Here is a 46,452-nt window from a genome sequence, read left to right on the forward strand (position 1 = left end):
ACCGGCCGCGCAGGTCCCGCGGCCAGTGCGGGGGCGGCGGCACGGCGTGCAGCGCGGCGAGCAGTTCTCCCCACCGGTGCGGCAACGACTCCGCGGGCAGGTCCCCGGCTTCGGTGCCGGGCCGGATCTCTTCCAGCACCATCGCGCCGGCTTCGGCGTCAACGGCCAGCAGGGCCGGCACCCGGCCCGAAGGCGCGAACACGCGCAGCATCTCAGCCTGTGCGCTCACCAGGGCGCGATCCGGGCTGAGCTTGAGCACCGCCGGCGTTCCGTCTCGCCGGCGACAGCGCAGGACGAGAGACGAGGCCCCGCTCGCGAAGAGCTCACCGAGCACGACTCCCCACCGGGAGGCGAGCCGCGCGGCGAGGGCGGGAACCTCGGCGAGCCACGTCTCGGTCCCGGGCCCGAACCGATCCACCACCGGCGCGCCGGCTTCTTCGATGTCCATCCCGGCAGTCTGCCGTGCTCAGGCCACCTGGAAGACGCGTCCTTCGCTTTCCCACGTGGACCTGCTGCCCGGGTGGTCGAGATCCACGGTGTCCCCCTTGAGGAAACCGAGGGGCGGCGGCGTGAAAGGACCGTGCGACAGGACCCCGGTGTACTTCCCCTTCGTGCCGTCGTTCCACGTGATCACGATTTCGAAGTTCGGTCCCCGAACGGAACCGACCGCCGTCAGGCTCTGCACCGATCCGCCGGAGTGCGAGGCGGACGCGCTCAGCCGGTCCTGGTCCTGGCTGATGTCCACCAGGACCCGGAACCCGTTGCGCTGCACCATTTCCCAGCGACCACCGACTTGCAGGAACGGTCCCATGACTACCTTCTTCCCGATCGGGCGCTCAGGTCACCGGACGATCCGGACCTGGCCTTGCGTGCCGTCCACCGTGACGACCTGGCCGTCGTGCAGCCGCGTGGTGGCGTCGCCGGTGGCCACGACGGCCGGCACGGCGTACTCCCGCGCGATGATCGCCGGGTGGGACAGGGTTCCGCCGGCGTCGGTGACCAGCGCGCCGACGCTCGGGAACACCACCGACCAGACCGGCGAGGTCATCGGGCACACCAGCACTTCGCCGGCGCACAGCCGGCCGAGCCCGGTCTCGTCGTGGATCACGCGGACCACGCCCGTGTAGCTGCCGGGTGACGCGGCGATCCCGCGCACCACCGCCTCGTCGGTGCCCGGCTCCGGCGCGGGGGCGAGGATCAGGTCGAGGGTCCAGAGGAAGGCCTCGTTGGCGAACCGCGCTTCCGGGGGCAGGGAGGCCGGCGACGGCGGCGGTGGGGGAGGGGTGCCGTAGCTCGCGGGACCGGGGTGGGCCATGGCCCGGATCCGCTCGCCGGCCCGGCGCGCGGCCGGCGCGTGCCGGTCTTCGCCGAGCCGCAACGCCGTCAGCAGCTCGGTCGGGCACAGGTGGAAGGCGGCCGCGGGCTCGGGGAGCAGGCCGCGGCGCGTCAGCCGGTCGCCGACCTCCACGACGGCGCGGCGCACCAGCGCACCCGGGCCGCTGATCGTGTGGAACTCGTTGTCCTCGCGCACCGGGTACGCCGTGAGGGCGCGGGTCAGGGCGGTTTCGAACCGCTCCCGGGCGGCGACGTCCCGGCCGGCGAGCGCGGCCCGTGCTTCGGCGGCGGCCGCGGCCCGCCGCCCGGCCAGCTCCTCGTCCCGCGCCCGCGGGTCGTAGCCGGCGGCCAGCTGGTGGCGCAGCAGCGCGAGAACCAGGTCGGGCCGCTCGTCGACGGCGGGCTCGGCGAATTCGTAGCTCAGCGTGCGGCAGCAGTACCGGCGCAGGTAATCGGCGAACCGCGCGGCGAAGCCCGGATCTTCGGCGAGGACGTCCGCCGCCGGGTCCTCGACGAGCCGGCGCAGCCGGGGATCGGCGGCGACGTGGGCGGCCAGCTCCGCCAGGGCGCGGGCCGGCTCGGTGGAGCGCACCGAGGTGCCGGCGACCAGCCGCAGCCACGCCCGGTCGTCCCAGCCGAGCAGCTCGCGACAGGCGAGCGCGAGCTCGCGCAGCACCATCGCCAGCGCCAGGTGGAGCCGGAAGTGGATCGACAGGCCGCAGCCGAACAGCCGCAGCGTCGACTCGGCGTGCCGCGCGAGCGCGTCGTCGTCGAGGAGGCCGAGGTCGATGTCCCGCAGGGTGGCGACGCAGGACTCGAGGCGGGGGCGCCACTCACCGGTCCACCGGTCGACGTGGCGCATCGGGACGTCGGCCCGGATCGCCGCGACGCACTCGCGCACGCGCCGCCGCAGCACCGGTATCAGCCGGAAGGCGAGCGGCACGGCCCAGTCCGGCAACCGGATCGGCTCCCGGCCACCGAGCGGGACGATCCGCAGGTACTCCAGGCCGCCGATGTCGCGCAGGTCCGCCCCCTCGATGAGCAGGCCCAGCTCGCCGACCGCGTCCCGGACCGCCGGCATCCGCGGCTGGTAGGCCGCGCGGGTCAGCCTCGTCCACGGCAGCGGCGCGTGGCTGCTCTCCCGGGTCCAGTAGCCGGGCGGTACTTCGACCGGCAGCGGCGCCGGAGCGGCGGGCAGGGCGGTCACCGGTCGCGACTGCAGGAGTACCACTTCGCCGTCCGCGACCGCCCACTCGACGTCCTGGGGCGCGCCGCGCCACCGCGCGGCCGTGCGGGCGAGTTCGGCGACGGCGAGCGCCGAGCCGGGATCGAGCGCGGCTTCGGCCCCGCGCTCGCGGTGGGCCCGGCCGCCGCGGACCGTCCACCGCTCCGGCGTCACCTCGCCCGAGACCATCCGGTCGGCCAGGCCGGGGACGGCGTCGAGCACGACGACGTCCCGTTCGCCGGTGACCGGATCCGCCGTGAACGCCACTCCCGCGGCGGCCGCGGCCACCATCGGCTGCACCAGAACCGCCATGGCCGGCCCTTCGCCCACCCCCCTCGAGTAGGCGACGACCCGGTCGCCGAAAGCGGACGTCCAGCAGCGCAGCACGGCCGCCCGCAGCGCTTCCGTGCCCCGCACGGACAGCACCGTGCAGTACTGCCCCGCGTAGGAAGCACCGGCCAGGTCTTCGTCGACGGCGGAGGAGCGGACGGCGAGCGCGACGTCGCCCCACGGCCGGACCGCCTCGACGAGCGCGGCGAGCACGTCGCCGGGCAGGGCGAGCCGGGCGGCCGGCGGCTCGCGCGCCGCGGCCACCGACCGCGCGAACACCCCGGCCGGAATCACCACGCCCGGGGGCACCGGCATTCCGTGCGCCGCCAGCGCCGCGAGCGTGGCGGCCTTGGTGCCGGCGACGCGGCGGTCGGTGGCCTGCGGCAGGGGGAGCAGAACGGCCTGGGACGTCGTCATCGGGGGCTCCTCGAATCGGGTGACCCACCGTCGCCGACCACGCCGGTAGCGCGACATCGGCCGGACTACGTATTTCCGGGCAGCCGCTCGAGTACGTAGCGGGTGAGCGCCGTGCGGGAGCCGAGGCCGAGCCGGCCGTAGATGTTCTGCAGGTGGGTGGTGACCGTCCGCTTGCTGATGAACAGCCGGCCGGCGACCTCCGCGTTGGACAGGCCCTGCGCGACGAGCCGGGCGACCTGTTCTTCGCGTTCGCTCAGCTCACTCGGCCTGGCCCGGGCGGGCCGGGACACCGGGGGCCGCCCCAGCCGGCGCAGCAGCTGCCTCGCCCGGTCCGCCTGCGGCCGCGCGCGCAGCCCGTCGAGCACCTCGACGCACCGCGTGAGGTCGGCGGCGGATCCGGCCTGGTCGGGTTGTAGCTCCACACGGTCCAACCGGGCGAGCACCTCGTCGTAGACCATTCCCGCGGCGGCGAAGCGGTCGACGGCCGCGTCGAGCGACGCCGGGTCGCGGGTGATCCGGCCCCGCAGCCACCGGGCGAGCGCGGCCGGGTACCGCACCTCGTCGCCCAGCGCCTCGAGCCGGTCCGCCGCCGTTTGCGCGGTCGCGACGTCTCCGGCGTCCAGCGCGGCGTGCCCGAGCGTGGCCAGCGCGACCGGCAGGAGCGCGGGCCGGCTCGCGACCAGCGCGGCGGCCGGGCCCAGCGCGGCCGCCGCGCCGTCGCGACCGAAGACGACCTCCACGCTCACCTGGCCGAGGACGCTGGCCACCCGCCGGTCGACGTCCGGCCAGTGCCCGTAGCCCGCCCGGGCCTCGGCGATCCGGCTTTCGGCGTCGTCGAACCGGCCTCGGCGGGTGAGCAGCATGCCCTGCAGCGCGAGCCCGAACGCCGCGCCACGGGCCATGCCGACCCGCTGCGCCAGCTCCACGACGTCGAAGGAGCGGGCCATCGCGTCGTCCCAGCGGCCGCCGAACAGGTCCGCGAAGCCGAGCAGCAGCAGGGGGACGACCTCGAGCGTCGGCACGCCGGCCCGGCGGGCCCCGGCCAGCGCCTTGGTCGCGTGGGCCCGGGCCAGCGCGAGGTCACCGCCGTTGAGCAGGAGCATGAAGACCGACCGGGTGGCCAGCTCCGTCAGCACCGGGTCGCGCAGCTCGTCGGTCTTGCGCACCACGGCATCGACCCCGGCCAGGCCGGTCCGGAAATCGCCGCCGGTGAACGCCGACGCGACCCGGTGGACGTCCGCGCTCACCCGATCACGCCTCGACCCCGTCACCTCGACGAGGCGATCCAGCTCGCCGATCAGCCGCCGCTCGGCGGCGGTGTCGCCACGGCGTCCGGCGGCCCGCACGCGGGCCTCGGTGACGGTCAGGTGCTCGGGGCCGGGCGGCACGCCGGCGAGTGCGTCGGCGGCCAGCGCCAGGTGCGCCTCGGCGGCGTCGACGTGACCGCGTTCCCACTCCGCCATGGCGGCGTTCGCCAGGCACCGCGCCCGGGTCCGGACGTCGTCACCGGCGAGGTCGGCCGCGGCCAGCCACGCGGTCCGGGCGTCCTCCGGCCGGCCGGCGAGCTGGCTGGCCCCGGCGAGCAGCCGCGTCAGTTCGCCGAGCACCTCGGTGCGGCCGAGGCGGGTCGCCGCGGTGAGGGCGGCGCGGGCGTTCGCCGCCGCCTCGTCACCGCGGTTCTCCGCGATCGCTTCGCGGGCCGCGCGATCCAGGATGTCGAAGGCCTGCGCCGGCGCCAGTGCCTCGCCGGCGGCACGCACGTGGAACGCCAGTGCGCGCAGGTAACCGGGAGCGGTGCGCAGCACGGCACGGGCGGCCGCCGCGTGCCGCTCGCCGCGGGCGGCCGCGGGCAGCAGGTCGTAGGCCACCTCGCTGAGCAACGGGTGCGCGACCCGGTACACCACCGCGCCGTCCAGCACCTGCTCGTCGGCCAGGTGCGCGGCCCGCAGCCGGGCGATCCCGCCGGGCAGCAGGGCGTCGTCGGCGACGACCTCGCGCAGCAGCGCGTGGGTGACCTGCCCGCCGAACACGGCCAGGACGTCGAGCACCGGCCGGGCGGCGGCCGGCAGGCTTTCGATGCGCCCGCGCAGCAGATCGCCGACCACGCGGGGCAGGGGAGCGAGGTCGCCGGCGCCGAGCACCCACCGCTCGCCGGAGCGCACCAGCGCGCCGCTGTCGACCAGGGCGCCGACGAGTTCCTTGACGAACAGCGGGACCCCGCCGGCCCGGCCGGTCAGCGCTCGCAGCAGCGCGGCGGGAGGCTCGTCACCCAGCAGCGCCCGGACCAGCGAGCCGACCGCGTCCTGGCCCAGTGGCCGCAGGACGATCTCGGTCAGCACGTCGCCGCGCCGCAACGCGGTGAACAGCTCCTGGACCTCCCGCCGCGGCTCACCGGTGCGGCAGGCGAAGACGAACAGGACCGGGCGGTCGGCCACCCCGCGGACCAGGTAGTGGAAGACGGCGAGGGATTCGGAGTCGGCCCACTGCAGGTCGTCGATCAGCACGGCCAGCGGCCCCCGCCGGCTCGCCCGGCGCACCAGGCCGCACACCGCCTCGAACAGCCGGGTGCGCTCCAGCCCCGCGTCGCCGAGCGGACCGGGGCGGGCAACGGGAAGACCGTCGAACAGCCGGGCCAGGTCGCCCAAGCCGTCGACGAGCGCGGCGACGTCGGCCGTGGGCCCGTGCACCAGCGGCCGCAGGGCTTCCACCACCACGGCGTAGGACAGGTCGCGCTGCAGCGGCGCCCCGCCGGCGCACAGCCCGGTGAAGCCGTCCGCGCACGCCCACCGCAGCGCGGCCGTGGCCAGCCGCGACTTCCCGATCCCGGCCTCGCCCTCGACGACCGCCACCGCGGCCCCGCCGGTCCGGACGCGGCCGAAGCACTCGACGAGCCGGCGCAGTTCCCGATCCCGGCCGACCAGCGGAACGTCCGCGTGCACGGTGACGGCCACGGCGATTCGCCTCCGCTCGGAGTTCCGGGCGGGTAACACGATCACACACCGGCCCGGCGATGCGGTGGATCGTCACCGCGATTCCCCTGGTTGGCCGAAGATCGCGCGACCGTCAGACGGTGAGGACGACCTTGCCCCGGAGGTGCCCGCGTTCGATCAGCCGGTGGGCGTCGGCGATGCGTTCGAACGGGAAGGTCTCCTGGACGTGCACCCGGAGCCTGCCCTGGTCGACGAGGTCGGCGAGTCCGCGCAGGGCGACCGGATCGGGGTCGACGGCGATGCCGCTGAAGCGCCGGCCGGCCGCCTCGAACCGGGCGGCGAGTTCCGTGTCCTCCTCGGCGACCGCCGTCACCAGGTGACCCCCGGGGCGGAGCACGCCGAGCGAGCGTCCGGCGGTGTCGCCGCCGAGCGTGTCGAGCACGACGTCGATGTCGCCGGTCGCCTCGGTGAAGTCGGCCGCGGTGTAGTCGATCACCTCGTCGGCGCCGAGTCCCTCGACGAACTCCCGCTTGTCCGTGCCGGCGGTCGTGATCACGTGCGCGCCCAACGCTTTCGCGAGCTGGATCGCGAGGTGGCCGACGCCACCGCCACCGCCGTGGACGAGGACGCGGTCGCCCTCGGTCACGCCGCCGAGGTCGACGAGGCCCTGCCACGCCGTCAGCCCGGCGACCGGCAACGCCGCCGCCTCGACGTGCGAGAGCGACGCCGGCTTGCGCGTCAGGTGCAAGGCCGGCGCGGCCACGAACTCGGCGTACGCGTTGGCCGCCCGCGGGAACAGCGGCATCCCGAACACCTCGTCGCCGGGCCGGAACCGCCACGTCTGGGGCGCGTCTTCGACCACGCCGCTGATGTCCCAGCCGAGGATGAACGGCGGCGGCCCGAGCAGCGGGAATTCGCCGGCGCGCAGGCGCGGTTCCAGGGGGTTCAGCCCGATGGCCTCGACCCGGACGAGGACCTCGGTCGGCAGGACCCGGGGCGTGGGCGCGTCCACGATGGTCAGGACCTCCGGGCCCCCGACGGTGTGCTGGGTGATGGTTCGCATGACTCCGACGATGGAGGCGAAACCGCACCCGTACCACCGGTGTCACGCCAGGAAATGCCGGTTACCCGCCATGCCCGGGGGGACTCGTGAACGCGGGCTACGGTGGAGATCGTGATCGAACTCGTCTCCGAGCCGGTGTCCTCGACCGAGGATTCGGCGGCCTGCGAGCCCTTGGCCCACGGCGAAGGAATAGCCCCGCACTTCCACGACTTCGGTCAGCTCAGGTACGCCGCCTCCGGAGCGCTGGTCACCACGACCGATGCCGGCACGTGGGTGGCGCCGGCGAACCGCATCACGTGGGTGCCGCCGTTTTCCGTGCACAGCAGCCGTTCCCACGGCGAGACCGACGTCCGGCTGCTCCGGGTTCCGGCCGCGCTGGCGGAGCGGCTGCCGGCGGAGCCCTCGGTGTTCGTGGCCAGTCCGCTGATGCGCGAGGCGTACCTGGCGAAGATGAGCGAACCGGCCGACAGCCCCCGCGGGCGGCTGCTGCTCGAGGTCGTCATCTCGGAACTCGCCCGCGTCCCGCGGGAACCGCTGCGCCTCCCGGAGCCGGGGGACCGCCGCCTCAAGGCCGTCACCGACCTGCTGCACGCCGACCCGGCCAGCCCGGCGACGCTGGCGGAGCTGGGGCACCGGACCGGTTCGAGTGAACGCACCCTCAGCCGGCTGTTCGGCAGCGAGCTGTCGATGAGCTTTCACCAGTGGCGCACGCTGTTGCGCGTGCAGCGGGCGCTGCTCGAGCTCGGCCGGGGCACCTCGGTCACCGACACGGCGATCCGGCTGGGCTGGGCGAACCCGAGCAGCTTCATCGAAGCGTTCACCGACCTCGTCGGCCAGACACCCGGCCGCTACCGCGCCGCTCGGTCAGGGGGATTCCGGTACCAAGGCGGGTAGCGCGTCGAGGCTGTGGCGCACGGCTTCGGCGCCGTAGGCGAACATCTGCCGCTCGTAGTCACCGACCGCGCCGAGCAGGTCCTGACGACCCTCGGCGGCCTCGGTCAGGCAGCGGCGCAGCAGATCGGCGTCGCGCAGGGCTGTGTTCGCGCCGTTGCCGCCGGTCGGGGAGGTGGCGTGGATCGCGTCGCCGAGGAGCGTGACCGGACCCGGCGCCCAGCGCTCGCGGGGCTCGACCACGCGGATGCTCAGGAGGGTGCTGTTGTCCGGGTCGGCCTGGGCGACGAGCGCCCGCAGGTCGGGGTGCCAGCCCCGCATCCGGGACAGCGCGGCCTCCTGCGGGGTCGAAGCGCCGGGCGAGCCGTCGGGCGGGAGGATCATGGCCCAGCGCACGTAGTCGCGGACATCGGGGAGCGTCACTTCGGGGGCCAGTTCCTCGGCCGCTTCCTTCGGCGGGACGCGGAACCGCATCGCCCCGAGCAGCAGGCTCACCCCGTCCCCGGCGATCTTCCCGCCGTACGCGGGGGACAGCCCGGCGAACTCCCCGGTCAACGGGGTGCGGCCGATGACGAACCGGACGCCGGTGTCGGCCGGGGTGGTCCGCGGCGACAGCACCGAGCGGACCGCGGAGCCGACCCCGTCCGCCCCGACGAGCAGATCGGCGGTGGCCGGGCCGCGGTGCGCGAACCGGGCTTCGACCTGGCCGTCGTCCAGCACGTCGTAGCCGGTCAGCGCGGCGCCGGTGTGCACGTTCAGGCCGGTCAGCAGCAGGTGCCGGAGCACGTGCCGGTCGACCACGAGCCCGCTCCTGGCCGGGCCGAGCTCGCCGATCCGGGTGAGCTGTGGATCCAGGACCAGCCGCTCGACGGAGGTGTCGTCGACGATCGCGTCCAGCAGCGGGTGCCAGCGCGAGGGCAGACAGGCGCGCAGTGCCGCGAACCCCGCCGGGTTCAGGACGAGCCGGTAGCCCTGGAACCGCGCGGTGATCGCCGGGTCCCGCTCGTACACGTCGGCCTCGATCCCGGCGCCACGCAGGCCCTGGGCCAGGCACAGACCTCCCAGGCCGGCTCCGGCGATCGAGACTCGCACCGCGTACCTCCAGGCTTTCGAACTTAGTTCGGTCGTGACGAACTAAGTTCTACGGGACGAACTTAGTTCGTGTCAAGCTATAGTGACCGGCGTGCCTTCCGATCCCCGACAGCGCCGAGCAGCCCGTCACGCCGGCGAGTCGTCGCCCCCGCGCAAGCAACCCATCACCGTCGACCGGATCACCGACGCCGCGCTTCAGGTGGTGGCCACCGAGGGCTACGAGGCGTTGACCATCCGCCGGATCGCCGCGGTGCTCGGCGCCGGGCCGTCGTCGCTGTACGCGCACATCCTCAACAAGGAGGACATCGACGATCTCCTGGTCGGCCGGCTCTGCTCCGAGATCGTGCTGCCCGAACCGGACGAGACCAGGTGGCGCAAGCAGATCCTCGACGTCTACACGCAGATCCGGGACCAGTACCTGAGGTATCCCGGAGTCTCCCGTGCGGCGCTGGGGACGGTTCCCGCCAACCTCGACGCGCTGCGGGTGCGTGAAGGACTTTTGGCGATCCTGCTCGCCGGGGGAATCGAACCGCGGACCGCCGCCTGGGCCCTCGACGCCCTGTCCCTTTACGTCAGTGCCTACGCGCTGGAACAGTCGCTGGTCCAGCAGCGGCGGAAACAGCCCGATCAGGAATGGGTCGTCAGCCGAGACGAGCTGCTCCGCCGTTTCTCCGCGCTGCCTGCTGACGAGTTCCCGCAGACCCGGCGCTATGCCGCCGAGTTGACGTCCGGCACCGGACACGACCGGTTCGAGTTCGCCCTCGGCCTGATCATGGACAGCCTCGAGAATTGAGACATCCATCCCGTTGCGGGATGCGGCGCTTCATGGCCTGTGCGGGCGGAGTTGGCCCGCTGTCGGGCTGTGACCTGCGGCGGTCGTCGTCGAGGGCGGAAGCTCACCGCTCATTCGGTTTCCTCGTTGCGCGAAAGGGAATTTTATGGCTCCCGCAGGGGGTGGATAGCTTCCGATTCATGGAATGGAGCTTTCAATCAGCCGAAGAACTCGTCGCCGCATTACGCGCCGGTGAGGTGACATCCGGTGAACTGACCGACGAGGCGATCGCCCGGATCGAACGCGACGACGACGTGGTCAACGCGATCTGCGTGCCGGACTTCGACCGTGCGCGGGCCGCCGCACAGAATGCCGACCAAGCACGCGCCCGTGGTGAGGACCGGCCGCTGCTCGGCGTTCCGGTGACGGTCAAGGAGTCCTACGACGTCGCCGGGCTGCCCACGACGTGGGGCATGCCGGCGCACCGGGACTTCAGGCCGGCGGAGGACGCGGTCCAGGTGTCGCGGCTCAAGGCCGCGGGCGCGGTGGTGCTCGGCAAGACGAATGTGCCATTGGGGCTGCAGGACATCCAGAGTTTCAACGAGATCTACGGCACCACCACCAACCCGTGGGATCCCGCTCGCACGTCGGGCGGGTCCTCGGGCGGGTCGGCGGCGGCCCTGGCGTCCGGGTTCGGCGCGCTGTCCATCGGTTCCGACATCGCGGGTTCGCTGCGCACGCCGGCGCATTTCTGCGGCGTCTACGCGCACAAGCCGACGCTCGGGCTGGCGGCGAGCCGCGGCATGGTCGCGCCGTCCGAGCCGGCGTTGCCGGTCGAGCTGGACCTGGCCGTGGTCGGGCCGATGGCGCGCACCGCCCGCGATCTCACGCTGCTGCTCGACGTCATGGCCGGACCGGACCCGCTGACGTTCGGCGTGGCGCACCGGCTGGCACTGCCGCCCGCGCGCCACGAGCGGCTCCGCGACTTCCGGGTCCTGGTCCTCGACGAGCATCCGCTCCTGCCGACCGGGTCCGCCGTGCGGGCGGGCGTGGACCGGGTGGCGGCCGCGCTCGCCGACGGCGGCGCCCGCGTCGAACGGCACAGTCCGCTGCTGCCGGACCTGACCGAGACGGCGACGCTCTACATGCAGTTGCTGATTTCGGGCTCGGTAGCGCGGTTTCCCCTCGATGCGTCCGAGCTGCGGATCCGCGCGGACGACCGGAGCCTCGACGCCGTACGGCTGCGCGCGCTGCAGTTCAGCCACCGCGACTGGCTGGAGGCGAACAGCCACCGCGAGCGCCACCGCCAAGGCTGGCGGCGGCTGTTCGCCGAGTTCGACGCGGTGGTGTGCCCGATCACGCCGACGCCCGCCTTCCCGCACGACCACCACCCGAACCCCCTGGAACGGCACATCGACATAGATGGCACCGAGTACCCGTACTTCGACCAGCTCGTCTGGGCGGGGTTGGCCACCATGCCCGGCCTGCCCGCCACGGCGGCACCCGCGGGCCGGTCTCCCGAGGGCCTGCCGGTCGGAGTGCAGCTGATCGGCCCGGCGTTCGAGGACCGCACGCCGCTCAGGCTGGCCGAACTGCTGGAGCAGAAAATCGGCAGCTTCCAGGCACCGAAGTAGGCCCGTCTGGCCGGGCGTTTTACTCGACGGTCGGGCCGATTCGGAGGACGATCTTGCCCCCGGGCCGCTGCGACTGGCTCAATTCGATGGCCTCACGCCAGTCGGCGAGCGGAATGAGGCGGGCGATGGGGATGCCGAAGCGACCCTCGGCGGCGAGCTGCGCGCACTCCCCGACGACCTCGTAGCGGTGGCCGAGCGGTCCTTCGGTGAACGCGTCGCGAGCGCCGAGTTCCCGGGCGGCGGCGAGGTTGCTGATGGTCAGGACGTGCCGGGGGTCGGTGACCGTGCGGACGAGTTCGGGGATCGTGGCTTCGTCGGGTGGTGAGACGTCGAGGACGGCGTCGACGGGCCCGCTCGCCAGTTCGCGTATCCGTTCCGCCATGCCCTCGCCGTAGGCGGTGACCTCGGCTCCGGTGGCACGCAGGGCCTCGGCGTGGGTGGGGCCCGCGGTGGTGATCACCCGCGCGCCGGCTCTGCGGGCGAGTTGCACGGCGGCGAAGCCGGTGGTGGCGCCGCCTCCGCTGACGAGCAGCGTCGTGCCGGCGGTGATGCCGAGCAGGTCCAGGCCGAGCTGGGCGGTGTCCACGGCCATGGGCAGCGCGACGGCGGCAGCCGGTTCGAGTGCGGGTGGCCGCGGGAACCAGCTGTCGAGCACCGCGTGGTCGGAGGCGCCTGCGGTCGGCCCGGTGAACGGGGCGGGACCGAACACCGCGTCCCCGAGCCGGACACCGGTCACGTCCTCGCCGACTGCGTCGACCGTGCCGGCGACCTCGAGCCCGACCCCGCGGGGCAGCTCGCCGGGGTAGAGACCCCGGCACAGGGCCAAGTCGGCGGGGTTGATCGTGCAGACCTCGACGGCGATCCGGACCTGTCCGGGGGCCGGTTGTGGCGGTTCGGCGTCCTCGAGCCGCAGGACGTCGAGGGGTTCACCGGTGTGGTGGAAACGCAGGGTGCGCATGGCGATCTCCTGGCTGCGAGCCGGGGCAATGACAGCAGATGCTGTCGTCACTCGACGGTAGCACAGTGATGACAGCATCTGCTGTCGCTATGCTGGGACCATGGCTCGCTGGGAAGGCAACACCCGAGAGCGGCTCGAGCGCGCCGCGTTGGAGCTGTTCCGTGATCAGGGCTACGACCGCACGACGGTCGCGCAGATCACCAAGCACGCCGGGCTCACCGAGCGATCGTTCTACCGCTGGTTCACCGACAAGCGGGAGGTGCTGTTCGCCGGAGACGAGCTGCAGGCCTGCCTGGAAGCGGGCATCGAAGGGGTGCCCGCCGGAACCGGCGCGCTGGCGACGTTGATGGCCGCGTTCACCGCCGTACCCGAAGTGCTGCGTCCGCGCGAACTGCTGATCGAGCTGCGCGCCGTCATCGCGGCCAACCCGCCGTTGCGGGAACGCAGCCTGATCAAGGAAGCGATGCTGTCCGAGGTGACGACCGCCGCGCTGCGCCGCCGTGGCCACGACGACCAAACCGCGCGGCTGGCCACGGCTCTCGGCATGGCGATCCTGGGGTCGGCGACCAGGCGATGGGTGCTCGGCGAACAGGCCGACTTCGCCGCGCTGCTGGCCGACAGCGCAGCGGACCTGCTTGCCGTCGCCGCCGACCTGCCACCCGCCCCAACAGCCACGCGCCGGGCGAAACGAGGTAGCCGGAGCGGGGCGGCATCACCCTGATCGGACGCCCGCTCATTGGAACGTGAGTGCATCTCGGCAACAGTGGGATCAGTGCGGGGGAATCCCTTTGCTCGGTGTGATGCAGGCTGTTCCAGCGTCACGGCCGGGTATTGCGCCGACGCCCGACAAAAGGAACGAACCTGGCGATGCGTTCCGCGTGTCCACCTTCCGGCCACCACGTCGTGACCGCAGCGCCGGCTGTGCAGAGTGGACTCTCGCGTGGTGTACATCACGCGGCTGAACAATTCGGCTGTCGGCGCGTCGTAGGAAGGGCCCGGCTCCCCTCGAAAGCGAAAGCGCGCCAAAGAAAGGTCGCTCGGCCATGAACGACGAGCTTCACCCCGCGAACCACCGTGCCCGGTACTCCCTGGCGATCGCCGCACCGGACGAAGTCCGCGAAGTCCAGCTGCTGCGCCGGCACGTCTTCACCGCGGAGTTCGGCTCTCAGCTGCCCACCCTGGTCGATGAGCTCGACGCCGACGAGTTCGACGAGCACTGCGACCACTTGGTCGTGCGCGAAAATTCGAGCCGGGCAATCGTCGCGACATACCGCATGATGACACCAGGGTGCGCGAGCATAGTGGGGAGCCGGTTCGGGGATCGCGTTTTCGACCTCGGGTCGCTGCGCCACATCGCTGCCGACCTGGTGGAAACCGGTCGCTCGTGCGTTCATCCGGACCATCGCAACGGCGCAGTCATCTCTCTGATCTGGGGCGGCATCGGCCAGTACCTGAGCAAAACCGGGTACCGTCACCTGGGTGGTTCCGCTTGGGTGTCCCTGGAGGACAACGGGGACGCCGCCGCCGGAATCTGGGAAGCCGTCCGGGACAAGTATCTCGCTCCGCGAGAGTTCCGCGTCGTTCCCCGCGTCCCACTGCTGAGCGGTAATGCCGAGCCAGGCAAGCGTGTTGTCGTACCCCCGTTGCTCCGGGGCTACTTGAGGCTGGGCAGCTGGATCTGCGGAGAACCGGCGTATGATCCGGACGCCAAGGTGGCCTCCTTCTACGTGCTGCTTTCTCTCGAACACATGAATGCGCGATACCGTCGGCATTTTTTCGAAAATCCCGGTCTGGTGCGTGACCACTGACCCGGCTACCACCCTCGGCCGCTGGAGCGCTGCGGCACGTCCATATTGCTCCGTTTAGGTGATGTCGGCGAAAAGAAGTGTCACTAGGCGCGCCTGGTACGACCAATCAGAGGGGGAGACGAGGAGAATCGAAATGTCTGACCCCGGGCGCGACGCGACCGTCGGCAATGCAAGCAGTTCTCAGCAGTGGGTTCCGCGACCTCCGCTGCGGCAAGCCCGCGGTGGGTTGGAGGTCGTCACGATCGACGGGAAAATACTCGCAATCGGAGGATTCAAAGGGGAGGATGTATTCCCCGACGTGGAGGTCCGGCGCACGATGGGCCACGGGTCGTGGAGCAATCTGCATCCGATGAAAGTCGGCCGGGCCAACTTCGCTGCCGCAGTCGTGCGTGGGCGTGTCTACGCGGTCGGTGGGATTGATGTCCACAGTAATGGTCGCGATGTCGTCGAAGTGTTCGACATGGCAAAAAACCACTGGGCGACGAGCGTGCCTCTTCCGCTGCCGAGGGATAGTGCGGGAGCGGCGGAATTGCACGGCTTGCTTTACGTGGCGGGCGGTTCGGTCACGCTCGGCGATAACAAATTCGAGACCACCGATTCGGTGCTCGTCTTCAACCCGGACGACGGGTCGTGGCGTCCTGTTGCGCCTTTGCGCGTCCCCCGTCAGAAACTTCGTGTCGTGACGTCGGGCCGTCATCTGTACGCCATCGGGGGGCAGGCGCCCACGGGGGAGACAGTGACCACGGTTGAACGCTACGACCCGGAATCCGGAAGCTGGACGACCATGAACCCGATGCATGAATCCCGTGCACTTTTCGGTGTTGTGCAGACCACCGTCGGGCATCGGCGCCTCCTGGTTGTGGTCGGCGGAAGCGAAGTCGGTGTTGGAGAAACCACCAGCGTTGCGCGACGCACAACCGAAGTCTTCGACATCGAAAGCGGTAGTTGGAGACTCCTCGGCGTGCTCCTTCCGACAAAGCGTGGCTCGAACGAGTGCGCTGTGGAGGAAGGCGGGAGCATTGTCACCATCGGCGGCGTCACCAGTCTTGACGGAAAGCCGAAGTTCCTGTCGGATGTCGACGCACTGCATCTAACGCCTCACCATTGGCCCGGCCGATGATGTCGTTCCTGGGTGGGCGGAACCGTGAAGGCTGCGTTTCGCCTGTGGGGTGTGGAAAAGTGGACAGCGCCGCTTCGACTTGGCAGTGTTGAGCCTCTCCGGCGTCAGGGTGTCGGGCTGGCAGCCGCCGCCGAACTCCTCCGGTCACGTCGGGGACGCTGGGCCATCGCCTTCCTCGAGGAGAACGCACCGGCAGCACGTTTCTGGCGGCAGGTGGCGACCGAGGTCGTCGGTGAGCGCTGGACTCAGGAACTTCGCCGCCATCCGGACGGTGTTCATACCTTTACTTTCCTCCATGCCGATGTCGACCAGGACGGGCGCGTCCTGCACTGACCGCATCCGCCGATGCCGGCCGCACGCTCGTCGGCGGGACCGGACGCAAGCGAGCGATCAGGACGGCTCGTCCGCGAGCTGTTCGCGAAGACAGGATGCCGCCGTCACGGCCGTGGGCGCTGTTTGACCCCGGCCGCAAGCAAGTCGACCACTTCGGCGATCCGGGCCGCGCGGAGGTCCGGGCGGCGGGTCGTTGCCTCGATCCAGCGGAGGTAGGCCTTGCGGTAGAACTGCGCCAGCGTGTCGAAGAATGCCGCGGCGGCGGGGTTGTCGGCCAGTGCCGCGGCGATGTCGTCGGCCAGGTCTTCGCGTTGGGGACCTTCCGGGGCCAGCTCGACGGTCACCTCGTCACCGATCGTCACGCCGGTGTCGCGCAGCCACATCGGCGTGACCGTCAACAGCCATTCGCTGTCGGCCCGCGACAGCCTCCCGCGGACCCGCCTGCCCTCGATCGCGCCGCCCACGGGATGGTCGGCCTTGGCGCCCCACTTCTCGTCCGGGTCGAACGGCACGGCGATGACCGCGCGGCCGCGCGGACCGGCGGCGATCACGGCGCGGAACTGCTGCGGGCTCACGTCCGCGATCGTCGCACGGTTTCCGTGGTCGTAGAAGGGCACCCGCGACTCCGGCGCCCTTGCTCACCGCGGCTCGCCGAACCAATGCCCGAGCGCCGGTTCGAGGCCGGCCGGGTTGCCGGCCCAGCACACGTAACCGTCCGGCCGGATGAGCATCGGCTCCGTACCGGCGCCCTGGCCCGCGCGGTCGATGCGATCCGATCTGCCGGCGGCGACCTCGGCGAACCTGGCGGCCGGGTCGATCAGCAAGCCGCGGCCGGAACGCAGCAGCTCGTGCGACCGGACCGGGCCGAGATCCAGGTCCGGCGCGGGTAGGCCGACGAGCGGGTGGGCTTCAGCGTCCGGCATGGGATAACGAATGCCCATCCCGGACAACGTGTCGTCGAGGTGGTACTGCACGTCCCGTAGCTGCGCCAGCGCCGTGAACAGGTCCTTGACGGCCGCCGTGTCCGGGTCGCGGGTGCCCTGCTGGTCCATCAGCAGGCTCTGCGCCTGGACGTTGCGCAGCACAGCGGCCGCGACCGGATGACGCTCGCTGTGGTAGGTGTCGAGCAGGTGCTCCGGCGCCCAGCCGTGCACCGCGGCACCGAGTTTCCACCCGAGGTTGAGCGCGTCCTGGATCCCGGTGTTCATGCCCTGCGCGCCGATCGGCAGGTGGACGTGGGCGGCGTCGCCGGCCAGGAACACCCGCCCGTGCCGGTACCGCGCGGCCTGCCGGGCCGCGTTGGTGATGCGGCGCGCGTAACGCAGTTCGAGCAGCTCCACCCGCGAACCGAAGACGGCGCGCAGCCCGTCGCGGATCTCGTCCTCGGTGACCGGGACCTCTCGGGGCTTCGACCGGCCGGGCCCGCCCAGCGAGAGCCGGCGCAGCGGCCTGCCCCGCGGATCGGTGCCGAGCGGGAACATCAGCGCCCAAGCCCCGTCCTCGCTCCGGGTGTGCGTCACCGCCTGGTCGTCGCCGCTCACCCGCACGTCGGCGGCGACCACGGTCGTCGTGCCCGGTCGGCCGGGAAATTCAGCCCCCAGCAGGGACCGCACGGTGCTGCGCCCGCCGTCGGCCGCCACCAGGTAGCGGGAGCGGACGGCTCCGCCGTTCGCGAAGGTCGCGGTGACGCCGTCCTCGTCCTGGGCGAGGCCGGTCAGTTCGTGGCTGCGCCGCACGGGGATGCCTTGGGAGGCAAGGTGCTGCTCGAGAGATCCTTCGATCACCACCTGCGGGATGGACCGCCACGGGTGGCGGTGCCGGTCCCGGGTGAGCGGGAGCGTGACACCGGCGAAGTGGGCGGTGCCGGTCGGGTGATTTCCGGTGGCCAGCAACGGTTCCAGCAAGCCGCGCTGGTCGAACGCCTCCTGCGTCCGCGACTGCACGCCGCCCGCCTTCGACAGCATGCTGCGCTGCGCCAGCTTGTCGGCCACGACGACCGAGACCCCCGCCAGCCGCAGCTCGTTGGCCAGTGTCATCCCGGTCGGGCCCGCGCCGACGACGAGCACATCGGTGTCCATGAGTTCTCCCTCGGTGGTGTGTCGATCAAGACGAGAGCAACGCTCGCTTCGCCAACGCAAGTGCGCCAGAAACGAGAGCTACCGCGTCGGTATCCGACATTGACTACGCTCACAAGGGTGGAATCCGACTACGACGAGCTGGATCGCCGGCTCGTGCACGCCTTGCAGATCGACGGCCGGGCGCCGTTCAGCGCGATCGCCGAGGTCCTCGGCGTGTCGGATCGCACCATTGCCCGCCGGTACGCCCGGCTGCGGTCGGCGGGGGCGGTGCGGGTGCTCGGCGGCGTCGACCCGACCGCGCTGGGCGCGGTGCTGTGGTTCCTGCGGGTCCGTTGCGCGCCCGCCGCGTCGGTCCCGGTCGCCGAGGCGCTGGCCCGGCGCCCCGACACGTCCTGGGTGAGCATCACCTCCGGCGGCACCGAGATCACGTGCACGGTCCGCACCGAAAGCGAGGGCGACAGCGAAGCGCTGCTGCTGGCCAAACTTCCCCGCACCCCCCGCGTGGAGGGCGTGACCGCGCATTCGGTGCTGCACGCGTTCTACGGCGGCCCGGACAGCCTGGTCGCCAAACTCGGGTCGCTGGACGAGGAGCAGCGGGGGCGGCTGCGCCCGGCCCCGCTGCCGCACCGGCCGGGACCGGTGCGGCTCGACGACGGAGACCGCAAGCTCCTCGCCGCGCTGGCCACCGACGGCCGGGCCGAGCTCGAGCGGCTGGCCACGGTGACCGGCTGGTCCCCGACGACGGTCCGGCGCCGGATGACCGAACTACGCGAACGCGGGGTGCTGTACCTGGACATCGACATCGACCCGGGCCTGTTCGGTGTCGGCCCCCGAACCATGCTGTGGCTCTCGGTCGCCCCCGCGCACCTGGAAGAGACGGGCGCGGCACTGGCCGGGCATCCGGAGATCGCGTTCGCCGCCGCCACGACCGGGCCGACGAACCTGTACGCGAGCGTGGCGTGCGCGGACCAACGGGCGCTGTACCGGTACTTGACCACCCGGGTGGCGATGCTGCCCGCCATCACCCACATCGAGACCGCACCGGTGATCAGGACCGTCAAGCGGGCCGCGAACCGAACGTAGCGACTGTCCCGTTGCGGTTCAGCCGAGATCTTGAGGATGCAGGACGATGCGCCCGTGGGTCTTGCGGCCGGCCAAGGCCTGATAGGCGTCGCGCACGGCGGTGAGCGGGTACGTTGCGGCGATGGGGATGTGCAGGTCACCGGTTGCGGCGAGGGCGGCCAGTTCGGCCAGGGCCGGGAGGCCGCCGGCATCGGTGGTCCCGAGAGATTTGACGCCCTTCTCTTTCGCTCCGCGGTAGTCGACGACGGTGTCGATGCGGTCTTTCGGAACGCCGAGGTTGATGGCGAGGTCGATGTAGCCGCCACCGACGGTGTCGATGAAGGCATCGGCTCGGCCGGTCGTGGCGAGGATCCGTTCCCGTTCGCCGTCGCCGTACCGGACGGGCTGGATGCCATGGTGGCGGAGCAGGTCGAAATGTGCCTCGCTCGTCAGGCCGATCACCGTCGCTCCGGCACGGAGTGCGAGCTGGGCGGCGGTGAATCCGACGCCGCCCGATGCGCCCGAGATCACGATGGTCTCGCCCGGCCGGGGTTCAACCGCACGGATGGCACCGAGACCCGCCATCGGTGTGGTGTGGAGCGAACCCGCGACGTCCCAGGAGAGGGCTCGCGGCTTCCGCACCAGCTGGTCTGCGGGGATGGCGACGAGCTGGGCGTGGGCATCCCAGCTCTGGAGCCTGCCCAACACCGCGTCACCGACGGTGAAACCGGGCACGTCGGCGCCGACCGTCACGACTTCACCGGCGAGGTCGCGGCCCGGCGTGTACGAACTGCCGTGCAGCGCTGACAGCGCCCCGGGGTTGAGTGCACCGGCCTCGACTCGCACGACCACGTCGCCCGGACCGGCCACGGGCTCGGGGAGGTCCGCGAGGTAGATCCCGTCGATGCCCGAAAAACGGTCGTAGCGCACTGCTTTCATCATGTCTCCCAGTTCCGGATCGCGCGAGAGCTCAGGTACGGCGCAGGAGCGGTAAGAGGATGTCGTCGACGAGATGCTCGACGAAGGCGGCGTCGCACGGCTCGCCCACGACGACGATGCGATGCACGATCAGCGCCGGAGCGACCTCGGCGAAGAGTGTTGCCGCGCCGGGTGCCAGTCGCTCGGCCGCGTGGCGGACAAGTCCGTCCGTCATCGCGGTCTCGTCCCGCCGCAGGATTCGCCGCATCGCCTGGGCGAGGCGCGCGTCGGTGCGCATGCCGGCGAACACGGCCCCGAGCAGACCCACGTCCTGTTCGGAGATGCTCCGCGCGAGCCATGCCGCCACGGAATGCACGACTTCCCGGAGGCTCCCTCCCTCGGGCGGCGGGGGCTTCGGGGGTGCGCGGTGCTCGACCGCAGCGGCGACCAGCGCCGCCTTGTCGGGGTACCGGCGGTAGATCGTCGTCTTCGCTGCCCCGGAACGCCCGGCCACCGCCTCCATCGAGAGCTGCTCGTATCCCACTTCGGTCAGCAGCGCCAGGGTCGCTTCCAGAATGGCCAGGTCACGGCTGGAATCGCGCGGCCGTCCCATCACCGAGGGCTGAGTCATGCCACTGGACTTCGAAGTCGCCACCCCGCACCGCACTTCCGCTACGCTACCGTGTCGTATCGAAAGTACCTTGGGCGGATCCACCGTGCAAGCGCGTCTCCATGTGGGTCGGACTCAGCGCTGAGGTGCGGTCCGGGCCCAGCTGTTGGTGCTGAGCGAGGACCAGTTCGATCCCGGCGATGATCTGCTCCAAGCCTCCGGGCGCGTAGCCGTTGAGGACGTGCGTTTCCCGGGTGGTCGTGAAGGCGTGATCGGTGCCGCGAGGTATCCAGATCGAGTCTCCTGCCGTAGTCGTGACGTGGCGTTCCCCCAGTTGCATGTCCATCGCGCCGCTGAAGACGAAGAACCACTCGTCGACGTTGTGGACGTGCACGACGAAGCCGTCTCGGTCCGGGAAAACGGTGGTGGAATTGGGGTTCTTGCCGGGTGAGGACATCGATCTTCCTTGGGTCATTCCCGGTGGTTGCGGGCGTAGGCGTCTCGGACGGCGTCGGCCAGGTTGGTGGGCGGCCAGCCCAGCACGTGGGCCAGGTCTTGGCTGTCGGTCCGCAGGTCGCCGTGGGCGATGGAGGTGAACGGCGGCCCGCCGAGTTCGTAGGTCTGCGCGCTTTCGCTGTCCTGCGAACAAGATGACCGCGCCGGCTTCGGCGTAGTCCTGGCGAGTCGCCGCCGAGAGGGCGCCCGTGCCGGTGGCCCCGACGATTTCGCCGCGCTCCAGGTACGACCGCAGCTGATCGGTGTAGTTCTCGGTGTACCAGCCGTTGCGCAGCGAGACGAACGGCACGGCCGCGGCACGCAAAACCGCTTCGGTGTCCGGGTGCTCCCCGGCCAGCGGATTGGTGGTGTCGTCGACGTTGAGCATGCTCGTGTAGACGATGCGCGAGACACCGGTCTTCTCGGCGGCTCCGATCACGTTGGTGTGGTGCGCCACCCGCCGGCCCGCTCGCTGCTGGACACCAGCAGCAGGCGATCCACGCCGGCCAGCGCGGCGGTCTGCGCAACGGGGTCGCCGTAGTCCGCCGCCCGCACCTGCACGCCGAGCGCTCCGGATCCTCCGGTGACGCCATAGACGGTCATGCTGATTCCTTCCCCGCATCGAGCCGGCTCTGGGAGAACGCCGAGGCGTTGTCACGGACGAACTGTTCGAACGTGCGCGCCGGCCGGCCGAGGATCGAGGGCACGTCGTCGGTGACCCAATCGGAGTCGCCCTCGGCGAACAAGGTGATGGCCTGGGTGTTCATCTCGGCGATGCGCTCCGGAACGCCGGCCTCGACCATGGCCTGTTTCTGTTCGGAGTAGGTCAACGGGTGGAAGGTGATGGGCCGGCCGAGCACCGTCGAGAACACCGCAGCCGCGTCCGGGTAGGAGAGGCTCTCCGGGCCGGTCGGCCAATACGTCTTGCCGGAATGCTCCGCAGGTGCAGCAGCGATCGCCGCGGCGACAGCGGCGACGTCGCGGGTGTCGATCATGCCGATGCGACCGTCGCCGGCGGCGGACCCGAAGCTGTTCGTCCCGGCGATAGAGGGGGCTGACATGAGGAAGTTCTGCATGTAGGCGTTGTTTCTCAGCAGCGTGTACCCGAGCCCGCTGGCGATCAGGCCGTTCTCGATCTCGGCCTGGTCGCGCCGCCGCGCGATGGGAGAGTCGGCGGAGGCCTTGCTGGTGATCTTCACGACGTGCCCGACGCCGGCCCGGGCAGCGCTGGTGACCACGTTCAGCTCCTCGGCGGGAAGAGCCGGGCTGACGAGAACCACGGCCGAGACGCCTTGCATCGCCGCGTCGACGGTTGCCGGAACTCGCAGATCACCGATGACGACCTCGGCTCCGGACTGGGCGAGAGACTCCGCTTTCGCCGGGTGGCGGACCAGGATGCGCACCGGTTTCCCTTCTCCGGCGAGCACTCTCGCTGTCTCCGCACCCACTTTTCCTGCTGTCGTCACGAGGATCATCGCGCTGTTTCCTTCCGGTTGGGACGAGGGGAGCCCGAAGGCTCGGGACGTCGGCCGCGGCTCGCCAGGCGGCGAGTGCCGAGCTTCCTCGGTGGAGTGTACTCCAAATTTAGAGTTGCCTCCAAGTTAGTCTGGAGTCGAGTCTATGTCTGGAGCCGACGTCAAACTTGGAGTGGTGCTGCTACCGTGTCGGAGTGGCCACCACCGGTTTGCGCGATCTGAAGAAGGCGCGCACGCGTCGGCTCATCGCCGAGACCGCCGCCCGCCTGTTCGCCGAGCGCGGTTACGAGCGCGTCGCGGTCAGCGATGTGGCGCGGGAAGCCGAGGTCGCCGAGCAAACCGTCTACAACTACTTCCCGACCAAGGACAAATTGGTCACTGATCGGGAGCAGCAGATCCAGGACCGGCTGTGCGACCTGATCCGCTCTCGGCCGCCGGCCGTCAGTCCGGCCGCCGCGATCCGCGACTTCGTCCTCGACGAGACCCTCGCCGGAATTCCCGCCATCCCGCCGGAGATCTGGCGCGGCGAACTCGGCTACCTGGCCGCCATCAGCCCGACCGTGCACCGGCTGATGCTGGAGTTGACCGACCGCCAAGCCACCGCCCTGGCCGCGGCCATCAGCGACACCACCGCCGTGACGCCGGAAGTCGCCAGACTCCAAGGCATCGCGCTCGCCGCGGTGTTCCAGATCATCATCAGCGACGCCGGTCGCCGCACCAGTGAAGGCCGCAGCCAGGCCGAGATCGCCCGCGAACTGCGCCCGATGGTGGAAAACCTCCTCGACGAACTCGACCGCTGGCTCAGCGTCACGTAACCCTCGGCACGCCGGAGTGAGCACCCGCGTGCAGGGCCGGCTTTCATCGGGGCGCCGCGCTTCACCGAGTGCGAACACAGTACTGCCCGGTTCGGGTCTGCCAAGCTGGCCGAATGAATCAGACGCTGCAGTTGGCGGTCGCGCAGAGCACGGTGCCTGAGGATCCGGCGGATCGGGACGCTCTTCGTGCGAGCGGAGCTGAGATCCGTGCTTTGATGCAGGAGGCGAGTGCTGCGGATGCCCGGCTTGTGCAGTTCCCGGAGGGCGCGATTACGTATCCCAACAAGTACGCGGTGTCCAGCGGCGGCATGGAGGAGTTGGCCGAGGCGGATTGGTCGCGTGCCGCTTGGGATGTCATGCGAGAAGAGGTCCAGGCCATCGCGGATCTCGCGGGTGAACTCGGCATCTGGACGGTGTTCGGCTCGCTCCACCGGTTGTCCGGGGCGAACCGTCCGCACAACAGCTTGTACGTGGTCTCCGATCAAGGTGAGCTGGTCGGCCGCTATGACAAGCGGTACCTGTCGCACACCGAGATCAGCTACCTGTACACGCCGGGAGTGGCGCCGCTGGTGTTCGAGGTCGACGGTTTCCGGTTCGGTTGCGTGCTCTGCATCGAGGTCAACTTCCCCGAACTGTTCGCCGAGTACGAACGCCTGGACGTCGACTGCGTGCTGGCATCGGTGATGGTCGATGACGCGCCGAGGTCGGTCGTGGCCCAGGCGTACGGGACGCTCTACAACTACTGGGTCGGCTACTCCGTCCCGGCTCAGTTCAGTGCGACGGCTCCGGCCGGCATCGTCGCGCCCGGCGGTCGGTGGATCGGACGCTCTCACGGCGACGGGCGGCCTGGCCTCGCCGTCGCGAAGCTCGATCGTGCCGCGCCGGACGCCGACATCGACGTGGCCATCCGGCTCGCACGGCCCTGGCGCCGCACGGTGGGAGCGAGTCTCTACGAACACCGCGTCGTGCACGGAGACCCGCGAAGCAACACCCGCACCGCATTTTGACGGGTCCCTTCGGCCGGCTGTTCTCACCCGGCGTAGTGGGCCTGGCTCAGTGCGAGGAGTTTCTGCTGGGTGGCGGGGTCGTGGGATGCCGGTGGTGTGCTTGATTCCGTGTCACGGTCGAAGTAGCGGCCGGTGACGCCGGCCATGGTGGGGTCGGTCGCGATGCGTGTCGCGCTCGTCGCTCCTTGGGTGGGGGTGAGCAGGCTGCGGCGGATCAGTGTGCGTAGGGGGCGTAGCAGTGGGGGCACGAGGTCGTCGATGATGCCGGTGGCGACGATCCCCGGGTGCAGAGCGTTGACGGTCACTCCGTCGGCGGCGAGGTCGCGAGCGAGGGCGTAGCCGGCGGTGACGGTCATGAGCTTGGCGCGTGCGTAGGCCTCGAACGGCGCGAACCCGGCAGCGGAATTGAGTTCCGCGAGGTCATCGATGCCGGCCAGGTCGAGGGTCGCCGGCCGGGGCTTGCCTGCGAGCTTGATCTGCCGGGTGTCGTTGAGGGTGTCGCTGGCGACGTTCACCACGCGGGCCCGGCCGCGTCGCAGCGGCACGTCCAGCAGGGTGGTGAGACCGTAGGCGGCGAGGTAGTCGAGGGCGATGTGCATCTCGATGCCGTCGGCCGAGACACGGTGTTCGGAGAAGTGCGCGCCGGCGTTGTTGATGAGGATGTGGATCCGGTCGTGACGGTCGAGGATGGTCTTCGCCGCGGTCACGACGTCCGCGCGCCGGGACAGGTCTCCGGGGATGACGTCGAGCCGGTTCGCTGCCGGTGAGCCGATGCGTGCGCGCAGAGCGTCCGCACGAGCGGGATCGCGGGCGACGGTGATCACGTGTGCGCCTGCGCGGATGAGGTCGGCGGCGATGATCCGGCCCATGCCGCCGGTCGCGCCGGTGACGACGGCGACTTTCCGCGTCAGGTCGGGGATGGCGGCGCTCATCGGATGATCCGCGGGTAGGCGTGGGCGTATTTCGGAGTTTCGGCCTCGTCGAGCAGGAACGCGGCGAGATCGGCGCGTCCGATGGAGTTCCACAGCCGGATCGGCAGGTCGGTGCCGGCCCGGTACTTCCCGATCTCGTCGTGGTCCGACAGCTTCGGCGGCCGCACGATCGTCCAGTTCAGACCGGAAGCGGTGATGAGCGGCTCCATCGTCTCCTTGTCGCGCATCCGCTCGGCCACCTTCGCCCACACCGCCAAGGAGTACAACGACTTGTCGTGCGTCTCCAGCACGCCGTGCGCGCTGATGGCGATCAGGCGGGAGACCCCAGCTTCCTTCATCGCTGTGACCGCGGAGCGGATGCCCTCGGTGCAGACCGTCGTCGGGCCCTTGCCGGCTCCGCCCAGCGCGCTGATCACCACGCTCGTGCCCGGCAGGGCACGCGTGAGGGCCGAGACGTCGGTGACCTCGGGCCAGGTCACCTCGTCGAGCCCTTCCCTCGGGGCGAACGTTCCCGCTCTGCGGACCGGTGCGACCACGTGGTGCCCGCGCTGAAGCGCCGTGGACACCACGTGACGTCCGGTGGCACCGCTCGCCCCGAGGACCGCCACAGTCATCTGTGAAACAATATGTCTCATACTTTAAGGATGCTCACTCGCTGTACTGCGAGTCAAGTTGTCTCATAAGATTGGTTCGTGACCAGTGAGACAGACCCCGATTCCTGCGAAGCCGCGAAGCGATCTTGAACACCGCCCGTGAGCTGCCGCTGGAAAGTGGCCCGACCGCGGTGACGCATGCGCAGGTCGCCGACCGCGCGGGAGTGGGACGCGCGACGGTCTACCGCCACTGGCCCCAGGCCGAGCCTCTCCTCGCGCTCGACGACGTACGCGCCGTGTCCACGACCCTGGCCAACACCGCCCTGTGGGACGAGACCATCGACGCCCGCCGCGCGCAGTTCGCCGGCATCCTCGCCGACCGGCTCGCAGCCGCCCTCGACGACGCCCAAGCACGCGGCGAAATCACCCTCGCGCTCCCCAGCCGGAACGCCGCCGCCATGGCCATTGGGCCGATGTACTACCGCAGCACCATCGAGCACGCTCCGACCGACTCCACCCTCATCGAAGCCGTCGTCGCCGCCTTGGGTACCTGGTCCACCGAGCGGTGAGCTTCCCGGAACGGACTCGGCACGCTCACCTCGGCATGACAGTGAGTTCCATCGCTCCGCGCCGACCCGCCGGCCGTGAACGCACCGACCGCCCACCACGCGGAGCGGACGGCGGAGGCGTGTCGCTCTTGTGCCTTCGGCTCGCTGCGTGGACCTCGTCTACTCCGTGAACATGGTCAGCGACCGAAGTCGGTCGAAGCGCCGGGCGGCCAGGTCTTCGTGGCGGATCAGGAAGCGGCCGACGTGTACCTGATCCTCCGACTGGAACTGGGCCAGCGGTATCCACTCGCTCATCAGCCGGGTCGTCTCCTCCTCCACGAGCCGGTCGCGGTTCGGCACGTCGTGCGCGATCGAGTCCTCCGCCATGCCGTACTCGGCGTTTTCGCCGATGCCCAACTCCATCGAATAGCCGCCGAGGTAGAGGTCGGCGCCCGTCGTCACCTGCGGCCAGAGCTCCTCGAACAAGGTGCGGAGATCTTCGAGGTGGGCGGTGTCGCCGACCTGCAGCTGGACGACGTCCGACTCGAACTCGAGGTTCCCGGGTTCGTCGAACCAGCCCGGCATCTCCGGCTGGACCAGAGCGACAAGGTCGGACTGCGGCCGGAGGAAACCCGATTCGAACCAGTCGTCGTCGTGGGGTGGTGGCTGTTGCACCTGCACGGTGGCGGTGCCGGCCGGAATGTGGAGGACCCGTGCGAACTCGTGCTCGTCGTGCGCGTGCAGAGCGTGCTCGTGTGCCAAGAAGAACAGCAGCGACCCGTCCGCCGGGAGCTCGAGGCCGTCGGCCCGCGGCAGCTTCGCGCAGTCGAGCGAGGCGATGAACGGAAGCGGCAACCGGCCCAGGCCGCTGATGTCGGCGTACGGCCATTCCGTGCCGACCGGCAGGCTGGGCAGCCCGCCGTTCTGTCCGACCACGCCACCGTGCCGCTCGGCCGATCCGATGCCGTACCGGTTGGCAGTGCACACCCAGATCGCCACCCGGAGAAAGCGGCCGATCCGGTCGGCCGCTTCGGTCGGGATGCCGCGCTCGATCGCCGTACTCCGAAGCTGTTCGAGATGGTTCATGGCGGAGCACTCTCGCACATCGCCGGTGATCATCCGACCACTGAGTTCTGTATCCCCAGACCGGACTCGCGATGACCGCGCCCGCTCATCGGCACGAGCGAGCGGAGCACACGGGCGAATCCGGTCGCTGCGGCCGAGGCCGCCGACCTACCATCACGGAGAGCCCGCCCAAGGCGCATCTACCCGGTAAGGGTGCGTCCTGCCCGTCGCATGGTGGGGGTGGCAGCCCGTTCGAGCCGGGCCGGGTCCGGGGAACTCACGCCTCGACGGGAGGTGTCGGGGTTCCCACATCAAACGCGCTTGTCGGCACGAGCGGACGTTGGCGTGCGGGCGTTCGCCGAAGTCCGAGGCTTCTGGGCCTGCGGACAGAGTGCCCGGGCCGGCACGACGAAGGGCTGTTGGTTCAGGTGACGGGCGGACAGGACGGCCATCGCCCGGTTTTCGCCACGGACCAGACGTTCTGGGGCTTCTACTGGCTCCGGCACCGAGCGCCATCGGCGACGTGGCCGTGGGCAGGTTGATCCGACTGGGGCTGGAGACCGCATCCGGAGAACGACCGAGGCGTTGGGGCCGGCTTGATCACCGCTTCGGCTGGCCGGCCCCTTCTGCCGCGACCGGCTCCAACCGAGGAAGCCGGTGAAGTTTCGGTAGATCGTCCAAAGGGTAATAGAGGGCCACGAAATTGCCGTCTGGGGAGTGATGCTCGTGTACCGGATCAAACCGTCCAAGCCCTCCGCCGTGTTCGGCGCGGTCGTCGGCGTCGCGATGATCATTTTCGTACTGGTGCGGTTTCCCTTGCGCGAGCCCTTTGTCTGGCTCTGGCTGGCCGTCGCGGTGGGCGTCGTGGGCTTCAGCCTGTGGGCGGCGTTCGCCAAGCGCGGCGCCGAGAAAGTGGTCGTGAAGGACGGTCCTCCACCGGGTCGCTGAGAAGCAGCTCCTGCTGTTCGGGCTCAGGGGCCGGCCGCGGCGGCGGGCTTCCCGCTATTCGGCTTGGTCGTCGACGCGGGCCAGCACCTTGTCCGCGATCCGGCGCAGCGTGCGCAGTTCCGCCGGGGTCAGAGGGCCGGCGAACAGCTCCCGCACCCGCTCGACGTGCCCGGGTGCGACCGACTCCAGGTGCGCGAAGCCCGCGTCCGTCAGGATCGCCTGCGTGTACCGGCCGTTGCCCGGGTCCGGTTCCCGGTATGCGAAGCCGCGCTTCTCCAGGCGGCCGATCAGGTGGGACAGCCGCGACAGCTCCGTGTTCGCCAAGGCCGCCAGCTCGCTCATCCGCGCTCGGCGATCCGGCTGCTCCGACAGGTGCGCGAGCACGTAGTACTCGAGGAAGCTCAGCCGCGCGTCGCGCTGCAGCTGCGCTTCCAGGGACGCCGGCAGCCGCTGGGCGAGCCGCATGAAAGCGCGCCACGCCGACAGCTCGTCACTCGTGAGCCAGCGCTGCCCGGGTTCCGCCATCACCACAGTCTAGCTGACTTGAAAATTCACGTCATCGTGCTAGCGTCTCACTTGAATATTCAAGTGAGAGGACTTCCTGTGAAGATCGCGATCATCCTCGGCAGTACCCGTCCGGGCCGGAAGGGTGAAGCCGTGGCGAGGTGGGTGCTGGCCAAGGCCAAGGAACGGCCGGACGCCGACTACGAGCTCATCGACCTGCTCGACCACCCGCTGCCGCACCTGGACGAGGCCGTGTCCGCCAGCCGGGGCGTCTACGCCAACGACCACACCAAGGCCTGGTCCGCCACGATCGCCGCGTTCGACGGGTTCGTCTTCGTCACCCCCGAGTACAACCACGCCACCTCGGGCGTCCTGAAGAACGCCATCGACTACCTCTACGCCGAGTGGAACAACAAGGCCGCGGCCTTCGTCTCCTACGGCGCGCTCGGTGGTGCCCGCGCCATCGAGCACCTGCGGGCGATCTGCAGTGAGCTGCAGCTGGCCCACGTGCGCCAGCAGCTGTCGTTCTCGCTCTTCACCGACTTCGAGAACTTCGCCGAGTTCGCCCCGTCCCCGATGCACGCCGACGCCGCGTCGGTGCTGTTCGACCAGCTCGAATCCTGGGCCGGCGCGCTCAAGACCATCCGGTGAGGCTCTACGGGCTCGAGGAGCACTTCGCCACGGCCGACGTGGTCGCGGCGTGGCGGCGGCACGACCCCGCGCTCGCCGCGCCGATGATGAGCCGGGCGGTCGCCAGTGCCGCGTTGCTCGACCTCGGCGAAGACCGCGTCGCCGCGATGGACGACGCCGGGATCGACACCGCCGTGCTGTCGCTCACGACGCCCGGCTTGCAGGACCTCGACCCCGCCGAAGCCGTCGCCCTGCAACGTCCCACCAACGACGTCCTCGCCGACGCCGTTGGCCGGTATCCCGGGCGGTTCCGGGGGTTCGCGGCCCTCGCGACGTCCACGCCCCCGGCGGCGGCCGACGAGCTGCGGCGGGCCGTCGCGGACCTGGGGTTCGACGGGGCGCTGGTGAACGCGAACTCCCGCGGCCAGGCTCTCGACGAGCCGCGCTTCTGGGACATCTTCGAGGCGGCCGAGGACCTGCGCGCCCCGGTGTACCTGCACCCGAGCGTGCCGGTGCCGGCGGTCACCGGAGCCTACTACCGGCGCTTCGGCGGCCCGGTCGACGAGCTGCTGGCGACCGGGACGTTCGGCTGGCACTACGACGCCGGGCTGACCGCGCTCCGGCTGATCGTCGCCGGGGTCTTCGACCGGTTCCCGGGGCTGCAGCTGATCCTGGGGCACTGGGGCGAGGTCGTGCTGTTCTACCTCGACCGCGTGGCGGCCCTGGACGCGGTGACCACGCTGGAGCGCCCGATCGCGGAGTACTTCCGCACGAACGTCTTCATCACCCCGGGTGGCATCGCCAGCCACCGGTACCTGCGGTGGAGCCTGGAGACCGTGGGCGCGGACCGGATCATGTACGCCTCGGACCACCCGTTCAACCGCGAGCACGGCGGTTCCGCCCGGCGGTTCGTGGCGACCGCCCCGATCAGCGACGCCGACCGGGCGCGGATCGCCCACGGGAACTGGGAGAACTTGATCGCGGGCATCCGGCGCCGGTGAGTCCACGGCCGGTTTTCCCTTGCGAGCGAACCCGTTGCTCGCCGGCACCGGAGCATCGGAGGGGCCGGCACAGGTGCAAGACACGAACCGTGCGGAGCCCGACGGAGTTCGCCCCGGTTCGGCCGCGGCGGACCCGGCCGCGCGTATGCTCGCGTGCCGGGGCTCCGGCCGCTGGGAAACTCCGGCGCGGTGCCGCCCCGGTCAACCGCTCATCGGCAAGACCGGACGTCGGCTCGCGATCGGCGGCATGAGCGGTTGTTCGGATGTTCGTTCCGGCTATGCTTCGAACGTGCGCCGGGGTGACGAACGGCCTGGGTTGGACTCACGTTTCGGGGTCCGGCTACGCCATCTCTTCGGACCCTTCTACTCGGTGCGGATCTTCGATGAGAGGACCGGCGCAGAGGTCCATGTCACGGGAGGATCGTTCTTGACCGGTCGATCCTCCGTCCGCCGGGCAGTCAAGAACGCCACCACTCGATACGTTCGACGCGATGCAGCCGGACGCCACGAGTCGGGCAGAAGGCGCGGCTACTGAACGCCCTCGATTCGGCAACTTCGGCAACGCACCACCGAGCGAAGCCGGTCCGTACTCCGGCGGAAGCTCGCCAAGCCGACGTTGTGGCCCGCGGCCACGGGTATTCCGCTCGCGGTGGTGCCCCGCCCGTGTTCGAGCTCAGCCCGTGACCTCCATGATCCGGGCAGCGGGCGGGCGCCGCTGTCACCGGGTGGCCGCCGCCATGATCGGGTGCCACGGGGTGGCGTCGAAGATCAGCGTGATGGCCGTGATCTTCCCGTCCCGCAACCGGAAGTGCTCCGCCGTGCGCTGAGTGCCCACCGGGGTCGCCGTGTGCACGTCGTACACCAGCGTCGCCTCCGATTCGCCGTACAGCTCGCTCACCATGTCGACGCCGGTCAGCACGCTGACGAACGCGGGGAGCCCGGCGAGGTGGCCGCGGGCGTCGTCGGAGCTCATCAGCGGGCTGCGGAACGTGAACCTGCCGGCGAGCTGGGCGGCCGCGGCCGGGACGTCGCCGGCGAAGCGGGCCCGGGAATAGGCCAGGACGGTCTCGCGGGTGGTCATCGGTCCTCCAGGTGACGGGCCAGGCGCTGCTGGTTTTCGGCCAGGCGCAGGCAAAGGTGACGCAGCTGGGTCGTTTCGGCGTCGGTGAAGCCGCGGAAGAGCGCCGCCATGGCCAGCTGCGATGGCCCGCGGAACTCCTCGAGCCACCGCCGGCCGTCCTCGGTGATCCGGACCAGCACCGACCGCCGGTCGCGCGGGTCGGGGACCCGCACCGCGTGCCCGGCGCGCTCGAGCGTGTCGACCAGGCCGGTGACGTTGCGGGAGGTGACCCCGGCGGACGCGGCGAGGTCCTTGATGTTCGCTTCGGCGGTGCTCAGCCGGATGAGGATGTCGAGGGCGCCCGGGCCGAGACCGCGGCTGCCCGTGCCGTGGGAGCGCAGCTGATCGAGGCTGCGGGCGGCCACGCGCACCGCCGCCGCGGCTTCGAGGACGCCGGTGTCCTCGCCGCGCGTGAACTCGGCCAGCGCGGCGCGGACGTCGGGGGAGTAGAGGTGGTCGTCGGGATCCTTGGCGAAGTCGTTCATAGTGAAGTACTACATTAGTACGTACTTCCGTAACTCTGTCAAGATCATGTCCGTCCGCAGTCGTTTACCAGGGTTTCGCCCGGCGTTAGCCTCGGGCCCGGCACAGGTTCTCGAAGTCCCGCACATACTGACCCGGCTCTCCACCACGACACCCCCGGAGTCCTCATGACGGACGTCAACCGACGGCGTTTCCTGCAGCTGGCCGGCGGCACCGCCGCCCTTTCCGCGCTCTCCACCAGCATCGCCCGCGCCGCCGAAATCCCCGCTCACCGGCGCACCGGGTCCTTGAAGGACATCGAGCACATCGTGGTCCTCATGCAGGAGAACCGGTCGTTCGACCACTACTTCGGCACGCTGCGCGGCGTCCGCGGCTTCGGCGACCCGAGGCCGGCGACGCTGGCCTCCGGCAAGTCCGCCTGGGCGCAGTCCGACGGCAAGCGCGACATCCTGCCCTTCCGCCCCGAAGCGGACAACCTGGGCCTGCAGTTCATCCAGGACCTGCCGCACGGCTGGAACGACACGCACGCGGCGTGGAACGGCGGCAAGTACGACAAGTGGGTGCCCGCGAAAGGCTCGACCACGATGGCGTACCTGACGCGCGAGGACATCCCGTTCCACTACGCGCTCGCCGACGCATTCACGATCTGCGACGCCTACCACTGCTCGTTCATGGGCTCGACCGACCCGAACCGCTACTACATGTGGACCGGGTACACGGGCAACGACGGCACCGGCGGCGGGCCGGTCCTCGGCAACGACGAGAAGGGCTACTCCTGGACGACCTACCCGGAGCGGCTGGAGAAGGCCGGCGTGTCGTGGAAGATCTACCAGGACGTCGGCGACGGCCTCGACGCCGCCGGCGGCTGGGGTTGGATCGAAGACGCCTACCGCGGCAACTACGGCGACAACTCGTTGCTGTACTTCAATTCCTACCGCAACGCGAAGCCCGGTGACCCGCTGTACGAAAAGGCCCGCACCGGCACGAACGCGAAGGCCGGCGACGGCTACTTCGACCGGTTGCGCGCGGACGTCAAGGCCGGGACCCTGCCGCAGGTTTCGTGGATCACCGCGCCGGAAGCCTTCTGCGAACACCCGAACTGGCCGGTGAACTACGGCGCCTGGTACATCGCGCAGGTGCTCGACGCGCTGACGTCGAACCCGGACGTGTGGAGCAAGACCGCGCTGCTCATCACCTACGACGAGAACGACGGCTTCTTCGACCACGTCGTCCCGCCGTACGCCTCGGCCGGACAGTCCACTGTGGATACCACGGGCGAGATCTTCGCGGGGTCGGCGGCGAACCCGGCCGGTCCGTACGGGCTCGGCCAGCGCGTCCCGATGATCGTGGTGTCGCCGTGGAGCAAGGGCGGCTACGTGTGCTCGGAGACGTTCGACCACACGTCGATCATCCGGTTCATCGAACGGCGTTTCGGCGTGCGGGAACCGAACATCTCGGCTTGGCGGCGCTCGGTGTGCGGTGACCTGACGTCGGCGTTCGACTTCGAGCGGACCGACGTATCCGTGCCCGCGCTGCCGGACACGGCGGGGTACGAGCCGCCGGACCGCGTGCGGCACCCGGACTACGTCCCCGCGGTCCCGGCGCACACCGTGCTCCCGAAGCAGGAACGCGGGCTGCGGCCGGCGCGGGCGCTGCCGTACGACCTGTCGGCCGACGCCCGGCTGGCGGACGGCAAGCTGACGGTGACGTTCGCCAGCCACGGCCGTGCGGGGGCGGCGTTCTACGTCGTGACGCCGGGGGGTGAGCCGCGCACGTACACGGCCGGCGCGGGCAAGTCGCTGGCGGCCGCGTTGCCCGCCTCCGGGACCTACGACTACACCGCCTACGGGCCCAACGGGTTCGTGCGGCAGTTCCGCGGCGGTGCCGCGGGACCCGAGGTGAGTCTCCGCCGGGAAGGCGGCGTGCTCGCGCTGGTGCTGACGAACAGCGGCCCCACGACGGTGCGGCTGACGGTGTCGGACGCGTACGGCCGCCGCTCGGCGACGCACCGGCTGCGCCCGGGCGCACGGGTCGTCGAGCACGTGGACACCCGGCGCAGCAACGACTGGTACGACGTGTCGGTGTCCTCGGACGGCGATCCGAAGTTCCTGCGCCGCCTGGCGGGGCACGCGGAAACCGGCCGCCCGAGCACGAGCGACCCGGCGACGCTCACGAGCTGAGCTCGCGTCCCGAGGGGCACCCTCCCGGCCGGGAGGGTGCCCCGCCGGAGCCGGCGGTCAGGTGAGCCGCTTGATCGTCAGCCGCACCGAACCGCGGTTGCCCGGGTAGCCGAGCCAGCTGTCGTTGGCGAACGCGTAGAAGTACCCCGCCTTCCGGGCGACCCACCTCTCCAGCCGGCCGCCGACCGGGAACACCTCGTACGGCTGCTGCACGTCGTGCTCGTCGAGGTTCGGGGCGGCCACCGCGCCGATCAGCGTCATCCACTTCGCGTCTTCGCAGCGGCGGCCGCCGAACGAACGGGCCTGGGCGGCGTTGAGCCGGGCGAGCTGGGTCTGGAGCCACGCCGACGTCGTGGCCAGCGCGTGCAGCAGGTCCTGGACGTCCAGCCGGGCGTCGGCCTCGGTGCCGTCGGGGTGGTGCGCGATCTTCCCGTCCAGCCAGGTGCCCTCGGCGCCGAACTCGTACTCGCCGGGCTCGAGGTAGACCCCCGTCCAGTTCCACGGCTTCCCGGCGTAGACGTCGACCGTCGCCGATTCGCCGGGTTCGAGGCGGCGCCCTTCACGATAAGGGCCCGTGGTGATCGGCGGCGCCGCCTGCCGGTCCACCGCGGACGGGGCGATGCCGGCGGAACCGGCGGCGATGAACGGGAAAGCGCGCGGCGCCGGGCACAAGACCGTGTACACGCCGTGGAGCGAGTTGTGCAGCACGCTCTGGGCGTCCGGGGCGATCTGCTTGTACATCGCGTCGTCGAACACGAGGTCCGGCACGGCCGCGCGGCACTCGTCGATCATCCACTGCAGGGCGGCGTCGGACAGGCCGCTGCTGTCGTGGCCACCGCCGACGTCGCAGTGGTCGCCGGGGAACCAGACCTGCTTCGCCGTGCGCCCGCCGTCCACTTCGTCCAGGTTCGACCACAGGGTCGGCATGAACGGGCCGCGCATCTCGTCGATGGCCAGGGCCTGGCGGGCGTGCTTGACGTGGTCGCCCAGCTTCGTGTCGTGGAAGCGGGGGAGGTGCCCGACGTGGTCTTCGACGAGCTTGAGCGGGCCGAGCCAGTCCGGGATGCCGAGCGAGCCGACGGTGTCCCAGACGCCGAGGAACTCGATCGGGACCGGGTCGGCCGCCTCGCCGGCGCCTTCCCGGTAGACCGTGGTGAAGAGCCGGTCGACCTCGGCCCAGAACTCGGTGGACCCGGCGGTCTTGAGTTCCGCGGGCAGGCCGCACCGGCTGATCATGCCGCCGAGGCTGCGCACGGTGAACGCCCCGCGGCTGAAGCCGAAGAGGTGGATCGCGTCGCCGGGGGAGTAGGTGCGCGCCAGCCAGCCGTAGGCGCTCTTGATGTTCTCCGAGAGTCCCTTGCCGACGAGCCCGCCTTGCAGGTGGTCGACGAGGCCGGGCCCGGCGCCGACGCCGGGGTGGTAGTACCGCGGCTGGCTGTCGAGGTTCGCCACGGCGTGGTGGATCCGCGCGACGTTCGTCGGCGACGGCCGGCCCTGCTGCTCCTGGTCGGGCGTGTTCCACGTCCCGTCGCAGCAGACGACCAGGTGCCGCCGGGTGCCTTCCGGCTCGTTCATCCGTCCCCCTCGCTCCCTTCGGAATGCTATTAGGAGGCAGCGGGGGCCCGCGGGGATACCGCCGGTTCCGGCGTACCGGGGCCGAGCCCCAAGGCGCTCAGCCGGCGGCTCCCGCGCGGGGTGATGGCCAGCTCGCGGTCCCCGTCACCGCGCCGGACCCAGCCGGCCGCCAAGAACGCTGCCAGCACTTCGTGGCCCAGGACGCCGCCGAGGTGGGGGACGCGGTTGGTCCGGTCGAGGCACGCCGTCGCGAGGCGGCGGCGGCCGGGTTCCACCCTGGCGGGGTCGACGCCGAGGTCGTGGAACGCCGACGCGTCGCCGCCCAGGGTCAGGTCGGCCGCCGAGCCGTCCGGGGGGCGCAGCGCGCCGCGGTCGACCAGCATGGCGAACACCGCCACGCCGAGGCGGCCCGCGGTGTGGTCGTAGCACGTGTGCGCGATGTCCACTGTGGACTCCGCCGGCCGCGGTGGGGTGAAGGAGTCGTTGCCGCCGTAGCGGGCCAGCGCCGTGAGCACCGGCAGGAGGTCGTCGCGGCCGACGCGGTAGAGCGCGTGGCGCCCGGTGTGCTCGACTGTCACCAGCCCGGCGGTCCGCAGTCGCGCCAGGTGGTTGCCCAGCCGCGGCGCGGTGACGCCCAGCGCGTCGGCCAGCTGCACCATGGTGTGCGGGCCTTCCGCGGCCAGCAGCTGCAGGGCGGTGAGCCGCACGGGGTCGGACAGCTCCCGCGTCAGGCCGACGATCGCGCCCTGGACGGGGTTTCCGGGTTCGATCATTCCGCTCACGGCGCGATCCTAACACTCTTCATGGGTTGCTGAACGGTGCTTGCCGTGCTTACCATTCAGGCTCTCATGAAGGGTGGATGCATGAGGAGTCTCCTCTGGGGGCGCGGGGTGTCCGCGCTCGGCGACGGCCTGTGGTTCACGATCTGGGCGCTGTACTTCACCCGGATCCTCGGCCTGTCCCCGGTGACGGTCGGCGCGGGGATGGCGGTGGCGAGCGCCGTGGGCATGGCCGCCGCGGTGCCGCTCGGCGCGCTCGCGGACCGCGCCGGCGCCCGGGCGGTGCTGGTCGTCGTGACGCTGGTGCGAGCCGCGGCGATGGCCGGGTACCTGGCGGTGCGCGGGACCTGGTCGTTCCTGGTCGTGACGGTGCTGTTCACCGCGCTGGCCACCGGCGGGACCGCGGTCCGCACGGCTCTGGTCACCGGGCTGGTGGCCGACCCCGCGCGCCGGATGCGCGTGCTGGCGCAGCAGCGGGTCGCGCAGCACGTCGGCTACGCGGCCGGCGCCGGTCTCGGGGCGCTCGTGCTGACCGCCGACGCGCCCTGGGCGTACACCCTGGCGATCGCGGGCAACGTGGTGAGCTTCCTGGTCCTGGCCGGCACGACGCTGCTGGTGCCCGCACCCGCCGCGGCCCCGGCGCGGCGCTCCGGCGCGCGAGCCGTCCTCGGCGACCGGCCGTACCTGTGCGTCGCCGGGGTCACCGCGGTGCTTTCCCTGTGCTGGGCGATGCTGTCGGCCGGGTTGCCGTTGTGGTTGTCCGGTTCGACGCGGCTGCCGCTCGGGCTGGGCGGGATCGTCGTCGTGCTCAGCTCGGTGGGCATCGCGGTGTTCCAGGTGCCGTTCGCCCGGTTCGGGCGCACCGCGACGACGGCGGCCCGGACCGCGGTGGTGTCCGGGGTGGTGCTCGCGGCGAGCTGCCTGCTGCTGGCGACGACGTCCGGCGGCGCGGGAGCGGGCGCGGTGACGGTGGTGGTGCTCGCCGCGGTGCTGCACGTGGTGGGCGAGCTGAGCTACGTGGCCGCGAACTGGGGGTTGTCGGTACGGCTCATGCGTGAAGAAGCGAAGGGCGCTTATCAAGGGGCGAGCGAGGCGGCCACGGCGACGGTCCAGATGGTCGGCCCGGCGGTGTTCACGCTCGCGGTCGGCGGTCTCGGTGCGCTGGGGTGGGTGCTGGTCGCGGGGGTGTTCCTGGTCGCCGCCGCGCCCCTCCCGCGGCTGACCCGCTGGGCGGTGCGGACCCGGGAGCCCGCGCTCGCCCAGCGCTGATCGCGGCTGCCCGGGCTCGCTATGCTCCGGGACCGTGCCGGAAACGCGTCTCGACCTCGAGCGGATCCGGGCCGCCCGCCGGGTGATCGACCCGGTCTTCCTCGACAGCCCGCTCTACCGCTGCGAACCCCTGGAACGCGCGCTCGGCTGCCGGGTGAGCGTCAAGCTCGAGACCGCGAACCCCGTGCGCAGCTTCAAGGGCCGCGGCACCGAACTCGTCGTGGACGGCCTCGCCGGACGTGGCGAGCGGGCCGCCGTGTGCGCCAGCGCCGGCAACCTCGGCCAGGCCCTCGCCTGGTCCGGGCGGAGCCGGGGGATCGACGTCACCGTGGTCGCGTCGAAGTCCGCGCCCGCGGCGAAGCTCGACCGCATCCGGGCGCTCGGTGCCCACCTGGAACTGGTGGACGGCGACTTCGAGCTGGCGCGCTCCCGCGCGGTGGCGCTCGCCCGGGAGCGACGCGTGCGCCTGGTCGAGGACAGCCTGGACGTCGAAACCTGCGAAGGCGCGGCGACGGTCGGCCTCGAACTGGCAGACGCCGGGCCGTTCGACGCGGTCCTCGTCGCGCTCGGCGGTGGGGCGCTGGCCACCGGGGTCGGGCACGTGCTGAAGAGCTGCGTCCCCGGCACGGAAGTGCTCGCCGTCCAGCCGGCGGGCGCGCCGGCGATGACCCTTTCCTGGCGCGCGCGGCGCGTCGTCACGACGGACTCGGCCGACACGATCGCCGACGGCGTGGCCGGCCGGTTCCCGATCCCGGAGGTCCTCGACGACCTCCTCGCCGTGGCCGACGACGCCGTCCTGGTGCGGGAGACGTCGATCATCGCGGGGATGCGGCTGTTCCTGGAGCACGCGGGCCTGGTGGTGGAGCCGTCGGCGGCCCTCGGCCTCGCGGCGATCCTCGAAGACCGCGACCGCTTCGCCGGGCGCCACGTGGTCACCATCGTGTGCGGCGGCAACGTCGACCTGGCCGCTTACCGCCGGTGGCTAGACCGCTGAGCCGGCCAGCAGGCCCTTCTCGCGCATGGCGGCCCGGAACACCTCGGTCTGCGTCGCGTCGAGGGCGTCCGCCGGGAACGCGAGCGGGCCTTCGGACTCCGTCCGCAGCACCCAGAACCCGCGGACGAGCGCGACGCGCCTGAACGTGGTCCACGCCCGGGTCATCGTGCGCCCGGGAGCTTCGGCCGAATATTCGACGTCGCTCAGGACGATCCGGATGGGTGCGGAGTCCGCGTAGTGGCGCAGTTGCCGGTTGACCCGCCGAGCCTGGAGGACCGGCCAGCCGACGGCCAGCAGGAGGAGCGCGCTGCCGAAGACCAGCCCGACCGGGTCCGGCTTCGAGCGCTGCAGGGCCATGGTCAGCACCACGAGACCGAACACCCCGTACATCCCGACGGGCAGCCACCGGGCCACCGGGGCGCTCGGGTGACAGGCGCGGTACGACCGCTTCCCCATTTCGGGCGTGGGGACGAAGGAAAACGAGATGTCCACGGACGGTTCCCCCAGGTGTGATCGGGCGCGGTGATTCTGACACGGCGCCCGGCGTGCCATCATGGCCGTGGCCCGATCGGCAAACCGAACGGAGACGAGACCCGATGGACGCTTTACCGAACGGTGCGACACCGGTGGCCGAGGACGGCGGGCCGTCGATCCGCGACATGCTCGCCGTCAACCTGCGGACCGCGAGGGCGGCCCGAAGCCTGTCGTTGTCCGAGCTCTCGCGGCGGTCCGGGATCGGCAAGGCGACCCTCTCGCAGCTCGAAGCCGGCACCGGCAACCCGACCATCGAGACCGTCTTCAGCCTGTCCCGGGCGCTGGAAGTGGCCATCTCCGACCTGCTCGACCACCGGCCCCGCGGCGGGCTGACCGTCGTGCGCGCGGCCGGCGTCGAGGTCCTCCGCGGCGAGGGCGTCGACCTGCGGCCGTTGCGCCGGATCGAGGCCGAGAACAGCGTTTTCGAGGTCTACGACCAGGTCGTCCGCGGTGACGCGCCGCAGCGGTCGCAGGGGCACGTCGGGGTCGAGCACACCGTCGTCCAGACCGGCGGGCTGCGCGTCGAGGTCGGGGGCCGCACCGTCGACCTCGGACCCGGGGACTACGTCGCCTTCGACGCCCACGAGCCGCACAGCTACGTCGCGCTCGAAGCCCCGGTGCACTCGGTGCTGCTGCTCCAGTACCGGGCGGACGAACGCCTCGACGGCCGACCCCACCCGTTGACATCCCCCGCGCGGGAGACTTAACCTCCGATCGTTCGCTTTACCGAACAGCGGAGGGTCGATGAACCGAACGCGGGCGGTGGTGATCGGGGCGGGTGTCGTCGGGGCGGCGTGCGCCCGGGAGCTGAGCCTCGCCGGCTTCGACGTCCTGGTCGTCGACCGGGGCCGGCCCGCGGGCGGCACCACTTCGCACGGCGAAGGCAACCTCCTCGTTTCGGACAAGGGGCCGGGCGCTGAACTCCGGCTCGCGCAGCTCTCGGCCCGGCTGTGGCCGGAGATCGCGGCCGAGCTCGGCGACGCCTGCGAGTTCGACCCCAAGGGCGGCATCGTCGTGGCCACCACCGAAGCCGGCGCCCGCGCGCTGACGGCGTTCGCCGCCGGGCAGGCCGAAGCGGGGGTCCGCGTCGAGACACTGTCCACAGTGGACCTCGCGGCGGCCGAGCCCGCGTTGACCCGCGAGGTGACCGCCGCGGTCCGCTACCCGGAGGACGCGCAGGTCCAGCCGGCCGGCGCGACGCTGGCCCTGCTCGGCTCCGCCCTCGCGCACGGCGCCCGCCTGCGTACCGGCGCCGAGGTCACCGGCGCCGTCGTCCGCGGCGGCCGGATCACCGGAGTGCGCGTCCCGGGTGAGGTTCTCGCCGCCGACGTCGTCGTGAACGCGGCCGGCCCCTGGGCGGGCGAGGTCTCGGCGCGGCTCGGGGCCCCGATCGCGGTGCGGCCCCGGCGCGGCGAGGTGCTGGTGACCACGCCGATGCCCGGGGTGGTGCGGCACAAGGTGTACGACGCCGACTACGTCGGGGCGGTCGGTTCCGGCGACGGCGAGCTGCAGACGTCCGCGGTCGTCGAGTCGACGCGGGGCGGCACGATCCTGATCGGCTCCTCCCGCCGCCGGGTGGGTTTCGACGACGCGATCGTGCCGGAGGTGCTGAGCGCCATCGCGATCAAGGCACTGCGGCTGTTCCCCTCGCTGGCCGATGCCGCGGTGATGCGCGCCTACGGCGGGTTCCGGCCCTATGTGGACGATCACCTCCCGGTCCTGGGCGAGGACCCGCGGCTTGGAAACCTGTGGCACGCAACGGGACACGAGGGGGCGGGCATCGGCCTGAGCGTCGGCACGGCGAGGCTGCTGCGCGAACTGCTGACCGGGGCGCCGCTGTCGATGCCGGTCGGCGAGTTCACTGTGAACCGTCCGGCGGTGGTCGCATGATCGAGATCACCGTCGACGGCGAGGCCCTTTCCGGGACCGAGGGGCAGACGGTGGCCGGGATACTGCTGGCCGCCGGGCGGACGTCCTGGCGCACGACTCGCTCCGGAGCGCCGCGCGGCGTGTTCTGCGGAATCGGCGCGTGCTTCGACTGCGTGCTGACGGTGAACGGCGTACCGGACGTCCGCGCCTGCCGCCGCCGCGCTGTCGACGGCGACGAGATCCGGACGCAGTCTCGTCAGGAGGAGGCATGACGCGGGTGGTCGTCGTCGGCGCCGGCCCGGCCGGGCTCGCGGCTGCGGAAGCCGCACTGCGGGCGGGGGCGGAGGTGACGGTCCTCGACCAGTCGGACACCCCGGGCGGCCAGTACCACCGGACGCTGTACGGGGTGCGGCAGCCGGGGTTCGAGGGACTGCTGGCGCGATGCGACTGGTGGCCGGAAAGCACGGTGTGGGCAGTCCACGCAGGACAGGTGCACGTCGTGCGTGGCCCGGCCGACGGGTCCGGGCGTACCCGCCACACTCTCGAACCCGACGCCCTCGTCCTCACCACCGGTGCGCACGACCGCACTCTGCCCTTCCCCGGCTGGCAGCTGCCCGGCGTCTTCACCGCGGGCGCCGCGCAGGCGCTGGCCAAGGGCGAACGGGTCGCCGTCGGCAAGCGCGTTCTCGTTGCCGGGTCGGGGCCCTTCCTGTTGCCCGTCGCCGCGTCGCTCTTGGGCGTCGGGGCCGAAGTGGCCGCCGTCCTCGAGACCAATCCCGCGATGACCGTCCTCAAAGGATGGGGCTTCCCCACACGCAAAGCCGGCGAACTGGCCCGCTACGCCGCCACTCTCGCCCGGCACCGCGTCCCCTACCACCTGGGCCGCACGGTCGTCGAAGCCCGCGGGGACGGCCGGGTCCGCGAAGCCGTCACCGCCCGGGTGCGCGCGGACTGGTCCGTCGTGCCCGGCACCGAACGCACCTACGCCGTCGACGCCGTCTGCGTCGGGCACGGCTTCACCCCGCAACCCGAACTCGCCGTCGCCGCCGGGTGCGCGCTCGACGGCGGGTTCGTCCGGACCGACGACCACCAGCGCACCACCGTCGCCAATGTCTTCGCCGCCGGTGAGATCACCGGGATCGGCGGCGCGGACGCCGCGAGAGCGGAAGGCGCCGTCGCGGGGTGTGCCGCCGCCGGTGGCACACCGAGCCGGGGCCTGCTGCGCGAGCGTGACCGCACCCGGGCCTTCGCGCACCGGTTGAACGCCGCCCACCCCATCGGCGCCGCCTGGGCGGGGTGGCTGCGCGACGACACGATCGTCTGCCGGTGCGAGGAAACCTCCTTCGGGGAACTGAAAAGCGCCGCCGCCGACCCCGTCACGCCGGGCCCGCACGCCCTCAAGCTCGGCACCCGCGCCGGCCTCGGCCCGTGCCAGGGCCGGATCTGCGGGCCGGCCGTCGCCGAACTCTGCGGCGGCGCCGAGCGCCACCACCGTCCGATCGCCCAGCCGATCCGCCTGGGCGAGCTCGCCGCACCCGAAGGAGAGTCATGAGCACCCGCGATCTCGGCGGCGTGGTCGTCGCCGCCGCACTGCCCTACAAGACCGACGACGCGGCGCCCGCCGGGCTGGCCGTCGACTACGACGCCTACGCCGGGCACTGCCGCTGGCTCGTCGAGAACGGCTGCCGCGGCGTCGGCCCGAACGGCTCCCTCGGCGAGTACTCTTCGCTCACCGACGACGAACGCCGCCGCGTCGCCCGCACCGCCATCGAAGCCGTCGGCAGCGACGGAATCGTCGTCGTCGGCGTCCACGGTCCCGGCGCGCACCAAGCCAGGCAGTGGGCGGAAGCGGCGGCCGAGGACGGCGCGCACGGCGTGCTCTGCCTCCCGCCGACGCTCTACCGCGCCAACCGCGGCGAGGTGCTCGCCCACTTCGAGGCGGTCGCGTCGGTCGGCCTGCCCGTGATGGTCTACAACAACCCCTTCGACACCAAGGTCGACCTCACGCCCGATCTCCTGGCCGAGATCGCGCAGATCGACAACGTCGTGGCGGTCAAGGAGTTCTCCGGCGACGTCCGGCGCGTGCTGGAGATCCGCGAACGCGCTCCGGAGCTGGCCGTGATCAGTGGCGCCGACGATGTCGTCCTGGAAAGCCTGCTGATGGGCGCGACCGGCTGGTTCGCCGGCTTCCCCAACGTCTTCCCCGCCGAGTCGGCGCGCCTGTTCGAGCTGGCGACGGCGGGCAAGCTCGACGAGGCCCGCGCGCTGTACGAACCGCTGGTCGCCGCGTTCCGCTGGGACTCGCGCACCGAGTTCGTCCAGGCCATCAAGCTGGGCATGGACATGGTGGGCCGCTACGGCGGGCCGTGCCGGCCGCCGCGGGGGCCGCTGCCGGACGTCCAGCGCGAGCAGGTCCGCGCCGACATGGGCCGCGCGCTCGCTTCGCTGGGGGTGGCGTAGGTGCGCTCGTCACGCGCGATCACGGCGGTCGACTCGCACACCGAAGGCATGCCCACGCGGGTGGTGACCGGTGGCGTCGGCACGATTCCCGGCACGACGATGGCCGAGCGCCGCCGGTACTTCATGGACAACCTCGACCACATCCGGCAGTTCCTCATGCACGAGCCGCGCGGGCACTCGGCGATGAGCGGCGCGATCCTGCAACCGCCGTGCCGCGACGACGCCGACTGGGGTGTCGTGTACATCGAGGTGTCCGGGTGCCTGCCGATGTGCGGCCACGGCACCATCGGCGTCGCGACGGTGCTGGTCGAGACCGGCATGGTCCAGGTCACCGAACCGGTGACCGTGGTGCGCCTGGACACCCCGGCCGGCCTTGTGCACGCGGAGGTCACCGTCCGCGATGGGCGGGCCGAACGGGTCAAGCTCCGCAACGTCCCATCGTTCCTCGCCGAGCGCGACGCCGTCGTGGACGTGCCCGGCCTCGGCGAGGTGCGCTACGACCTGGCCTACGGCGGGAACTTCTACGCCATCCTCGAACTGTCCCAGGTGGACATTCCGTTCGAACGGTCCGAAAAGGACCGGATCCTGACCGCGGGCCTGGCGATCATGGGCGCGATCAACGAGCAACGCCCGCCGAAGCACCCGGCCGACCCGCTGATCGGCGGGTGCAAGCACGTCCAGTTCCTCGCCCCGGGCTCGGACGCGCACGCGTCGCGGAACGCGATGGCGATCCACCCGGGCTGGTTCGACCGGTCGCCCTGCGGCACCGGCACGTCCGCCCGGATGGCGCAGCTGCACGCGCGCGGCGAGCTGCCGCTGCACACGCCGTTCGAGAACAGTTCGTTCATCGGCACGACGTTCACCGGCGAGCTGGTGGGGGAGACGGAGGTGGGCGGCGTGCCGGCGGTGATCCCGGAGTTCTCGGGCCGGGCCTGGGTCACCGGGACCGCCACCTACCTCCTCGATCCCGATGACCCCTTCCCGGCCGGGTTCGTGCTCTAGGACGTGATGCTGGCGACCGCGTCGACGCCGTAGTTGTTCGCATACCCGTTTTCGACCCCGACGAGGATCTCGGCGACCTCGAACCAGCGGTCCCAGAAGGGAGTTTCACGCAGGGCGTCGACCAGGCGCTGGTACGCCGCGTGGTCCACGGCCTCCCACACCCACACGTCGGTCACGCGGGCCGAGTAGAACTCGGTGTCGTAGAAGCGCGACCGGACGCCTTTCGCCTTTTCCTCGACCGCCGGGACGATCTCGCCGCGGAACGCGTCGATCCGCTGCTCGACCGTCATGGCCAGCCACTCGGGAGTGGTCTTCACCAGCATGAAGGCGGTTACGGCCGGGGTCACGCGTACGCACCCGCTTCGATGTCCTCGACCAGGGTCGGCCCGGACGGTGTCCAGCCGAGCAGCTCGCGGGTGTGCGCGCTCGACGCGGACATGTCCAGGCCGAAGAAGCGGCCGATGAACCCGAAGTGCTCGACGGCGTCCTCCGGCGCGACCGAAACCACCGGCAGGTCGAACGTGCGCCCGATCGCCTCGGCGATCTCCCGCGTCGACACGGCTTCTTCGGCGACGGCGTGCAGCCGCGAACCGGCGGGTGCGCCTTCGACGGCGAGCCGGACGAGCCGGGCCGCGGCCGGCCGGTGCACCGCGGACCACGCCGCGTCGCCGTCGCCGAGGTAGGCGGACACGCCGTGCCGGCGGGCCGCCGCCGTGATGGACGCCAGGAACCCGGGGTCGCCGACGCCGTGCACCGACGGTGCGAAACGGACGCTCGCCACCCGGACGCCCTTGTCCACGTACTCGAGGGCGAGGTTCTCCCCGCCGCCGCGCATCGAGTCCGGGCCGACGGCCGGGGACACGTCGGTTTCGACCGCGGGCCGCCCCCGGGTCACGCCCGCGAGCGCGCCGGCGAGCACGAACGGCCGGTCGGTGCCGGCGAGCGCGCCCGCCAGCGTCTCGATCGCGGCCCGCTCGGTCCGGTTGTTCTCCGCGGGGTTCGCCCAATCGTGCTTGTTGCCGAGGTGGACGACGGCCTGGGCGTCGAGCGCGCCGTCGCGGAGGCCGTCGAGGTCGTCGAGGTCGCCGCGCCGGATCCGCGCGCCCGCCTTGGCGAGCTTGAGAGCCGCGGCGTCCGAGCGGGCGAGGCCGGTGACCTCGTGCCCGGCGCCGAGCAGTTCGCCGACGACGGCCGTGCCGATCCACCCCGTCGCTCCGGTGACGAACACGTGCATGGTGCTGCTCCTTCTTCGGGATACTCGGTACGAGTTCGAAGCTAGGAGCCGCGGAGCTGTTCGCGCCACGCAACTTGGGCAACCGGTGATTGCGTCAAGCGCAAGTCATCGTGTCAGACGCCGGTTTCGACGTGGTCGAGGACGCCGAGTGCGTCCGGGACCAGGACGGCGGCGGAGTGGTAGGCGCTGACCAGGTAGGAGGTCACGGCGCGGTCGTTGATGTGCATGAACCGGACGTTGAGGCCGGGTTGGTATTGGTCGGGCAGGGTTTGGGGGCGTAGGCCGATGACTCCGGCGTCGTCTTCGCCGGTGCGCAGGGCGAGGATGGAGGTGGTGCCGGTGTCGGTGATGGGGATTTTGTCGC

The 46,452-nt window shown here is 71.4% G+C and carries 48 protein-coding genes and 1 pseudogene (1 of these 49 running past the window's edge); 23 read left to right on the forward strand and 26 right to left on the reverse strand.

Annotated features, from left to right (window positions below; genetic code table 11):
• The 5 genes from AB0M83_RS07545 to AB0M83_RS07565 all read right to left on the reverse strand — a co-directional run.
• A protein-coding gene (locus AB0M83_RS07545; RefSeq protein WP_364513945.1) for an aminoglycoside phosphotransferase family protein crosses the window boundary here: on the reverse strand, positions 1–448 show its 5' portion. Its footprint begins 434 nt before the window's first position; 448 of the gene's 882 nt are visible here — the first part of the coding sequence; the start codon lies at positions 446–448; its stop codon lies beyond the left edge, outside the window.
• A gap of 18 nt (positions 449–466) precedes the next feature.
• Complete coding sequence (locus AB0M83_RS07550; RefSeq protein ID WP_364513948.1) at positions 467–811, reverse strand: hypothetical protein; 345 nt, start codon at positions 809–811, stop codon at positions 467–469.
• A 30-nt stretch (positions 812–841) separates the two neighbouring features.
• Complete coding sequence (locus AB0M83_RS07555; protein WP_364513951.1) at positions 842–3,307, reverse strand: PEP/pyruvate-binding domain-containing protein; 2,466 nt, start codon at positions 3,305–3,307, stop codon at positions 842–844.
• A gap of 65 nt (positions 3,308–3,372) precedes the next feature.
• Positions 3,373–6,258 carry an AAA family ATPase gene (locus AB0M83_RS07560; RefSeq protein WP_364513954.1) on the reverse strand — a complete coding sequence of 962 codons (2,886 nt, stop codon included), beginning with the start codon at positions 6,256–6,258 and terminating at the stop codon, positions 3,373–3,375.
• A 112-nt stretch (positions 6,259–6,370) separates the two neighbouring features.
• Positions 6,371–7,300, reverse strand: a complete 930-nt coding sequence (locus AB0M83_RS07565; RefSeq protein ID WP_364513957.1) for an NADP-dependent oxidoreductase — start codon at positions 7,298–7,300, stop codon at positions 6,371–6,373.
• A gap of 111 nt (positions 7,301–7,411) precedes the next feature.
• On the opposite strand from AB0M83_RS07565, the gene AB0M83_RS07570 reads away from it, so the two are divergent.
• Positions 7,412–8,194: a helix-turn-helix transcriptional regulator gene (locus AB0M83_RS07570; protein ID WP_364513960.1), complete on the forward strand. Its 783-nt coding sequence runs from the start codon at positions 7,412–7,414 to the stop codon at positions 8,192–8,194.
• Here AB0M83_RS07570 and AB0M83_RS07575 read toward each other — a convergent pair.
• Complete coding sequence (locus AB0M83_RS07575; protein ID WP_364513963.1) at positions 8,165–9,283, reverse strand: NAD(P)/FAD-dependent oxidoreductase; 1,119 nt, start codon at positions 9,281–9,283, stop codon at positions 8,165–8,167. The genes AB0M83_RS07570 and AB0M83_RS07575 overlap by 30 nt on opposite strands.
• A gap of 82 nt (positions 9,284–9,365) precedes the next feature.
• Here AB0M83_RS07575 and AB0M83_RS07580 point away from each other — a divergent pair, with 82 nt between their 5' ends.
• Both AB0M83_RS07580 and AB0M83_RS07585 read left to right on the forward strand, forming a co-directional pair.
• The gene (locus AB0M83_RS07580) at positions 9,366–10,076 is read left to right on the forward strand and encodes a TetR/AcrR family transcriptional regulator (protein WP_364513966.1); all 711 of its coding nucleotides are present in this window, start codon (positions 9,366–9,368) and stop codon (positions 10,074–10,076) included.
• Positions 10,077–10,255: 179 nt separating this feature from the next.
• Complete coding sequence (locus AB0M83_RS07585) at positions 10,256–11,689, forward strand: amidase (protein WP_364513969.1); 1,434 nt, start codon at positions 10,256–10,258, stop codon at positions 11,687–11,689.
• Positions 11,690–11,708: 19 nt separating this feature from the next.
• Here the strand turns inward: AB0M83_RS07585 and AB0M83_RS07590 are convergent, their stop codons facing one another.
• Entirely contained in the window at positions 11,709–12,647 is a 939-nt protein-coding gene (locus AB0M83_RS07590) for an NADP-dependent oxidoreductase (protein WP_364513977.1), read from the reverse strand.
• A 100-nt stretch (positions 12,648–12,747) separates the two neighbouring features.
• Here AB0M83_RS07590 and AB0M83_RS07595 point away from each other — a divergent pair, with 100 nt between their 5' ends.
• The 4 genes from AB0M83_RS07595 (at position 12,748) to AB0M83_RS07610 (ending at position 15,908) form a co-directional block, all read left to right on the forward strand.
• Positions 12,748–13,368 carry a helix-turn-helix domain-containing protein gene (locus tag AB0M83_RS07595; RefSeq protein ID WP_364513980.1) on the forward strand — a complete coding sequence of 207 codons (621 nt, stop codon included), beginning with the start codon at positions 12,748–12,750 and terminating at the stop codon, positions 13,366–13,368.
• A 322-nt stretch (positions 13,369–13,690) separates the two neighbouring features.
• Entirely contained in the window at positions 13,691–14,455 is a 765-nt protein-coding gene (locus AB0M83_RS07600; RefSeq protein ID WP_364513982.1) for a GNAT family N-acyltransferase, read from the forward strand.
• Positions 14,456–14,588: 133 nt separating this feature from the next.
• A complete protein-coding gene (locus AB0M83_RS07605) occupies positions 14,589–15,575 on the forward strand; it encodes a hypothetical protein (RefSeq protein WP_364513985.1) in 987 nt (328 codons plus the stop codon).
• Between the two features lie 12 nt (positions 15,576–15,587).
• Positions 15,588–15,908, forward strand: coding sequence for a hypothetical protein (locus tag AB0M83_RS07610; protein ID WP_364513988.1), 321 nt, complete (start codon positions 15,588–15,590; stop codon positions 15,906–15,908).
• Positions 15,909–16,012: 104 nt separating this feature from the next.
• Here the strand turns inward: AB0M83_RS07610 and AB0M83_RS07615 are convergent, their stop codons facing one another.
• Positions 16,013–16,483: a YdeI/OmpD-associated family protein gene (locus AB0M83_RS07615; RefSeq protein ID WP_364513990.1), complete on the reverse strand. Its 471-nt coding sequence runs from the start codon at positions 16,481–16,483 to the stop codon at positions 16,013–16,015.
• Positions 16,484–16,546: 63 nt separating this feature from the next.
• Positions 16,547–17,986, reverse strand: coding sequence for an FAD-dependent monooxygenase (locus tag AB0M83_RS07620; protein ID WP_364513993.1), 1,440 nt, complete (start codon positions 17,984–17,986; stop codon positions 16,547–16,549).
• A gap of 117 nt (positions 17,987–18,103) precedes the next feature.
• Here AB0M83_RS07620 and AB0M83_RS07625 point away from each other — a divergent pair, with 117 nt between their 5' ends.
• Positions 18,104–19,069: an Lrp/AsnC family transcriptional regulator gene (locus AB0M83_RS07625; protein WP_364513996.1), complete on the forward strand. Its 966-nt coding sequence runs from the start codon at positions 18,104–18,106 to the stop codon at positions 19,067–19,069.
• An 18-nt stretch (positions 19,070–19,087) separates the two neighbouring features.
• Here the strand turns inward: AB0M83_RS07625 and AB0M83_RS07630 are convergent, their stop codons facing one another.
• The 5 genes from AB0M83_RS07630 to AB0M83_RS07650 are packed head-to-tail and all read right to left on the reverse strand — an operon-like array spanning position 19,088 to position 22,546.
• Entirely contained in the window at positions 19,088–19,987 is a 900-nt protein-coding gene (locus tag AB0M83_RS07630; RefSeq protein ID WP_364513999.1) for an NADP-dependent oxidoreductase, read from the reverse strand.
• Between the two features lie 31 nt (positions 19,988–20,018).
• The gene (locus AB0M83_RS07635) at positions 20,019–20,621 is read right to left on the reverse strand and encodes a TetR/AcrR family transcriptional regulator (protein WP_364514002.1); all 603 of its coding nucleotides are present in this window, start codon (positions 20,619–20,621) and stop codon (positions 20,019–20,021) included.
• 22 nt (positions 20,622–20,643) lie between these two features.
• Positions 20,644–21,528, reverse strand: coding sequence for a cupin domain-containing protein (locus tag AB0M83_RS07640; protein ID WP_364514005.1), 885 nt, complete (start codon positions 21,526–21,528; stop codon positions 20,644–20,646).
• Positions 21,507–21,674 (reverse strand): hypothetical protein, encoded by a 168-nt coding sequence (locus AB0M83_RS07645; RefSeq protein WP_364514008.1) that lies wholly within the window; start codon positions 21,672–21,674, stop codon positions 21,507–21,509. Before AB0M83_RS07645 ends, AB0M83_RS07640 begins: the two co-directional genes overlap by 22 nt.
• Complete coding sequence (locus tag AB0M83_RS07650) at positions 21,671–22,546, reverse strand: NmrA family NAD(P)-binding protein (RefSeq protein ID WP_364514011.1); 876 nt, start codon at positions 22,544–22,546, stop codon at positions 21,671–21,673. The genes AB0M83_RS07645 and AB0M83_RS07650 overlap by 4 nt, the downstream gene beginning before the upstream one ends.
• 194 nt (positions 22,547–22,740) lie before the next feature.
• Between AB0M83_RS07650 and AB0M83_RS07655 the strand changes: the two genes are divergently transcribed.
• Both AB0M83_RS07655 and AB0M83_RS07660 read left to right on the forward strand, forming a co-directional pair.
• Entirely contained in the window at positions 22,741–23,361 is a 621-nt protein-coding gene (locus AB0M83_RS07655; protein WP_364514014.1) for a helix-turn-helix domain-containing protein, read from the forward strand.
• Positions 23,362–23,474: 113 nt separating this feature from the next.
• Positions 23,475–24,368 carry a carbon-nitrogen hydrolase family protein gene (locus tag AB0M83_RS07660; protein WP_364514017.1) on the forward strand — a complete coding sequence of 298 codons (894 nt, stop codon included), beginning with the start codon at positions 23,475–23,477 and terminating at the stop codon, positions 24,366–24,368.
• Between the two features lie 23 nt (positions 24,369–24,391).
• On the opposite strand, the gene AB0M83_RS07665 is transcribed toward AB0M83_RS07660, so the two are convergent.
• The gene (locus AB0M83_RS07665; RefSeq protein ID WP_364514020.1) at positions 24,392–25,300 is read right to left on the reverse strand and encodes an SDR family NAD(P)-dependent oxidoreductase; all 909 of its coding nucleotides are present in this window, start codon (positions 25,298–25,300) and stop codon (positions 24,392–24,394) included.
• The gene (locus AB0M83_RS07670) at positions 25,297–25,914 is read right to left on the reverse strand and encodes an NAD(P)H-binding protein (protein ID WP_364514023.1); all 618 of its coding nucleotides are present in this window, start codon (positions 25,912–25,914) and stop codon (positions 25,297–25,299) included. The genes AB0M83_RS07665 and AB0M83_RS07670 overlap by 4 nt, the downstream gene beginning before the upstream one ends.
• Before the next feature lie 125 nt (positions 25,915–26,039).
• Here AB0M83_RS07670 and AB0M83_RS07675 point away from each other — a divergent pair, with 125 nt between their 5' ends.
• Positions 26,040–26,462, forward strand: coding sequence for a TetR/AcrR family transcriptional regulator (locus AB0M83_RS07675; RefSeq protein WP_364514026.1), 423 nt, complete (start codon positions 26,040–26,042; stop codon positions 26,460–26,462).
• A gap of 159 nt (positions 26,463–26,621) precedes the next feature.
• Here AB0M83_RS07675 and AB0M83_RS07680 read toward each other — a convergent pair whose 3' ends face one another.
• On the reverse strand, positions 26,622–27,527 hold the full coding sequence (locus AB0M83_RS07680) for a DUF1963 domain-containing protein (protein ID WP_364514029.1): 906 nt from the start codon (positions 27,525–27,527) through the stop codon (positions 26,622–26,624).
• A 699-nt stretch (positions 27,528–28,226) separates the two neighbouring features.
• Here AB0M83_RS07680 and AB0M83_RS07685 point away from each other — a divergent pair.
• The gene (locus tag AB0M83_RS07685) at positions 28,227–28,454 is read left to right on the forward strand and encodes a hypothetical protein (protein ID WP_364514095.1); all 228 of its coding nucleotides are present in this window, start codon (positions 28,227–28,229) and stop codon (positions 28,452–28,454) included.
• Between the two features lie 54 nt (positions 28,455–28,508).
• Here AB0M83_RS07685 and AB0M83_RS07690 read toward each other — a convergent pair whose 3' ends face one another.
• Positions 28,509–28,979, reverse strand: coding sequence for a MarR family transcriptional regulator (locus AB0M83_RS07690; RefSeq protein WP_364514032.1), 471 nt, complete (start codon positions 28,977–28,979; stop codon positions 28,509–28,511).
• 78 nt (positions 28,980–29,057) lie between these two features.
• On the opposite strand from AB0M83_RS07690, the gene AB0M83_RS07695 reads away from it, so the two are divergent.
• Both AB0M83_RS07695 and AB0M83_RS07700 read left to right on the forward strand, forming a co-directional pair.
• Complete coding sequence (locus AB0M83_RS07695; RefSeq protein ID WP_364514035.1) at positions 29,058–29,609, forward strand: NAD(P)H-dependent oxidoreductase; 552 nt, start codon at positions 29,058–29,060, stop codon at positions 29,607–29,609.
• Positions 29,606–30,589 carry an amidohydrolase family protein gene (locus tag AB0M83_RS07700; protein ID WP_364514038.1) on the forward strand — a complete coding sequence of 328 codons (984 nt, stop codon included), beginning with the start codon at positions 29,606–29,608 and terminating at the stop codon, positions 30,587–30,589. The genes AB0M83_RS07695 and AB0M83_RS07700 overlap by 4 nt, the downstream gene beginning before the upstream one ends.
• A gap of 718 nt (positions 30,590–31,307) precedes the next feature.
• Here AB0M83_RS07700 and AB0M83_RS07705 read toward each other — a convergent pair.
• Positions 31,308–31,670, reverse strand: a complete 363-nt coding sequence (locus AB0M83_RS07705) for a hypothetical protein (protein WP_364514041.1) — start codon at positions 31,668–31,670, stop codon at positions 31,308–31,310.
• Positions 31,667–32,194 carry a MarR family transcriptional regulator gene (locus AB0M83_RS07710; protein WP_364514044.1) on the reverse strand — a complete coding sequence of 176 codons (528 nt, stop codon included), beginning with the start codon at positions 32,192–32,194 and terminating at the stop codon, positions 31,667–31,669. The genes AB0M83_RS07705 and AB0M83_RS07710 overlap by 4 nt, the downstream gene beginning before the upstream one ends.
• Before the next feature lie 165 nt (positions 32,195–32,359).
• Between AB0M83_RS07710 and AB0M83_RS07715 the strand changes: the two genes are divergently transcribed.
• Entirely contained in the window at positions 32,360–34,372 is a 2,013-nt protein-coding gene (locus AB0M83_RS07715; RefSeq protein WP_364514047.1) for a phosphocholine-specific phospholipase C, read from the forward strand.
• A gap of 57 nt (positions 34,373–34,429) precedes the next feature.
• Here AB0M83_RS07715 and AB0M83_RS07720 read toward each other — a convergent pair whose 3' ends face one another.
• Together AB0M83_RS07720 and AB0M83_RS07725 are read right to left on the reverse strand one after the other, a co-directional pair.
• Entirely contained in the window at positions 34,430–35,947 is a 1,518-nt protein-coding gene (locus AB0M83_RS07720; protein ID WP_364514050.1) for a DUF2235 domain-containing protein, read from the reverse strand.
• Positions 35,948–35,976: 29 nt separating this feature from the next.
• Positions 35,977–36,720 (reverse strand): helix-turn-helix transcriptional regulator, encoded by a 744-nt coding sequence (locus AB0M83_RS07725; protein ID WP_364514097.1) that lies wholly within the window; start codon positions 36,718–36,720, stop codon positions 35,977–35,979.
• Positions 36,721–36,810: 90 nt separating this feature from the next.
• On the opposite strand from AB0M83_RS07725, the gene AB0M83_RS07730 reads away from it, so the two are divergent.
• Positions 36,811–37,995, forward strand: coding sequence for an MFS transporter (locus tag AB0M83_RS07730; protein ID WP_364514053.1), 1,185 nt, complete (start codon positions 36,811–36,813; stop codon positions 37,993–37,995).
• 34 nt (positions 37,996–38,029) lie between these two features.
• A complete protein-coding gene (locus AB0M83_RS07735) occupies positions 38,030–38,989 on the forward strand; it encodes a pyridoxal-phosphate dependent enzyme (RefSeq protein ID WP_364514056.1) in 960 nt (319 codons plus the stop codon).
• Here the strand turns inward: AB0M83_RS07735 and AB0M83_RS07740 are convergent.
• A complete protein-coding gene (locus AB0M83_RS07740; protein WP_364514059.1) occupies positions 38,978–39,481 on the reverse strand; it encodes a hypothetical protein in 504 nt (167 codons plus the stop codon). The genes AB0M83_RS07735 and AB0M83_RS07740 overlap by 12 nt on opposite strands.
• Before the next feature lie 104 nt (positions 39,482–39,585).
• Here AB0M83_RS07740 and AB0M83_RS07745 point away from each other — a divergent pair, with 104 nt between their 5' ends.
• From AB0M83_RS07745 to AB0M83_RS07770, 6 genes are read left to right on the forward strand one after another with little or no spacing between them, the layout of a single operon-like run.
• Complete coding sequence (locus AB0M83_RS07745) at positions 39,586–40,230, forward strand: XRE family transcriptional regulator (protein WP_364514062.1); 645 nt, start codon at positions 39,586–39,588, stop codon at positions 40,228–40,230.
• A 37-nt stretch (positions 40,231–40,267) separates the two neighbouring features.
• Entirely contained in the window at positions 40,268–41,413 is a 1,146-nt protein-coding gene (locus AB0M83_RS07750; protein ID WP_364514065.1) for an FAD-dependent oxidoreductase, read from the forward strand.
• On the forward strand, positions 41,410–41,664 hold the full coding sequence (locus AB0M83_RS07755) for a (2Fe-2S)-binding protein (RefSeq protein WP_364514068.1): 255 nt from the start codon (positions 41,410–41,412) through the stop codon (positions 41,662–41,664). Before AB0M83_RS07750 ends, AB0M83_RS07755 begins: the two co-directional genes overlap by 4 nt.
• Positions 41,661–42,944 carry an NAD(P)/FAD-dependent oxidoreductase gene (locus AB0M83_RS07760; RefSeq protein ID WP_364514071.1) on the forward strand — a complete coding sequence of 428 codons (1,284 nt, stop codon included), beginning with the start codon at positions 41,661–41,663 and terminating at the stop codon, positions 42,942–42,944. The genes AB0M83_RS07755 and AB0M83_RS07760 overlap by 4 nt, the downstream gene beginning before the upstream one ends.
• A complete protein-coding gene (locus tag AB0M83_RS07765) occupies positions 42,941–43,852 on the forward strand; it encodes a dihydrodipicolinate synthase family protein (RefSeq protein WP_364514074.1) in 912 nt (303 codons plus the stop codon). The genes AB0M83_RS07760 and AB0M83_RS07765 overlap by 4 nt, the downstream gene beginning before the upstream one ends.
• Positions 43,853–44,854 carry a proline racemase family protein gene (locus tag AB0M83_RS07770; RefSeq protein WP_364514077.1) on the forward strand — a complete coding sequence of 334 codons (1,002 nt, stop codon included), beginning with the start codon at positions 43,853–43,855 and terminating at the stop codon, positions 44,852–44,854.
• Here the strand turns inward: AB0M83_RS07770 and AB0M83_RS07775 are convergent.
• From AB0M83_RS07775 to AB0M83_RS07785, 3 genes and pseudogenes are all read right to left on the reverse strand, one after another.
• Positions 44,851–45,201: a darcynin family protein gene (locus AB0M83_RS07775; RefSeq protein ID WP_364514080.1), complete on the reverse strand. Its 351-nt coding sequence runs from the start codon at positions 45,199–45,201 to the stop codon at positions 44,851–44,853. The two genes, AB0M83_RS07770 and AB0M83_RS07775, sit on opposite strands and share 4 nt — an antisense overlap.
• Complete coding sequence (locus tag AB0M83_RS07780) at positions 45,198–46,088, reverse strand: NAD-dependent epimerase/dehydratase family protein (RefSeq protein ID WP_364514083.1); 891 nt, start codon at positions 46,086–46,088, stop codon at positions 45,198–45,200. Before AB0M83_RS07780 ends, AB0M83_RS07775 begins: the two co-directional genes overlap by 4 nt.
• 113 nt (positions 46,089–46,201) lie before the next feature.
• Positions 46,202–46,452 (reverse strand): annotated as a pseudogene (locus AB0M83_RS07785) (Crp/Fnr family transcriptional regulator); the annotation flags it as partial.

It is taken from the genome of Amycolatopsis sp. NPDC051106, from assembly GCF_040682775.1.
GTDB lineage: Bacteria > Actinomycetota > Actinomycetes > Mycobacteriales > Pseudonocardiaceae > Amycolatopsis.

Bases quoted from the DNA above. Each gene is read 5' to 3' on its own strand.
- AB0M83_RS07550 (WP_364513948.1), bottom strand. From the start codon at position 811: ATGGGACCGTTCCTGCAAGTCGGTGGTCGCTGGGAAATGGTGCAGCGC.
- AB0M83_RS07555 (WP_364513951.1), bottom strand. From the start codon at position 3,307: ATGACGACGTCCCAGGCCGTTCTGCTCCCCCTGCCGCAGGCCACCGAC.
- AB0M83_RS07565 (WP_364513957.1), bottom strand. From the start codon at position 7,300: ATGCGAACCATCACCCAGCACACCGTCGGGGGCCCGGAGGTCCTGACC.
- AB0M83_RS07585 (WP_364513969.1), top strand. From the start codon at position 10,256: ATGGAATGGAGCTTTCAATCAGCCGAAGAACTCGTCGCCGCATTACGC.
- AB0M83_RS07590 (WP_364513977.1), bottom strand. From the start codon at position 12,647: ATGCGCACCCTGCGTTTCCACCACACCGGTGAACCCCTCGACGTCCTG.
- AB0M83_RS07595 (WP_364513980.1), top strand. From the start codon at position 12,748: ATGGCTCGCTGGGAAGGCAACACCCGAGAGCGGCTCGAGCGCGCCGCG.
- AB0M83_RS07600 (WP_364513982.1), top strand. From the start codon at position 13,691: ATGAACGACGAGCTTCACCCCGCGAACCACCGTGCCCGGTACTCCCTG.
- AB0M83_RS07605 (WP_364513985.1), top strand. From the start codon at position 14,589: ATGTCTGACCCCGGGCGCGACGCGACCGTCGGCAATGCAAGCAGTTCT.
- AB0M83_RS07620 (WP_364513993.1), bottom strand. From the start codon at position 17,986: ATGGACACCGATGTGCTCGTCGTCGGCGCGGGCCCGACCGGGATGACA.
- AB0M83_RS07630 (WP_364513999.1), bottom strand. From the start codon at position 19,987: ATGAAAGCAGTGCGCTACGACCGTTTTTCGGGCATCGACGGGATCTAC.
- AB0M83_RS07645 (WP_364514008.1), bottom strand. From the start codon at position 21,674: ATGACCGTCTATGGCGTCACCGGAGGATCCGGAGCGCTCGGCGTGCAG.
- AB0M83_RS07650 (WP_364514011.1), bottom strand. From the start codon at position 22,546: ATGATCCTCGTGACGACAGCAGGAAAAGTGGGTGCGGAGACAGCGAGA.
- AB0M83_RS07660 (WP_364514017.1), top strand. From the start codon at position 23,475: ATGAATCAGACGCTGCAGTTGGCGGTCGCGCAGAGCACGGTGCCTGAG.
- AB0M83_RS07665 (WP_364514020.1), bottom strand. From the start codon at position 25,300: ATGAGCGCCGCCATCCCCGACCTGACGCGGAAAGTCGCCGTCGTCACC.
- AB0M83_RS07670 (WP_364514023.1), bottom strand. From the start codon at position 25,914: ATGACTGTGGCGGTCCTCGGGGCGAGCGGTGCCACCGGACGTCACGTG.
- AB0M83_RS07680 (WP_364514029.1), bottom strand. From the start codon at position 27,527: ATGAACCATCTCGAACAGCTTCGGAGTACGGCGATCGAGCGCGGCATC.
- AB0M83_RS07685 (WP_364514095.1), top strand. From the start codon at position 28,227: ATGCTCGTGTACCGGATCAAACCGTCCAAGCCCTCCGCCGTGTTCGGC.
- AB0M83_RS07690 (WP_364514032.1), bottom strand. From the start codon at position 28,979: ATGGCGGAACCCGGGCAGCGCTGGCTCACGAGTGACGAGCTGTCGGCG.
- AB0M83_RS07705 (WP_364514041.1), bottom strand. From the start codon at position 31,670: ATGACCACCCGCGAGACCGTCCTGGCCTATTCCCGGGCCCGCTTCGCC.
- AB0M83_RS07710 (WP_364514044.1), bottom strand. From the start codon at position 32,194: ATGAACGACTTCGCCAAGGATCCCGACGACCACCTCTACTCCCCCGAC.
- AB0M83_RS07715 (WP_364514047.1), top strand. From the start codon at position 32,360: ATGACGGACGTCAACCGACGGCGTTTCCTGCAGCTGGCCGGCGGCACC.
- AB0M83_RS07720 (WP_364514050.1), bottom strand. From the start codon at position 35,947: ATGAACGAGCCGGAAGGCACCCGGCGGCACCTGGTCGTCTGCTGCGAC.
- AB0M83_RS07725 (WP_364514097.1), bottom strand. From the start codon at position 36,720: ATGATCGAACCCGGAAACCCCGTCCAGGGCGCGATCGTCGGCCTGACG.
- AB0M83_RS07730 (WP_364514053.1), top strand. From the start codon at position 36,811: ATGAGGAGTCTCCTCTGGGGGCGCGGGGTGTCCGCGCTCGGCGACGGC.
- AB0M83_RS07745 (WP_364514062.1), top strand. From the start codon at position 39,586: ATGGACGCTTTACCGAACGGTGCGACACCGGTGGCCGAGGACGGCGGG.
- AB0M83_RS07750 (WP_364514065.1), top strand. From the start codon at position 40,268: ATGAACCGAACGCGGGCGGTGGTGATCGGGGCGGGTGTCGTCGGGGCG.
- AB0M83_RS07755 (WP_364514068.1), top strand. From the start codon at position 41,410: ATGATCGAGATCACCGTCGACGGCGAGGCCCTTTCCGGGACCGAGGGG.
- AB0M83_RS07760 (WP_364514071.1), top strand. From the start codon at position 41,661: ATGACGCGGGTGGTCGTCGTCGGCGCCGGCCCGGCCGGGCTCGCGGCT.
- AB0M83_RS07765 (WP_364514074.1), top strand. From the start codon at position 42,941: ATGAGCACCCGCGATCTCGGCGGCGTGGTCGTCGCCGCCGCACTGCCC.
- AB0M83_RS07780 (WP_364514083.1), bottom strand. From the start codon at position 46,088: ATGCACGTGTTCGTCACCGGAGCGACGGGGTGGATCGGCACGGCCGTC.